At 52.6% G+C, this 57,671-nt stretch carries 48 protein-coding genes (1 of these 48 only partly in view); 20 read left to right on the top strand and 28 right to left on the bottom strand.

Annotated features, from left to right (window positions below; translation table 11 throughout):
* The first annotated feature begins 77 nt into the window (after positions 1 to 77).
* The 4 genes from FJ146_00230 (at position 78) to FJ146_00245 (ending at position 3,914) form a co-directional block, all read left to right on the top strand.
* Complete coding sequence (locus tag FJ146_00230; protein ID MBM4250380.1) at positions 78 to 1,391, top strand: hypothetical protein; 1,314 nt, start codon at positions 78 to 80, stop codon at positions 1,389 to 1,391.
* A 105-nt stretch (positions 1,392 to 1,496) separates the two neighbouring features.
* Positions 1,497 to 2,750 carry a hypothetical protein gene (locus tag FJ146_00235; protein ID MBM4250381.1) on the top strand — a complete coding sequence of 418 codons (1,254 nt, stop codon included), beginning with the start codon at positions 1,497 to 1,499 and terminating at the stop codon, positions 2,748 to 2,750.
* A gap of 14 nt (positions 2,751 to 2,764) precedes the next feature.
* The gene (locus FJ146_00240) at positions 2,765 to 3,271 is read left to right on the top strand and encodes a cytochrome c (protein MBM4250382.1); all 507 of its coding nucleotides are present in this window, start codon (positions 2,765 to 2,767) and stop codon (positions 3,269 to 3,271) included.
* A gap of 55 nt (positions 3,272 to 3,326) precedes the next feature.
* Complete coding sequence (locus tag FJ146_00245) at positions 3,327 to 3,914, top strand: superoxide dismutase (protein MBM4250383.1); 588 nt, start codon at positions 3,327 to 3,329, stop codon at positions 3,912 to 3,914.
* 80 nt (positions 3,915 to 3,994) lie between these two features.
* Here FJ146_00245 and lysA read toward each other — a convergent pair whose 3' ends face one another.
* Both lysA and tatB read right to left on the bottom strand, forming a co-directional pair.
* Positions 3,995 to 5,254: a diaminopimelate decarboxylase gene (gene lysA / locus FJ146_00250; GenBank protein MBM4250384.1), complete on the bottom strand. Its 1,260-nt coding sequence runs from the start codon at positions 5,252 to 5,254 to the stop codon at positions 3,995 to 3,997.
* 5 nt (positions 5,255 to 5,259) lie between these two features.
* The gene (gene tatB, locus FJ146_00255) at positions 5,260 to 5,730 is read right to left on the bottom strand and encodes a twin-arginine translocase subunit TatB (protein MBM4250385.1); all 471 of its coding nucleotides are present in this window, start codon (positions 5,728 to 5,730) and stop codon (positions 5,260 to 5,262) included.
* 74 nt (positions 5,731 to 5,804) lie between these two features.
* Between tatB and xth the strand changes: the two genes are divergently transcribed.
* Both xth and FJ146_00265 read left to right on the top strand, forming a co-directional pair.
* A complete protein-coding gene (gene xth / locus FJ146_00260) occupies positions 5,805 to 6,575 on the top strand; it encodes an exodeoxyribonuclease III (protein ID MBM4250386.1) in 771 nt (256 codons plus the stop codon).
* A gap of 155 nt (positions 6,576 to 6,730) precedes the next feature.
* Positions 6,731 to 7,666, top strand: coding sequence for a DNA/RNA non-specific endonuclease (locus FJ146_00265; GenBank protein MBM4250387.1), 936 nt, complete (start codon positions 6,731 to 6,733; stop codon positions 7,664 to 7,666).
* Between the two features lie 6 nt (positions 7,667 to 7,672).
* On the opposite strand, the gene polA is transcribed toward FJ146_00265, so the two are convergent.
* Positions 7,673 to 10,330 carry a DNA polymerase I gene (gene polA / locus FJ146_00270; GenBank protein ID MBM4250388.1) on the bottom strand — a complete coding sequence of 886 codons (2,658 nt, stop codon included), beginning with the start codon at positions 10,328 to 10,330 and terminating at the stop codon, positions 7,673 to 7,675.
* Between the two features lie 103 nt (positions 10,331 to 10,433).
* Between polA and rfaD the strand changes: the two genes are divergently transcribed.
* Positions 10,434 to 11,420, top strand: coding sequence for an ADP-glyceromanno-heptose 6-epimerase (gene rfaD, locus FJ146_00275; protein ID MBM4250389.1), 987 nt, complete (start codon positions 10,434 to 10,436; stop codon positions 11,418 to 11,420).
* A gap of 16 nt (positions 11,421 to 11,436) precedes the next feature.
* Entirely contained in the window at positions 11,437 to 12,756 is a 1,320-nt protein-coding gene (locus tag FJ146_00280) for a hypothetical protein (protein ID MBM4250390.1), read from the top strand.
* An 11-nt stretch (positions 12,757 to 12,767) separates the two neighbouring features.
* Here the strand turns inward: FJ146_00280 and smc are convergent, their stop codons facing one another.
* Both smc and FJ146_00290 read right to left on the bottom strand, forming a co-directional pair.
* Positions 12,768 to 16,454, bottom strand: a complete 3,687-nt coding sequence (gene smc / locus FJ146_00285; GenBank protein ID MBM4250391.1) for a chromosome segregation protein SMC — start codon at positions 16,452 to 16,454, stop codon at positions 12,768 to 12,770.
* Between the two features lie 8 nt (positions 16,455 to 16,462).
* Positions 16,463 to 17,986, bottom strand: coding sequence for a hypothetical protein (locus FJ146_00290; protein MBM4250392.1), 1,524 nt, complete (start codon positions 17,984 to 17,986; stop codon positions 16,463 to 16,465).
* 182 nt (positions 17,987 to 18,168) lie between these two features.
* Between FJ146_00290 and FJ146_00295 the strand changes: the two genes are divergently transcribed.
* Positions 18,169 to 18,699, top strand: coding sequence for a single-stranded DNA-binding protein (locus FJ146_00295; GenBank protein ID MBM4250393.1), 531 nt, complete (start codon positions 18,169 to 18,171; stop codon positions 18,697 to 18,699).
* A 4-nt stretch (positions 18,700 to 18,703) separates the two neighbouring features.
* Here FJ146_00295 and FJ146_00300 read toward each other — a convergent pair whose 3' ends face one another.
* The 3 genes from FJ146_00300 to FJ146_00310 all read right to left on the bottom strand — a co-directional run bounded on the left by FJ146_00300 (position 18,704) and on the right by FJ146_00310 (position 23,174).
* On the bottom strand, positions 18,704 to 19,579 hold the full coding sequence (locus FJ146_00300; GenBank protein MBM4250394.1) for a hypothetical protein: 876 nt from the start codon (positions 19,577 to 19,579) through the stop codon (positions 18,704 to 18,706).
* 213 nt (positions 19,580 to 19,792) lie between these two features.
* Positions 19,793 to 21,583 (bottom strand): phospho-sugar mutase, encoded by a 1,791-nt coding sequence (locus FJ146_00305; protein ID MBM4250395.1) that lies wholly within the window; start codon positions 21,581 to 21,583, stop codon positions 19,793 to 19,795.
* A 46-nt stretch (positions 21,584 to 21,629) separates the two neighbouring features.
* Positions 21,630 to 23,174 (bottom strand): aldehyde dehydrogenase, encoded by a 1,545-nt coding sequence (locus tag FJ146_00310; GenBank protein MBM4250396.1) that lies wholly within the window; start codon positions 23,172 to 23,174, stop codon positions 21,630 to 21,632.
* A 114-nt stretch (positions 23,175 to 23,288) separates the two neighbouring features.
* Between FJ146_00310 and FJ146_00315 the strand changes: the two genes are divergently transcribed.
* A complete protein-coding gene (locus FJ146_00315; GenBank protein MBM4250397.1) occupies positions 23,289 to 24,173 on the top strand; it encodes a hypothetical protein in 885 nt (294 codons plus the stop codon).
* Here the strand turns inward: FJ146_00315 and FJ146_00320 are convergent.
* Positions 24,157 to 25,383, bottom strand: coding sequence for a DEAD/DEAH box helicase (locus tag FJ146_00320; GenBank protein ID MBM4250398.1), 1,227 nt, complete (start codon positions 25,381 to 25,383; stop codon positions 24,157 to 24,159). The genes FJ146_00315 and FJ146_00320 overlap by 17 nt on opposite strands.
* Positions 25,384 to 25,556: 173 nt before the next feature.
* Between FJ146_00320 and FJ146_00325 the strand changes: the two genes are divergently transcribed.
* Positions 25,557 to 28,127, top strand: a complete 2,571-nt coding sequence (locus FJ146_00325) for a DUF3516 domain-containing protein (protein ID MBM4250399.1) — start codon at positions 25,557 to 25,559, stop codon at positions 28,125 to 28,127.
* Here FJ146_00325 and FJ146_00330 read toward each other — a convergent pair.
* From FJ146_00330 to FJ146_00365, 8 genes are all read right to left on the bottom strand, one after another.
* Positions 28,111 to 29,718, bottom strand: coding sequence for an alpha/beta fold hydrolase (locus tag FJ146_00330; GenBank protein ID MBM4250400.1), 1,608 nt, complete (start codon positions 29,716 to 29,718; stop codon positions 28,111 to 28,113). The genes FJ146_00325 and FJ146_00330 overlap by 17 nt on opposite strands.
* A gap of 55 nt (positions 29,719 to 29,773) precedes the next feature.
* A complete protein-coding gene (mnmE, locus tag FJ146_00335) occupies positions 29,774 to 31,243 on the bottom strand; it encodes a tRNA uridine-5-carboxymethylaminomethyl(34) synthesis GTPase MnmE (GenBank protein MBM4250401.1) in 1,470 nt (489 codons plus the stop codon).
* Entirely contained in the window at positions 31,144 to 31,995 is an 852-nt protein-coding gene (locus tag FJ146_00340; protein ID MBM4250402.1) for a hypothetical protein, read from the bottom strand. The genes mnmE and FJ146_00340 overlap by 100 nt, the downstream gene beginning before the upstream one ends.
* 14 nt (positions 31,996 to 32,009) lie before the next feature.
* A complete protein-coding gene (yidC, locus tag FJ146_00345; protein MBM4250403.1) occupies positions 32,010 to 33,737 on the bottom strand; it encodes a membrane protein insertase YidC in 1,728 nt (575 codons plus the stop codon).
* Positions 33,698 to 33,946: a membrane protein insertion efficiency factor YidD gene (gene yidD / locus FJ146_00350; protein ID MBM4250404.1), complete on the bottom strand. Its 249-nt coding sequence runs from the start codon at positions 33,944 to 33,946 to the stop codon at positions 33,698 to 33,700. Before yidD ends, yidC begins: the two co-directional genes overlap by 40 nt.
* Entirely contained in the window at positions 33,943 to 34,341 is a 399-nt protein-coding gene (rnpA, locus tag FJ146_00355; GenBank protein ID MBM4250405.1) for a ribonuclease P protein component, read from the bottom strand. The genes yidD and rnpA overlap by 4 nt, the downstream gene beginning before the upstream one ends.
* A gap of 3 nt (positions 34,342 to 34,344) precedes the next feature.
* A complete protein-coding gene (locus FJ146_00360) occupies positions 34,345 to 34,494 on the bottom strand; it encodes a 50S ribosomal protein L34 (GenBank protein MBM4250406.1) in 150 nt (49 codons plus the stop codon).
* An 87-nt stretch (positions 34,495 to 34,581) separates the two neighbouring features.
* On the bottom strand, positions 34,582 to 35,556 hold the full coding sequence (locus tag FJ146_00365; protein MBM4250407.1) for a hypothetical protein: 975 nt from the start codon (positions 35,554 to 35,556) through the stop codon (positions 34,582 to 34,584).
* A gap of 282 nt (positions 35,557 to 35,838) precedes the next feature.
* Between FJ146_00365 and FJ146_00370 the strand changes: the two genes are divergently transcribed.
* From FJ146_00370 to FJ146_00380, 3 genes are all read left to right on the top strand, one after another.
* On the top strand, positions 35,839 to 37,035 hold the full coding sequence (locus FJ146_00370; protein ID MBM4250408.1) for a hypothetical protein: 1,197 nt from the start codon (positions 35,839 to 35,841) through the stop codon (positions 37,033 to 37,035).
* Between the two features lie 72 nt (positions 37,036 to 37,107).
* On the top strand, positions 37,108 to 38,223 hold the full coding sequence (gene alr / locus FJ146_00375; GenBank protein MBM4250409.1) for an alanine racemase: 1,116 nt from the start codon (positions 37,108 to 37,110) through the stop codon (positions 38,221 to 38,223).
* A gap of 36 nt (positions 38,224 to 38,259) precedes the next feature.
* Positions 38,260 to 39,147: an Hsp33 family molecular chaperone HslO gene (locus tag FJ146_00380; GenBank protein MBM4250410.1), complete on the top strand. Its 888-nt coding sequence runs from the start codon at positions 38,260 to 38,262 to the stop codon at positions 39,145 to 39,147.
* Here the strand turns inward: FJ146_00380 and FJ146_00385 are convergent.
* Together FJ146_00385 and FJ146_00390 are read right to left on the bottom strand one after the other, a co-directional pair.
* The gene (locus FJ146_00385) at positions 39,144 to 39,536 is read right to left on the bottom strand and encodes a hypothetical protein (protein MBM4250411.1); all 393 of its coding nucleotides are present in this window, start codon (positions 39,534 to 39,536) and stop codon (positions 39,144 to 39,146) included. The two genes, FJ146_00380 and FJ146_00385, sit on opposite strands and share 4 nt — an antisense overlap.
* Positions 39,533 to 40,276 carry a hypothetical protein gene (locus FJ146_00390; GenBank protein MBM4250412.1) on the bottom strand — a complete coding sequence of 248 codons (744 nt, stop codon included), beginning with the start codon at positions 40,274 to 40,276 and terminating at the stop codon, positions 39,533 to 39,535. The genes FJ146_00385 and FJ146_00390 overlap by 4 nt, the downstream gene beginning before the upstream one ends.
* Positions 40,277 to 40,495: 219 nt before the next feature.
* On the opposite strand from FJ146_00390, the gene FJ146_00395 reads away from it, so the two are divergent.
* From FJ146_00395 to FJ146_00405, 3 genes are read left to right on the top strand one after another with little or no spacing between them, the layout of a single operon-like run.
* Positions 40,496 to 41,524 carry a bifunctional N-acetylglucosamine-1-phosphate uridyltransferase/glucosamine-1-phosphate acetyltransferase gene (locus tag FJ146_00395; GenBank protein MBM4250413.1) on the top strand — a complete coding sequence of 343 codons (1,029 nt, stop codon included), beginning with the start codon at positions 40,496 to 40,498 and terminating at the stop codon, positions 41,522 to 41,524.
* 15 nt (positions 41,525 to 41,539) lie between these two features.
* Positions 41,540 to 43,372 (top strand): glutamine--fructose-6-phosphate transaminase (isomerizing), encoded by a 1,833-nt coding sequence (gene glmS / locus FJ146_00400; protein MBM4250414.1) that lies wholly within the window; start codon positions 41,540 to 41,542, stop codon positions 43,370 to 43,372.
* Positions 43,369 to 45,549, top strand: a complete 2,181-nt coding sequence (locus FJ146_00405; GenBank protein ID MBM4250415.1) for an ATP-dependent DNA helicase PcrA — start codon at positions 43,369 to 43,371, stop codon at positions 45,547 to 45,549. The genes glmS and FJ146_00405 overlap by 4 nt, the downstream gene beginning before the upstream one ends.
* A 1-nt stretch (position 45,550) precedes the next feature.
* Here the strand turns inward: FJ146_00405 and FJ146_00410 are convergent, their stop codons facing one another.
* From FJ146_00410 to FJ146_00445, 8 genes are all read right to left on the bottom strand, one after another.
* Complete coding sequence (locus tag FJ146_00410) at positions 45,551 to 46,939, bottom strand: hypothetical protein (protein MBM4250416.1); 1,389 nt, start codon at positions 46,937 to 46,939, stop codon at positions 45,551 to 45,553.
* 37 nt (positions 46,940 to 46,976) lie between these two features.
* Entirely contained in the window at positions 46,977 to 47,270 is a 294-nt protein-coding gene (locus FJ146_00415) for a septum formation initiator family protein (GenBank protein MBM4250417.1), read from the bottom strand.
* 302 nt (positions 47,271 to 47,572) lie between these two features.
* Positions 47,573 to 47,785: a hypothetical protein gene (locus tag FJ146_00420; GenBank protein MBM4250418.1), complete on the bottom strand. Its 213-nt coding sequence runs from the start codon at positions 47,783 to 47,785 to the stop codon at positions 47,573 to 47,575.
* A gap of 279 nt (positions 47,786 to 48,064) precedes the next feature.
* Entirely contained in the window at positions 48,065 to 48,970 is a 906-nt protein-coding gene (locus tag FJ146_00425) for a TraR/DksA family transcriptional regulator (protein MBM4250419.1), read from the bottom strand.
* A gap of 136 nt (positions 48,971 to 49,106) precedes the next feature.
* On the bottom strand, positions 49,107 to 51,863 hold the full coding sequence (gene mutS / locus FJ146_00430; protein MBM4250420.1) for a DNA mismatch repair protein MutS: 2,757 nt from the start codon (positions 51,861 to 51,863) through the stop codon (positions 49,107 to 49,109).
* A 105-nt stretch (positions 51,864 to 51,968) separates the two neighbouring features.
* Positions 51,969 to 52,640, bottom strand: a complete 672-nt coding sequence (locus tag FJ146_00435; GenBank protein ID MBM4250421.1) for a hypothetical protein — start codon at positions 52,638 to 52,640, stop codon at positions 51,969 to 51,971.
* A 26-nt stretch (positions 52,641 to 52,666) separates the two neighbouring features.
* Positions 52,667 to 53,842 carry a cysteine desulfurase gene (locus FJ146_00440; protein MBM4250422.1) on the bottom strand — a complete coding sequence of 392 codons (1,176 nt, stop codon included), beginning with the start codon at positions 53,840 to 53,842 and terminating at the stop codon, positions 52,667 to 52,669.
* 120 nt (positions 53,843 to 53,962) lie between these two features.
* Entirely contained in the window at positions 53,963 to 55,216 is a 1,254-nt protein-coding gene (locus tag FJ146_00445) for a TIGR04552 family protein (protein MBM4250423.1), read from the bottom strand.
* 58 nt (positions 55,217 to 55,274) lie between these two features.
* On the opposite strand from FJ146_00445, the gene FJ146_00450 reads away from it, so the two are divergent.
* Entirely contained in the window at positions 55,275 to 55,847 is a 573-nt protein-coding gene (locus FJ146_00450; GenBank protein MBM4250424.1) for a TlpA family protein disulfide reductase, read from the top strand.
* An 11-nt stretch (positions 55,848 to 55,858) separates the two neighbouring features.
* On the opposite strand, the gene FJ146_00455 is transcribed toward FJ146_00450, so the two are convergent.
* Positions 55,859 to 56,191, bottom strand: a complete 333-nt coding sequence (locus tag FJ146_00455; GenBank protein MBM4250425.1) for a hypothetical protein — start codon at positions 56,189 to 56,191, stop codon at positions 55,859 to 55,861.
* Positions 56,192 to 56,380: 189 nt separating this feature from the next.
* Between FJ146_00455 and FJ146_00460 the strand changes: the two genes are divergently transcribed.
* Both FJ146_00460 and FJ146_00465 read left to right on the top strand, forming a co-directional pair.
* Entirely contained in the window at positions 56,381 to 57,349 is a 969-nt protein-coding gene (locus FJ146_00460) for a hypothetical protein (GenBank protein MBM4250426.1), read from the top strand.
* Positions 57,346 to 57,671: the 5' portion of a hypothetical protein gene (locus FJ146_00465; GenBank protein ID MBM4250427.1), read on the top strand. 622 nt of this gene lie beyond the right edge of the window; 326 of the gene's 948 nt are visible here — the first part of the coding sequence; the start codon lies at positions 57,346 to 57,348; its stop codon lies beyond the right edge, outside the window. Before FJ146_00460 ends, FJ146_00465 begins: the two co-directional genes overlap by 4 nt.

Consider the following 57,671-nt stretch of genomic DNA (forward strand, 5'->3'; position numbering starts at 1 on the left):
TTTGACGCAGAGTGGGCGTCAAATTTCTGGCGTTGTCGCCAAATTTCCGACGCTTTTTGTCCCAGTGAGGAGGAAGCATGCGGTCGCAAGTAGTAAGAGTGCTGCCAGTGGTTCTCATCAGGTTCGCGATCGTTGGACTGTCGCTTCAATCCTATCTTGGTTTGGCGGTCGAACAGTTAGCTGCCGAGCAACGACCAAGGACGACGACCCTCAGTTATGGTGTGGATGCGGATCTTACCTACGTGGATGTACTACAGGGACTCAAGTTAATTGGGGCAGTCGGTGACGCTGGTGGGCTGGACGCACAAGTTGGGGCTTATCCACGCACCCTCGGGCTAAGCCGTCTACGCGCCGTTTTCGATTGGCAAACTCCTCAAGGCATTAGCTTTCGCTTAACGCTGCGGCCAGATTCCCTATCACGACGCGATGAGTCCGGAGCTGATTTCGTGCCCCGGGAGTTTGATACCCGAAGCGGCGACAGCGGGATGAAACCCTTGCCGACAATCCGCGTCATTGATGCCTACCAAATAAATCTCCCAGTGGCAGATAACCTGACTACAGGGGTAGGTGTGTTTGAAGCATTTCGCCCCAACAAATCGGCCTATCGTCCGATCCTCGGCTTTGGACTAGATGTAATATTACCGGCCAAGTTTTCCGGATTGCTGCTTGATTGGCATTCCAGTTCCACTGTCATTGCCACGGCAGCCGTGCCTAATCCCAAGTTGCAAAAGCCAGCATTTAATGCGCAGTTTTATTACTTCTTGGGCGACCAGGATCGCGGAGAGCTAATCAGTGGTCACGGCGGGTCTTATGATGTGGGGCCAAGTGCTAAAGACCCCTATCAAGGCGGCGCAGTCTCATTGTCTTGGCGTCCGACTACTCAAGTGGAACTAAGTGGCACTGGTGGGTACCTTAGGTCGTCGGAGCTCGGTGGTGCATACGACAGTGTTTTCAGTCAACTCACCATCAATAGTGGGTTTGATACCTGGAACCAAAGGCACCGTCTCAGTTTCGATACTCGGTACGAGAAGGACCATGGTCGCAGTGGTGTATCACCACAAAATCTCCTTAGCGGGGCATTGAGCTTAGCTTTGGGGACAGGGCCTGACACCGCCGTGCTTCTCGGTGTGCGGGCCGGCCGCGGTTCCCGATGGACGGCATTCAGTAGCCAGCGCTCCAAAACGGTGAGTCTTAGCGGCTATCAAGGCGAGACTGGCTACCAAGCTATCGTCGATGGCGGTTTAAAACTTGCACTACTAGCCACAAGGGAATTCCGCACTATGAATACGGATGGCCAGGAACTAGGTGGATTCCAGGATGCCGATGGATCTAAAAACTTGATTCACCGGGTAGGCCTCGAGATTTCGTATCAATTGAACGCCAATGACTAAGGTAGTTTGACAATGTCGCCAAACAATTTTGTCAGTATGCCAAGATCTGCCTATGCGATCGTGATTACGTGCGGCCTAACGGGCTTTGGAGGCGGTAGACTGGCCATGGGTCAATCAGCAACTGTCTCTGCAGCTGCCGCAGCAACACCGGTGCTGGGGCTACGCGTCGATTGTATGCATGATTTCAACGCCACCAATGGCTCCGCGCAGCAATGCTTAAGTCTATCTGGGCTAAGTGTCGATTTGAATCAGGAGTCCAGTCCAACGTTGAGTGCCAAAATTAGACTGGACCCCTTTGCCACGCCCCGCCCTTCCCGAGCCACGTCGCCTCTGCGCGCCAACTTGCCCGCCGCCGGCGACTCAGCCATGGGCATCATCGATCAAGCTCGACTGACGTGGATTGCCCGTCCAAGCCTGGAGCTGTCACTGAGGAGCTACGAGGGGGCTACGTTACTGCCAGCAGTGAGTGGTCTGGCGATGGCGAATCAATTGATGGATGCCGGGTGGAAGCAACTCGCCCTGACCCTTGATTACAATCTGAACGCGTTGATTCCGACGCGCGTCGTACTGGCTGCTGGTAACGGGGAGGGGCAAACTGTGAGACCCGTCACACCCCAGCAATACTTTGGGGTGCGCGCGGAGGTCACCATCTTCGAACATTTGCAACTGAGTCTCGCTGGGGCAGCTAACGGCAACGACCTCGGCTCGGAGGAGCAAATTTACACCGGGCGGGTTCTGAAACAACGCTGTGGTATCAACGTGGACGAGGGGACCAAAGGCGGGGGTCATAGCACCAGACGGGCGGCCGTTGGGGTGACAGTCAGCGGTGCCCTTGTGGGCCTTGAAGGCCTGCGCCTCGGTGCTGGCTGGCAGTCGAACTTAACCAAGGATCTCGTTGCCGATAAAGGCGGATTCCCGTCCGTAGCTCAGATCGCTGAGGGCCGCTGTCAGCTTGACCCTGACTTGTATTTTGTCGAGGAGGAGGGGGTGCAAAGCAGCGTCCAGCGGACGACTCTCAATCTCAGTTTTCGGCATAATTTTTCTTCCGGTATGTATCTTGCCGGTGACTACTCGACCCGGCGTATCACCAGCCAGGGTGGTAGCCTCATTCGGTTGTGTGACTTTGGTGCCGATGGAGGCTGCGTCGCCGGGGCGCAAGGCAATACTTCTCTAGATCAAACGGCATGGACCATCGGGCTGGGTACGGCCTTGGCACCAAATCTTGATCTCTCCCTCGAATATTTCAGCGCCAGTTTTGACCGGCATTATGTAAACTTTTACTATCCGGGGGCAGATGGCCATGCTGATCGAGATTTCACCTTGTTCAATGCAAGGCTGGCTTATCGTTGGCAGTCATAATAGTCTCTGCTAACATGTCGGGGCGAGTAGTCGCTTTTTGGATTGGAGTTGCGATGCGTTTGAACCGCTCTATTGGATGGTTGGTGACAGCGAGCTTGGCAGTACTCTTGGCTTCCTGTTTGGAGCAGTACGATCCCAGCCGGTATACAGCAAAATCTGCTGCAGAGTGGAAGCAGTCGGTCAAGCCAGAGCAGAAGCTGACGGAAACGGGCGAGGTCCCGGCTACTGGTGGCGCCAAAGTTGTCAATCCCGAGGAACGCTATGCAACCATTTGCGCAAACTGCCATGGCGCCAAAGGTTACGGGGACGGTGCGGGTGGTTTGGCTCTAAATCCTAAGCCCCGGAATTTACATGACAAAGAGTGGCATGCAAAAGTGGACGACGCACACATTGTCAAAGTCATTACGTATGGCGGCCAGTCAGTTGGGCTTAGCGGCAGCATGGCTGCTTGGGGCTCAATCCTAAGCCAGGAAGAAGTCCTGGCATTAGTGCAGATGATACGTAAGTGGGGACAGGAATAACGACGTATAGTTGGCGTTACCAACCTGGTCACCCGAACCATTGTGAGGACTATTCATGACCTTCAAGCTACCTGAACTACCGTATGCTCTTGATGCCCTCGCTCCCGTGATGTCGCGCGAAACTCTCGAGTTCCACTACGGTAAGCACCATCAGCGTTACGTTGATAATCTCAACAAACTGGTTGCTGGATCCGACCTCGAGAAGAAATCTCTTGAGGAGATCGTAAAGACCAGTAAGCCAGGCGGCATATTCAACAATGCCGCTCAGATCTGGAACCATACGTTTTTCTTCCTTAGCCTTGCACCGCATGGCGTCAAGGTTAGCGGCAAGGTGAAAGACGCCATCGATAAGCAATGGGGCAGTTTTGACAAGTTCAAGGCTGAGTTTTCCGATGCTGCCGTTGGGTTATTTGGGTCCGGGTGGGTTTGGTTGACCCAGCTCCCTAACGGCACCTTGGCAATCGAAAAGACCAAGGATGCTGAAACCCCACTCACCAGTGGGCACAAGCCGCTCCTGACCCTGGATGTGTGGGAGCACGCGTACTACATCGACTACCGCAATGATCGTGCCCGCTTCATCAATGGCTGGTGGGATATCGTGAACTGGGACTTCGTCAACAAGCAGTTCCAGGCCTCTGTCTGAATCCTTACTGATATCTTGAGCCGCCGCGTGTGATCACGCGGTGGTGGATAACCTGTGGATAACTATTCTAGGCTGGGGAGTTATCCCAGGCCGTCATTTTCATCAGCCCATAGAGATGCAAGGGTTTCTCGTTTACGAGCGACTTTGTAGGCACCGCCGTCGACCAGAAGTTCAGGGGCTCTGGGCCTGCTGTTGTACTGAGAGGCCATCGACGCTGCATATGCTCCGCAGCCGCGGACCATTAAAAGGTCACCAGGGTTGGGTAGGGTCATCAGGCGATCCTTACCGAGATAGTCGCCGGATTCGCAAATGGGACCGACGATGTCACAGAGACTGCGCTCTGAGACGTGGGCAGGTGAGGTCACTACGCCCTCGATGGTGTGGTACGACTCATATAGTGTCGGGCGCACTAAGTCATTCATGGCGGCATCAACTACGACAAAATGACGGTCTGGCGTCTTTTTGACATTGATCACGCGCGTTAAGAGAATGCCGATATTTCCGACAAGTGATCGGCCTGGTTCGATAATCAAACTGAGACCCGTCGATTTTATCTCGTCAATCAGTGTCGCGGCGTAACTTTGTACACTTGGAGGATCCTCATGGCGATAGCGAATGCCGAGTCCCCCTCCCATATCGATGTGCTTGAGCTCGAATCCAAGCTGACGCACAGACTGGCAGAGTCCGGCCATTTGTCTTGCGGCATCGCGCAGAGGATTGAGATCTAGTATTTGGCTGCCAATGTGACATCCAAGTGCTACGAGTTTTAGGCCGGGCTGCCGCCGAATGGCATCGAGAAGCGCTGGTAGGTCGTGCTCGGCAATACCAAACTTAGTTGAGTACAGACCGGTAGTAATCTTGGCATTAGTTTGGGCGTCGATATTTGGATTAACGCGAATGCTAACTGCAGCGACTTTGCCCATGGTCTTAGCCAAGGTAGCTATCATCTCGACTTCAAACGGAGATTCGATATTGAACATCATGATGTTGGCGTTGAGGGCCCGTTCAATTTCATGAGCTTGCTTGCCTACGCCTGAGAATACAATTTTATCCGCAGGGGCCCCGGCTAGGAGGGCGCGTTCAAGTTCCCCGGCTGACACAAGATCAGCGCCGAAGCCGCAACCAAATATTTCCTTAAGTACAGACAAGTTACTGAGCGCTTTGACGGCAAAGCACGCTTGCGTAGGATACCCTTGGAAGGCGGCGCGCAAACTTTCACAATGGTGTCTGAGCATGGCTCGCGAGTAAACATAGGCTGGCGTCCCCTCAGTTTTTGCTAACTGAGTTAAATCCACCGCTTCACAGAAATAGCGTCCGGCTTTAACTTGAAACTGATCCACTGGGATTAACTCTTATGCAAGGGCCCAGGGCCGTTTGGGTTAAAGGTGTGTGAACCCTGCGGTTGATGATCTGGTGGTGTTGCAGCAACAAGCGGAGTCTGATCTACCAGGGTTTGCTCCGCCTGATTTTGGTCCACCTGAGGCTGGTCAGCCTTTGTGTGTTCCACCACATCGCCACTGTTTTGTAGCAGTCCTTGTAGCTCTTGACGCACATCTTGTACTGGTTGCAGAGATTTGCGGATGGACTCCGCCTCTTCGCGGCGGATTTCGTCCTCAGCCTCGCGAATCACCTGCTCAAAGCTAGATCTCACATCATTAGCGGTCCTTCGTAGATGCACGAACAGGCGCCCCGCTTGTTTCATGACTTCGGGTAGACGCTTCGGACCGACCACAACTAAAGCCACAACAGCAATAATGATTAGCTCAAAAAAACCAATCCCAAACATAGCCCACCTTTCCTTGTCGTCTGACGCCACACCTACTCTAGTGGAATCCTGCCGCAACTTAAACTATTACTGAGCGTGATCGTGTGTACTTGAGGATTGTCGCCATGCAAAAAATCATCACTTGGAATGTCAACTCGATCGGGCAGCGCCTGGCACGATTACTTGCATTGCTCGACCGATGGGCCCCTGATGTGGTGTGCCTGCAAGAGCTCAAGTGTATCGACGAAAACTTCCCCCTAGCGGCGATAGAAGCGGCTGGTTACCATGCGGTATTTCACGGTCAAAAGGCCTTTAACGGCGTAGCGCTCCTTAGTCGCGAGCTGCCGCTAGAAGCAATCAAGGGGCTTAACGACAACGTAGACGATCCCCAGGCACGGTTCATCAGCGCTAGATTTGGCGAGCTGACGGTAGCATCGGTTTATGTGCCAAACGGTCAGACCGTCGGATCTGAGAAATACTTCTACAAGCTCAACTGGTTAGAGCGCCTGCGCCAACATTTGGCGGCGCACTATAACCCTGAAGACTCAGTGATCGTCGCGGGTGACTTTAATATCGCCCCAGCCCCCATGGACACCCACGACCCAGCAGTTTGGGAGGGGCAAATCCTGTGCTCTGAGCGTGAGCGCGCTGCCCTGGCTGCCACCTTGGATCTTGGTTTTATCGATTCATTTCGTGATCTTAACCCTGGTGTGACCCAGTTCACCTGGTGGGACTACAGGATGCTCGGTTTCCAGAAAAATTTGGGCCTGCGCATCGATCTTTTGCTGGCAAGTGCCGGTATCAAGACGCGTTTGCGCCGCTGCTATGTAGATCGCGACGAGCGTAAAGGTGAGAAGCCGTCCGACCACGCTCCTGTGATCCTTGAGCTGGCATAGAGTCTCATTTGATGCAGCCAACTCATTGAAAAAACGCTCTTAACAGAAAATTATCACGATTTGACCATCGACAGTCTGGACGGTGTAACGGTGAAAATGTTAGAACTTGTTAAGGTCGTCGCACGACATCTTCACTACGACATTTCGGAGGTGATATGGATGCCCAGGTTTGGTGTTGCCTGAAGCGGGTGTGTTATAGCGTCATTTTGACGGTGACCATCTCCTGTGGACAGCATAATTCTGGCAGTTTGATCGCAAGCAAGACCTCATCCAAATCCTCGGTGCCTCCTATCTCAACCTCTGGTATCAGCAAACTCATCGGCGACACCCCTCTAGCTCACAACCCCAACGTGAGCGTCGGTGTCCCGTCAGCCGGCCTTAACCCAGAGGTTATGATTTCGCGAAAGCAGTACGTGATCTCTTGGAACCACCAATACCGCCAGGCAAATTTTGTTGCTTGGCGTTTAAGTATGGCTGACATGGGTAAAGTGCAGCGGCAAAATAACTTTGCTGTCGATCCTGAACTTCATCGCCACCTCAGTGAGCGTGGCGTCGGGCGCGCAGTTGAGCCGAATGAATACCAAGGTAGCTGCTTCGATCGCGGGCACCTGATCCCATCGGCTGATCGTACCGCCAACGTGGCCGACAACAGCCAGACCTTTTTGATGTCCAACATGATGCCACAGACAGCTCATCTCAATAGGGTAACCTGGCAGCATTTGGAGCATCATGCACGCGAGCTGGTGCGTGGTACCAATGACACGCTCTTTATCGTTGCTGGACCGGTCTTTGGTGAGAGTCCGGCCCACATCGGCCCGGATAACGATATTGGAGTTCCGTCACACAACTTCAAAATCATTGTCAAAATGGATAAGAGCGGCAGGCCCCAAGTTCTCACATCGGTGTTGATGCCAAACGTCACCTCTACCGGGACCGATCCAGTCGTCGATCACGATCAGGCCTGCGAGGATTCTCATAGCTTCCAAGATGCTGGCTTAGCGAACGATGACTACGCCGATTGGGAGCAATATAAGACTCCCATTACGACGATCGAGCAGACTGCAGGGTTGGAGCTTTCGTTCCTTCACTAAAGGGACCTAGTGGGCGTCAAGCCAGTTTGCGCCCCAACCAATGTCTACCTTGAGTGGGACTCGAGTCTCAATTGCGGATTCCATAGCGCTCCTTATGAGCGGGACGACGTCGTCGAGTTCCGTCTGTGGCGCAGAAAATACGAGCTCGTCATGCACCTGCAAAAGCATACGTGTCTTGAATCGTTGTTTTCTAAGTGTAGCGTGCACATTAATCATAGCGAGCTTAATGAGGTCAGCGGCACTACCTTGGATTGGGGCGTTTACGGCAATATTTTCGCCGCGCGATTGTAGGGCTTGGTTTGCGTCACGCAGTTCAGGAATTGGTCGTCTGCGTCCCATCATCGTTAAACAATAGCCGTGCCTTTTGGCAAAGTCGATCAGCTCAAGTGTGTAGCTTCTGATCCCCGGATAAACTTCAAAATATCTGTGAATGAATTCGCGAGCTGCCGTCAGAGAGACCCCCGTTTGAGCCGCAAGCCGCTGTGGTCCCATGCCGTAAATAATGCCAAAATTGACGGCTTTGGCTTGGGATCTTAGTTGATCACTCACCTCCGATTCTGGGATCGAGAATATTTTTGCGGCGGTGACTTTATGAACATCAAGTCCGAGCTTAAAGGCATTAATTAAATCGGTAGCGTTGGCGAGGTGCGCCAGCAAGCGGATTTCCACCTGTGAGTAATCTGCGGAGATCAGGAGATGGTCAGCTTCTGCTGGCCTAAAGGCCTCGCGGATGCGGCGACCCAGTGGCGATTGGATTGGAATATTTTGTAGATTTGGACGGTCCGAGCTTAGCCTTCCTGTGGCTGCAACGGTCTGATTAAAGCGAGTGTGAATCCGGTGTGATTTAGGATTGAGGCACTGCGGTAATGCATCGACATAGGTGCTCTTTAGCTTATTCACGGTACGGTATTGCAAGATCAGATCTGGCACTGGGTGCACGGATGCTAATTGCGAGAGCACTGATTCATCAGTGGAATAACCAGTTTTAGTCTTCTTCAGACGCTTCATGCCCGCGGCATCTTGCAGTTTTAATTTATTAAATAAAAGTTCTTGAAGCTGCTTTGACGAATTGACGTTGATGGGTGCACCAGCGGCATCGTGGATCTTCTGCTCAAGGTTGGCGCTGAGTTTGGCGAGTTCATCGGAATAGTTAGCAAGTAATTCAGCGTCTATAAATACGCCTTGGCGTTCCATATCACAGAGCACTGGAACTAGAGGTAGCTCGATCTCATGTAGGACATGCTCAAGCTCCAGATCGCGTATCATTTTGGTCACAGGAGCCAACAAAGACCACGTCACTAAGGCTCTTTGCCCAGGACTAGTATCGAGCGGGGTCACTATGGCGTAGCGTTCATGCATGGATTCCAGAGAGTGATCATAGTGGTTTGGATCAATAAGGTAGTCGCAGATCTCCAGGTCGATGATTGTCTTTCCTGGGATAATCCCGCAATTGGCTAAGGCCTCCAGTGCCACCTTTAGACCGTGGATACAAATATTAATAGGTAGGTCTAGGATATGCCGTGTGAAGTAGATCCCTGCCTCAGTGAGTGGAATTTGAAAGATCGACTGCGTAGAAGTTGCCAGAACCACTTCTGTCGCACGGTCAGCGATGATATCGCTACCAGAGCTAACAACCGCGATTGAGACGTAGTCACAACGCCTCAGCTCTTGAAGGCACCTCTCAAAGGTGGCGTCGTCGGCGACAGGATGAAGGATCGTGAGCGGGGCATCTGGTGTCTGAGAGGGTGCGCTCGCTGCGTCTGATAGGCTTTCTTTAGACAGTGAATCTTTTAACCGCTGACTAAGGGTCTTGAACCCAAGTTTTTGATACAGACCAAGTAGGTTTTGATTGGCTGTCGCAACCCGCCAATCGCACCGGAGCTGATCGATAGCGACGGGCAAATCGATGTCAGTCTTTAAAGTGACGAGCTCACGCGATAAAAAGGCATCATCCCGGTGCTGGACTAGGGCCTCTTTTTGTTTCTTGCCAGTTATCTCGTCTAAGTGCTCGTAGACCTTTGCAAGGGTGCCGTAAGTTTCAATGAGTTTAGCGGCTCCTTTTTCACCAATGCCGTGAACTCCGGGTACGTTATCCACCGTGTCACCTATGATGGCCAGTACGTCTATCATCTGGTCAGGTGTGCAGTGGAAGCGCTCCCGCACTTCGTGTGGTCCGACGATGACAGCGTCTTCGTTCTTTTTCGGAACATACATGAAGATTTGGTCACTGACGATTTGCATAAAGTCTTTGTCACCGGAGACGATATAGGTGTGTAGGGCAGGAGAGGAAAATCGCTTGGCAGCAGCAGCGATGACATCGTCCGCTTCGAGACCTGATATTTTGAGTAGCGGACAGCCAAAAGATTCCAATAACGTGAATATGTAGGGGATCTGCTGCTCAAGATCGGAGGGCATCTCACCGCGGTTGGCTTTATAGGCCGGATAGCGTACATGTCTGAATGTCGGTTCTGGAGTATCTGATACGGCCAGGAGGTAGTCAGGTTTCTCCTCGGCCACCAACTTGTGCATAAACATGGCTGAACCATAAATGGCACCCGTGGGAAGACCGCTGCTTGATGATAGTGAGCTTTTACCGAGTGCATAAAAGCTGCGAAAAGCAAGGGCCATGGCATCAACGATAAAAAGTCGTTTGGTGTCGGACATCGCCTACCTCGCTAAGAATGGTTGATGGCCCCGTTTGGAGGGGTGCCTGCCTTTGACAATATAGCGCAAATAAACTTATAATTCTGTGACTTTAGGAGAACTTATGATCATAGTGACCGGTGGCGCGGGCTTTATCGGCAGCGCCCTTCTTTGGCAGTTAAACAATCTTGGTATCGACAATATCTTAGTTGTCGATCGACTAGGCAGCGCGAATAAGTGGCAAAATCTGAACAAAAGAGCATTCCGTACTGCCCTACATAAAGACGAGTTTTTACCATGGCTCGAGCGTGGCGCTGACGGCGTCGCCGTCGAGGCTATATTTCACCTTGGAGCGAGCTCATCTACTACCGAAACTAATTGCGATTATCTGATGAGTAACAACGTCAATTACTCAATCCAATTATGGAGGCACTGCACACGCCATAAGATTCCCTTTATTTATGCCTCGTCGGCTGCAACTTACGGTGATGGTAGTGAGGGTTTTAGTGACGACATGAAGAAAGTGCCAAGCCTACGGCCGCTAAATCCATATGGGTTTAGTAAGCAAAAGTTTGATCATTGGGTGAGTTTTCAAACTAAGACCCCACCATTTTGGGCTGGACTCAAGTTTTTCAACGTATATGGTCCACAGGAATACCACAAAGGTGGCCAGGCAAGCGTGATTCCTCAATTTGTGCCACAAGTGCAAAACAGTAGGACCATCAAGCTCTTCAAATCCTATCGTAGCGACTATGCTCATGGAGCTCAGCGACGTGATTTCGTTTACGTCAAAGACTGTGTGAAGATTATGGCTCACCTCTATCGTCATGCGTCGCGGGCAAAGTCTGGTCTCTATAATATCGGATCGGGAGAGGCCCGTAGTTTTGCCGAGCTAGCTCAGGCCGTCTTCAAAGCGATGGACGTGGCGGATCCTCGGCTTGACTTCATTGAGATGCCTGAGCCTCTGCGGGCGCAGTATCAGTATCATACGATGGCTGAGCTGACGCGCCTTCGTGAGTTTGCAGGGTATACGGATCCCATGACCAGAATTGAGGATGGTGTGGCGGATTATGTTCGCAACTACCTTCTGAACAATGACCGCTACTTGTAAGCGTTGGTGGTGTAGGTTGGCACTATGCTTGTTGGCACTCTGGTGTCCTCAAGCTGGTGCTGCAGATGAAGCCCAGGAACCTCGCTATCACGTGGTTGATGTCGTCTTTAGTGGTTTAGCTAAAACTAGTCCTGAATGGCTGAGCTCATACCTAGACCTCAGATTTCCTGTCGATTTGACTGCTGCGGATCTACACGATCTGGAGCGCAAGCTCATGACTACCGCTGTCTTTACCTGGGTGGCAGTATCGGCAGTGCCGCTGCAGGATAGAGATCATGAATTTGCACTTAAAGTCGCCGTCGAGGAGAGATGGACGCTGATCCCCGTTGTCAGGGGAGCCTATGGCGGTGGTATACCGTTGCGGGTACTCGGCTTCTACGATGTGCATCTACTCGGGCGCTTGCTGACAGGAGGAGCGGAGACCAGACAGTATGGCAGTGCACCGCCAGGTTTTCTGATCTATGGGCGTAATCCTCGTGCATCTGCCGATCGTAACTATTTCGGCGCGGAGTTTTGGCGCGAGTTTCGGCGGCGCCAGGTGTTTGGTCGCAATGGTACGCAGGTTGGCGAGCTGAGCACGGACACGGGGATGGCAAGGATCCGTGCGTTACTAGCATTAGACGATGATCATGGTGCTAGCCTTCATAAGTGGCGTCTGGGTGGTGATCTTGAGACTGTGCAGGAAAATCCGAGTAGGTTTGAGCAATTGCCGACCGAGCCACGACTGAGCCAGCCGCAGGATCTATTTGTCAGAAGCTCCAAGCGACACGTAATTAAACTACTTCCGACCCTACTATTTAACGATATCTTAGTGGATCAGTTGCATTACGAAGGACTGCGTTTGCGCCTGCGTTTTGGTCCAGTATTCACTGCCGACACGATAGCAAGTGCTGGCGAGTTCGAGGGTTTTTACTATGCTATGCTGGGGTCGCATTGGAATTTTGCCAGTCGTGCTGTTATTGGTGCGACGACGATCAACTCACTGCAGAGTCAATATTTCCTAGGGGGTCTGGACACGGTGCGTGGCATCCCCGATGGCGCTCTTTATGGCAGTCATGCCGCATTCGCAAACCTGGAACTCAGGCACCTGGAATTTAAAACCAAATATCTTTGGCTGCAGACGGCAACTTTTCTTGATGTCGGCGAGGCAGGTGCAAGCTGGGACGATGCGGGTACAACGATGCGGGTCGCCGCTGGGGTGGGCTTTAGAGCCGCTGTGCCCCAAGTTTACAGGCTGATGTTCAGGTTAGACTACGCCTGGAGTTTAGTAGGGACTCAGACGCGCGGCGTGACCATTGGTCTTAATCAGTTCTTTGATTCGGTCACGCCACTTTAATTGCTCCGGATCTAAAGTGAGGTTGCACCCATAATTTGGCGATCTGGCGGCGCCTTCGTAGCGACTGGTTGTCCCGCGGTTGCACCAGCTTTTTCATCTTTGAAAGCTTTGCGCAGATGAGCTGGCAGATCTTTTTGCATATCTACACCGACAACTTTCGAAACCCCAGGTTCCTGCATCGTGATACCGTATAAGACGTCGAGTACTTCCATGGTCCGTCTGTTGTGAGTAATCACTATAAACTGGAACTGATCGGACAGGGCCTCTAGCACGCGGTTATAACGGCCAACGTTGGCCTCATCGAGTGGTGCATCGACCTCATCGAGGAAACAATAAGGCGTAGGTTTAGTCCGGAGTAATGCAAAGATCAGCGCCATAGCAGTTAGTGCTTTTTCTCCCCCTGAGAAGAGATTCATCGACTTTTGGCTTTTACCTGGTAGGCGGCACATGATCTCAACACCGCCAATCATCGGATTCTCGGGGTTGGTGAGCTCAAGCTTGCCTTCACCGGTCGGGAAGAGAATCGGGAACAGCTGACCAAACTCAGTATTAATGCGAGCAAATACTTCGAGGAACTTCCTCAGCGAGGTCTCTTCGATCTCGGTAATGGCCTCTTTAAGTAGGTCGATACTCGAGAGTACCTCATCCTTCTGTTTGGTGATGAAGTCACGGCGCTCGCTCTTCTCCTCAAACTCTTTGAGAGCCATCATGTTGACAGCTCCCATGCTCTCAATCTTGTTCCGCAACCTAGAGACCGAGCGACTACGGCTTTCGTGGTTGAATTCACTGTCAATTTCAAACTGGAAGTTAGTCAGATCCAGGTGGTATTTCTCCTGAGCCTGCTCCATCACGCCAGTAAGAGCCATTCTTAGACGCTCAAGGTGGACATTGCGTTCTGCGAGGCCCTTCTGCAAAGATGCATGTTGCTCCCGCAGTGACCTTAAGCGGTTGTCAATAACCCGTGTTTCCTCTATCAGTCCAGCGTTGGCCTCACGACGGACCGCAAACTCTTCCTGCAGTAGATCACGCTCACGGATATACTGCTCGATCGCAGATTTGGCCTGCACTTCCTCATCGCGAGCTGTTTCAATATCCTGCTCTAAACGGTGGCGCTCGTCATAACGCCGCGACAATTTATTCTGCAGAAGCTCTAGCTGCGCTTTGGAATTGAGGTAACCATCGCGCAAGGCCTGTGCCCTAGCTCCCGATCTAGCCATCTCCAACTTCTTGGATTCGTGCTGACGACGAACCTCCTCTTTACGGTCCAGCAGGGCCTCGGCATCTTGTTCTACAGATGCGAGCTCTGTTTTGGCGTTGGACAATTCTCGGTTGAGTGAGAAACGGCTGACAGCTAGAGCCTCTTTTTCTTGATTTAGCTTTTCAATGTGTGCTGTGTGACGTTCCAAAGCCTGCGAGGCAGCCTGTATAAGCTCCTGCTTGCGGTCGTGGAGCTGCTGCACAGCCTGAAGTGCCGACATGACTTCAAGCACGCCACGGTTCTGTTGCTGCAGTTTGTTGTCAATCTCGGCAACGATTTGACGATCTTGGTTTATCTGATATTCGAGGTCATCAATGGTCGCCTGAGCGCGGGATAGCTCGCCCTCGTATTCCTTTAGGCTTGCGGCCAATGCTTCCAATTCGGTCTTACGGCTGAGGAGTCCAGCAGCACTCTTGCCACCGATGATAAATTCATCAGCATCTGAGAACGAAACACCCTGCGCCGTGAATACAATCACTCCGTGCGGAAGCTTATCAAGTTCTTCATCGCCGATGGCTAGAGCTGGGAGCAGGTATAGCCTATCGAGCACGCGATCGAGGCCATTCAGGGCGTCCGCTTTGCCTTCAAGACTAAGGTAGCGACGTAGAGGCTCGGCACCTGATACTTCAGCCCAAGATGCGGTCGCCGCCGGATCAACAACTTCCGCGTGCGACAACACGCAAACAGGAAGTGTACTGACGTTATGCTTATTGGCGATTCTTACTAGTTCATTGAAATTGCTTAAGTCGGAAACGAGCAGTCTCTCGGTCCAACGCTCGAGTGCGGCGATGGCTTTTGGTGGAAGCTCTTTGGCGTTGGCTTCAAAACGGATGAAGTCGGTTAAGAGTCCTGGAGTTAAACGATTTAGAGACGACTCATTCTCGCGTAGTGTAGCGAGAGTACCGCTGACGTCTGTGGCTCCGGCCTCAATTTCAGCAAGTGAATTATAACGCGCTCGAGCAGTGTGATATTTTTCCTTGAGCTGATCACGCTGAACATTGGCTTCTTTGATTTGCTGGTAGCGCAGCGCAACCTGACCTTCGCGATCATGTTTTTCGCGAATCTCAAGGTCAAGGCCGGCCTGCGTAGCGCCAGCGCGCTCCTCCGCGGTTCTAAGATCGACGGCAACTGTTTTGATTTCATCGGACAAGAGATTTAGACGTTCGTCTTCGTGACGTCGCTCGTCTTCCGCCTTAGTGAGATCCTTATCGACTTGCTCGGTGCGAAACTTATTGCTCTCGATTAAGCGCTCTACGTTGCGAATTTCATCCGCGAATTCATCCATGCGGCTTTGGTACACCTGGGCCGCTTCGTTAGCACTCTCGACCTCGTATTCAAAGCTAGCAATCGCCTCATTTAGCTCATGAGCGCCTTGCTCGGCAGCACTCACCTCGCGTCGCGCATTTTCAACCTGCGACTCAAGCACCTTAAGGTTGGCGTCATCTTCGGCCAACTCCTCTGCTATGGCGCCTAAACGACGTGTACCGTACTCCATACGTTCGCCGGCACTCTTCAGCGTTGATTCACCACCGGCGATACGCTCACGGGCGATAGTGATCTTTTCCTGAAGTGCCTGCACCTCAGGATCAGCCTCGTCAAGGAGCCCTTGGAGCTCGGTGTGACGTGACTCAAGATTCGCGACCTGAGCCAACACTTCGGCCTCTTTAGCAACTTCGCCTTCGTGCTGCTCTTTAATACCTCGTTGCTGCTCACTAAAGTGATGGTAATTATGAGCGAGGAGGCTGGTTTCCTCGTCTTTCAGTTTGGTGCTGAGTTCGCTGAATTCTTTGGCCTTATCAACCTGCCCACTAAGCGTCTCGAGATGCTTCTCAACCTCGACCAAGATGTCGTCTATACGACTTAGATTAAGCTGCGTCTGCGTTAATTTCCGCTCGGCTTCCTCTTTACGTTTTTTGTATACGGTAGTGCCCGCCGCCTCTTCGAGAATCTCTCGCACGTCCTCAGGTTTGGCGTTGAGAATCCGGTCAACCTGACCTTGTTGGATCATGGAGTAGCTGCGGCCACCAAGTCCAGTGGTTGCAAAGAACCCAACGATATCCTTCAGGCGGCAGGGTTTGCGGTTGATCATGTATTCGCGCTGACCGTCTGCGTATAGACGTCGTGTCAGAACGATTTCATGCTCATGACGGTACTCGGGAGGGCAGATTGCATCCTCGTCGGTGTTGTCAAAGACTAGAGAAACCTCTGCCATGCCGAGAGCCTTGCGACGCTCAGAGCCGGCAAATATGATGTCGGTGGCTTTTTCTCCCCGCAAATTTTTTGCATTTTGCTCACCCATGACCCAGCGCACCGCGTCAATGACGTTGCTCTTACCGGAGCCGTTGGGCCCAACGATACCTGTGATACCGCGATCGAAATTGACAACGATTTTATCGGCAAAAGATTTGAAACCAGAAATGACGATCTTTTTTAAATGCATCGCTTTGGTTACCTGACCTGATTGGTGATGTTGATGGCTGAGCCTGGAATCACGTCAAAGAAGATAATTTGATTACCGTAAAACGAGCAAGATGCCCCGCGACCGGAGTTGTTTACGGCAACCTGATAGTAACTGCGGATATCGTTGGCTGGGGCCAATTGACCGGTAAGCTGTGCATACCATGTCGGATCGTCGACGAGACTCGCACCGATCCAGTACGATCCGTTGGCGTCTCCACGTACCCAGTTCACGAGATCACGAAAGTTATTCACGACTACGGTCTTTTTATTGTTGATCATGACGACGCGGAAATCACCCGGATACGAGTACTGAGACACCTGCGCACCTTTGAACCCATAAACGCGTTCAAATTGCATCTCGTCTGCAGTAGGGAGGAACGTGTAGGCCTTTTTAGCTTCGTCATAGGTGGGGCGTAGTTCGCCTGTTATACGTACGCGAATAATTTGATTAGCGTTGGGACTTGATGCAGGAGCACCGCGCTGTGATAGGTAGAATACATCACTATCCTCGGGATCCGGCCTTACAGCGTAGAAGTTAGTGCGATAATATTTGTACGAAGGATTGTTGAAGAAGGTGCTTTCGTCTGGAGCACGACTGTAATCACTGAGGCGGAAATATAACCAGCGCAGCTCACCTTGTGAGACGGTGTCAGTTGACAGCCTGAAGGGGAAATCACAGCTTGGGTTGATTGACGAAGTAGTGCATAGAGGAGCATTTTTTTCTTCAGCAGCAATGTCGTAGACGAGAAACTGATAGGACTGACGCGCACTCAAGTCTGACCATGCCCGACGGGTTTGCTCATATTGATCCGGGATTTCATTGGGAGTTGCGGCAGTTAAGGTGCCGATCGTGTTGTAGGAGTTGGCATCTGCTAGTTCCGCATCCCCAGTGCTCGGTTTGTCTGGTTGGTCAGGGAAGCCGATCAGAAGGTTGCGTTGAGCATCGAAGTGCAAGGCCCTATACGGTCGCGAGAATTGGCGCACCTTCTTCATGCGACTTTGACTTAGATCAGTTTCCAGCTTGCCTAAAAACAAGCTGCCGTTAGCACACGTCACGGCAAAATACTGGTAGCCCTTACGCATGGCTGAGGTTACGGGACTGCAATCAGGGACCAGGTCTGCCTTTAGTTCGGGATTTACCGGGTCAGTGAGGTCGTAAATGTAGACGTGTGGCTGGCTGTTTCCAGCATTTGCGGAGTAATCCAGGGTCGCAATCATCACGTTACCGACGACATTGACTGATCGTCCCATACGCGGAATTTCGAGGGCTTTTAGTTTGTTGCCATCGCCGTCCATGATGAGGATCGAGCCGGCATTGTATTTACGCTCAAAGTCGGCATTTAAGGCGTAAAAGTATTTACCGTCGTCGCTGACGGCAATATCGACTGGACTAGCAACATTGGTACCTAAAGTCGGGAAGCTCTCTTTGCGTCCACAGCCGATGGCCAGAACGACGGCCAGTGCCGTGAGGAGAACTGAGGACGCTTTCATGTCGGTCGGTCGCTTGGTCATGTAAATTTCTTCAATTCTTTTGGTTCCGGCGAATGATAATCGAAACTTAGAATGTCACGTTCAGACACTTGAGGTAAATGCTAAAAATGCCTTGTTAGCGCGGAGTCCGCTCCGGTATTAATTGGGTCTCAGTGCGGAATTGCGGCTTTAGTACAGCTCCAGCCATGAAAGGTGATCAGCGGATGGCGTCGTTAAATCGGGTAGTTATTCTCGGAAATCTCGGCCAGGATCCTGAACTCCGGTACACGCAGAACCAAATGGCGGTCTGTACCCTACGTGTAGCGACAACTGACTACAGGACCGGTCAGGACGGTCAGCGTCAGGAGCTCACTGAATGGCACCGTATTGTGGTATGGGGGCGCCAGGCTGAAAACTGCTCCAAGTATTTAGCCAAGGGCCGCAGCGTCATGATAGAGGGACGGCTGGCGACCAGAGCTTGGGAGGACAAGCAGGGTCAAAAGCGTTACACAACCGAAATTGTTGCGCAAAATGTGCAATTTGTCGGTGGCCAGCGCAGTGATCGCCAGGGCGGTGCACCATCAGTCGGTGGTGGTATGGGCTCCGGTTACGGCAACTCTGCTGGTATGGGCGGCGGAGCTGGCGCTGGTAACTTTGATATGGATATGGGCCTTGGCGACCAGGGTGCTGGTATGGGCGGTATGGGCGGTCTTGGTGGCCCAGACACCCCTGGCCTCGATGACATTCCGTTTTGATCAATCAGAAGCGCACGCCTAGACCACCGTATAGAGTGATATAGCTATCAAAGGTCTGAGGCGTGCCGATGAGTAGGTAGTTGTCAAGGGACGCGAGCAGCTCAAAGCGCTTCATAAAGTGAAACCGCTGACCAACGGAGACGTGAGTCAGCACGTTGCTTTGTGACAAGGGCTGTGGCCTGCCAGCGATTCCTACAAGATTCTCGTCGATCGTGCCGGGATTATTTGCTGTGCTACAACCGTTGGGCTTGGCTGCCTCTTCCTTAGTACAGAAGACCCCCCGTTGCGGCGTGCCGTCCGGGAAATTGTTTTGCTGTGGGTAGTACTTAGATATCGCTAACCCACCGCCAAAACTTATGAAAAAGTCGAAGTACGTCGTGAACGACAGCAGCACCAGCTGTTTTCCATACAGTGGGTTCCAAACAAAATTGCCCGTCCCGATGTAGTTGAGCTCGCGGATAGGCACATACGCTGGGCCGAAATTAGCGTCACCCTTCGAGTCTTCCGCGAGATTAGCAGCGCCTCCGCACTGAGCCCCGATGGCAAAATTGGGGTCGTTATAGAAGGTCTCGATACATGCGCGTTCGGCCTTATCACTATTGAGGGCGAAGACGCCCTCCGCACTAAAGCCCCAGTTCTCGCTCCAAAAATAGGTTAAGGACCCGTTGAGCATAAACGTTTGGATGTAGGAGCCGTTGAGGACACTGCCAACTTTAGTGTCGAGCTCGATAACTGATTTTTTGGGGAAAAGCTTGTCCTTGACCACATCGGGTCCCTCGACAGCCTTTTCGTAGGCGTAGCCCATTGGGGCCAGGCCGCAGGAGAGGGCAACAAGTGCCAAAGCAACGGTAACGGATCTAGCAAGTTTTCGGAGGAGCACGTAGGGCTTCCTTTCCCAAGGATGGGCCAACTGGGCGAGGCCGCTCAGAGTTATAAGCTAATCACTTTAAATGATAACACGTTGGCAGGGGATCGCGGTAAGCTCTGCAGCAGGCGAGTTGGCTGACGTGGCACAGCTGATTTGGGTAAAAGACAATAACCGCGCGAATACCCAATCTCAGACTGGGTATTACGAGCGGTTATCGAGATCGACTTAATTGTTGCCTTTTGCCATGGCGACAAAAATGGCCTCAATCCGTTCAGCGCGACTTTGGCACTTGGCCTTAATTCGGTGCAGTGTCTCCCCAGACTGGCCTTTGGCAGCCTCGTCTTTAACCGAGACGTAGAACTTAATCTTGGGCTCAGTGCCCGACGGGCGCACACTGACCTTGGTACCGTCGAGGAGGACAAACTGCAGGACGTTAGACTTTGGGAAGTCTAGGTTTGCGGTGTGTTTGAAGGTCCGATCACTTGCACTGAGAACCTGCTGCGTATCGAAATCTCGCAGTAGCTTCACTCCGATACCATCAATCTCGCGTGGTGGATCGGCTCTCAGCCGCGCCATCATGGATGCGATCTGGTCGGCTCCATCTTTACCCGGTAGGGTTATGTCAGCCAAGGTCTCATAGTAGGCTCCATGCTTCTGAAACATTTGATCCAGGACATCGAGCACCGATTTACCCTGCGACTTATAGTAGGCGACCATCTCGGCAGCTAAACAGCAAGAGATGACAGCATCCTTATCTCTAACGAAAGATCCTGCTAAAAAGCCGTAGCTTTCCTCGCCACCGCAAACAAACTGTCGCGAGGGTTTGCGCTCGCCAGATTCGTACTCCTCAACCCGCTGGCAAATCCACTTAAAGCCAGTCAGAGTCTCATCACAGGTCGCACCAAACTCGGCTGCCAGGTCGGCTTGCAAGTCTGTAGTGACGACTGTTTTGATGACTAAAGGATTCGCCGGCAACCGCCCTAGCTCTTTCTGAGCATTGAGCACGAAATGATTCAGTAGGGCGCCGATTTGGTTACCGTTCGGGCGTACGTAAGCGCCGTTCACCAGGATTTCCATACCGATACGATCGCAGTCGGGATCGGTGGCGAGCACTAGGTCGGCCTGAAGCTTTTTGCCTAGGTCTCTGGCCATATCCATGGCTGAGGGGTTTTCGGGGTTGGGCGATTTAACCGTCGGGAAGTTGCCATCAGGACGCTCCTGCTCTGGGACTACCGTGACATCGGTGAAACCGTAGCGACGCAGCATCTCAACCACGGGGTAAAGTCCCGCCCCATGGAGGGGTGAATAGACAATTTTGAAGCCCTTGCGACCTTCTGGCCTGAGGGATAAAGCTGCAACCTTGGCAAAATAGGCCTCATCAAGCTCCTCGCCTACCTCGCGCGCCAAGCCTTTGGCCACCGCCTCCTCAAAGGGCATCCTTTTGATGTCGGAGTAATCTTTAATCTTACCGTAGTGGGTGATGATAGCTTTGTCGTGTGGCGGCACCAATTGGCCGCCCGTTTGCCAATAGACTTTGTAGCCGTTGTACTCTGGCGGATTATGACTGGCGGTGACACAGACGCCGGCATGACAGCCGAAGTGACGCGTCATAAATGACAGCATCGGCACTGGTCTAAGCTCTCGTGTAATCAAAGCCTGAATACCATGCGCTGCCATAACCTCGACCGTTGCTTTGGCAAAGTCCCGCGAAAATCGCCTAGAGTCGTGCGACACGGCGACCTTAAGAGCCTCATGCGGGAACGCTTCTTTCAGGTGTCTAGCCAAAGCTGTTGACGCCTTACGGACGTTATATATGTTCATACGTGCCGTACCGGCGCCAATGATGCCCCTTAGCCCGCCGGTACCGAATTCAAGATCGCGGTAAAAACGATCGACTATATCCTTCTCTCGTTTACCGTCGATTAATGCGGCTACCTCGGCGCGCGTGGTCTTATCGAAAGCCTCAGAGGTGGCCCAGTAGCTAGCGCGCTCCTGGATGACAGGATCAAGATTCATCAGCGTCCCCTTTGTGGTCAGGTCCGCCAAAATTAAATCAAATTGGCTACCAAGGCCAAGAACTTATCATCTTAAATGCCTCAGGATCATGAGAAATCACTTGAGGATAGCAAAGGTAAAGTGCAGTTCCTGGCCCGTGAAAACGATGATGGCCACTTTGCAAGCGCCCACCTAGAGGGAGCGTCGCCTCAATTTCAACAGTGGGGGTGTTCAGCATTAAGTTGGGGGCGAGGAATAAGTCGCGTCTAGCCTCTAGCACTGCCGGGTCCCCTATAAATGAGACCGAGAAGGCGGCATCTGTCGTGTTTATTTGCTCGATCGCCGTGTCTAGGACGTCGTACTCATAAACCGCAACGTCCGGAGAAAAAAGGATATTACCTTGGTAGGCGCTGCCGTTATCGAAGCTACGTAAATAATGTAAACTCGGACTGACAAAAAACCCTCCCAAAGTCTCGTCGACTTCACGGCCCCAGAGTAACGTCGTCGTAGATTCGCGGTTGGCCATGGTCTGGAACCGTAGAAACTTCTCAACTGCTTTCTCGGAGTAAAGAGGACCCATGAATGGTTGATCATTCAGCGGTGCATCCCCGAGATCCGTGCGTCCGACGCGGACTGATCTAAATGCAGCTGTGATCGCCTCTGAGAATTGTGGCATTAATGAGCGATAAACAAACACCCGGCTGGTTGATGTGCAGCGCTGTCCAGTGGTTTTAAGAGCGCCGTAAGTCACGCAGCGGACGGCTTCGTCAATATTAGCCGATGAGTGCACAATCACGGCATTCTTGCCGCCCGACTGCAGCACGAGCTGCCGTGGTACTGAGATGCGTGACTCTATCCGGATCGCATCGCAGTGCTCTCGCGAGCCTGTATAAAGAATGGCTTGGACTCTTTTATCAGCAATGACTTGTTTAAAGCTGCTGAAATTTCCGAAAACTACCTGTAACGCGGCAGGCGGTATTCCCTGCTCTTGAGCGAGCAGGGAATACAGCAGCGAGATCATGAGAGCGTGCGTTGACGAGTTGAGTATCAGGGGACAGCCAGCCATGACGGAGGCGGTGAAGTAGTAGATGAAACTCGTGAGTGGTGTTGAGAAAGGCAGATATGCTGCAGTGACACCCATCGGTCGCAGCTCGATCTTGACCCCGCGGTGAGGTCCTGCCGCCAAGGGTAGCATGAGATTTGTGATCAGTGATTCGCCATGTTCGATAGCCCAAGTCAAATAATTGGCGCTACTGCGCACATCCTCGGCAGCCTCCCACTGCGGTTTCCCAGCCTCGATCCTCAAAACGAGCTCGGCGATATTTTGGTAATCGAGTAAGGCTTGTCTAAACTTGGCAAGTATCTCTAGCCGCTTAACTAAACTCAGTTGGCCAAAGGCCGACTTTTCTTGATTAGCAAAGTTGATCGCTTCGGAAATACTTTCTTTATCTATGCCGATTTCGACCAGTTTTTCGCCATTATTGGGATTGAGGGAAGCTTTAAATGCGCTGGGTCGTCTCGCCGCAAGCCATCGGCCGCCGACCCACTGACCAGGCCAATTGATTGGAAAATTTCGATTTTCGATGTGATTGACAAAGTCCTGCAGCTGCATAATCGACTCCGCGACGAGGTTGCGTCCGAGAGACTCCAGATGACTGCTCCCAGTATACCGCCATGTTTCGCATTTGTTATACTTGGGAGGAGTGTCTTTCTAAGGAGACCACGCGTGACTGAAAGTACTTCGATCGCAAACCAACAAGATGTAGCGGCAGTTTGGCCTGATGGTTGGTACCTTTATGAGAACGGAAAATTAAACGGCCCACTCTCAGCCGATCATGCGTTTAGTCAAAGGCCCGATTGTGACGATGGGAGCCCACGACTCATCAGTCGGAAAGGCTTCAGTCAGTGGTATCCTCTGCAGGACTTCGCTGCTCTATACCGACTTTCAGAGAGCATGGCGCAAAAGGTAGAGGTCGCTGTTGGTTCGACTCAGGATCCGATGACCAGACCATCGGTAACGCCCAAACAGGTTGGGCCTACCACGGTCCTTGCCAAATCAACGCCGCCCAAATCCAGTAACGCGGCACTTAGGCGAGCAGTGGCCGATGCTGCTGCCAACTCGATAGCACCCGCATCGCCAGTGCCGCGATCCCTATCCAAGGCCGCTGTCGAGCAGGAATACTATCTAGCACGCACACGCCTGGCTTTGGGACAGCTACGCAATCCCTGGGCTGCGGCGGGTGGAAGTTGGATACTCAGCCTTGGGGTTTATTGGGGCTTCTGGTTTGTATCGGTCTACAAAGAGATTGAGCGTCACACGCAGAATGCAGTACCGGTACCAAAATGGCTTAAGTTTACTGCATTGGTATCCATAGTGCCGCTCCTCAATGCCTGGCCAACCTATCGCTTGGCGTGCCAGATTCGTGAGATGGAGCGACAAAATAAATACACATTTACGAATCCGCAGCTTGCACTACTCGCATCCCTCTTGCCACCAGTCGCGATGTTTTATCTGCAAAGCGGACTCAATCGTCATTGGACCTTACATGCTAAGCATCTCATTTTGAAACGTCGTGCTGATGCCGCCGCAGCTGCTACCGGCGTCGCCTAGGTTTAAATTTAGAGTTGTTCCGTTGCTGTGGCCGCTGCGGCCCTGGTGACGGCGTTTTGGATGCCGCTTGGTTGGGATCCATTGGGAACGGATGATCATTGACGACCGGTATTTTCTTTTTGATTACCCGCTCGATACTGGTCACAAAACTACGCTCTTCGGCGTCGCAAAACGAAAGTGCTGCACCGACATTTGCTGCTCGGCCCGTGCGTCCAATGCGGTGCACATAAGTTTCAGGTATGTTAGGGACATCGTAATTAATAACGTGAGTGATATCGTCAATGTCGATACCACGAGCAGCGAGGTCACTAGCGACCAGAACACGCGTAGCTCCGCTCTTGAAGTTTGCGAGTGCGCGCAGACGTGCATTTTGTGATTTATTGCCGTGGATAGCCTCAGCCTGGATGCCATGCTCGTTGAGGTAAGTCGAGACCCGATTGGCAACAGCTTTGGTCCGCGTGAATACGATGACGCGCGCAGCCTCTGGATTCTCCAGGACGTGGATAAGCAGACGTCGCTTATTAGGGCGATCGACATAATAGAGTGACTGATCGATCTGCTCGCTAGTTGACGAGGTGGGCGCCACGGCAACATGCACTGGGTTTTTGAGGATTGCATTTACTAAAGACTGCACCTCGGGGGGCATCGTCGCTGAGAAGAGTAAATTTTGCCGTGCAGGGGGCAGTTTGGCTATGACACGCTTGACGTCATGGATGAATCCCATATCGAGCATCCGGTCGGCTTCATCAAGGACGAAGACTTCCACTTGATTGAGCGAGATGAATCCCTGTGACATAAGGTCCAGAAGGCGACCGGGTGTGGCAACAAGGATATCCGGGCGGCGCTCGAGGGCGCGTTTTTGGGGCTCAGCGCCAACACCACCAAAGATAAGAGCGCGTCCCAGGTTAAGGTTAGCACCGTAATCTCGGAAGCTCTCGTCTATCTGCGCGGCCAATTCTCGCGTCGGGGTGAGCACAAGGGCACGTACCCCACGGCGACCCTGGCTTAAGGCTAGCTTTTGCAGTAGCGGCAGTGCGAATGCTGCGGTCTTGCCGGTGCCCGTTTGGGCGCAGCCCAGGATGTCACGGCCGTGGAGTATCGGTGGAATCGATTGCTGTTGAATAGGGGTAGGCTGTTCGTAGCCCATTTGCTTCACGGCTCTAAGGATCGGTTCGATTAGGCCCAAGGTAGCAAAATTAGGGGTGGGCATCGCATTTTCTAGTTTATTCACGGATACTCGCTAACGGCGCTTTTGGGCGCTGGCCGAAGGCTGGGGGGTGGCCGATGGCATGGTTTTTATTGTGGCTTCAGTATGTTAACGCCTCATTGGCGTTGCTTTGGTAGTTGGCAAGACCGGCGGATCGGCATATACCTAGACGACTTATGGTGGAACCGCAAGACCAAGCTTTATCGTCTCGACCACTCCGACGGCTTTTACCCACTCCGGGGCAGCCGGTCGACAGTGGCGATTTACTGGACCGCTTTCTCACGTATGTGAAAGAGCAGGGCCTGGAACTCTATCCGGCTCAGGAGGAGGCGATCCTCGCCCTGTATGAGGGCCGAAACGTCATTCTCAATACGCCCACAGGCTCGGGCAAATCCTTGGTAGCCACAGCTCTGCACTTTCACTCGCTGGCGCACGGTCGTCGTTCAGTTTACACCTGTCCGATTAAGGCCTTAGTTAACGAGAAGTTTCTCGCGCTGTGTGCCGTTTTTGGCCCGGACCTGGTCGGCATGGCGACTGGTGATGCCACAGTCAATCGCGACGCTCCCATCATTTGCTGCACCGCGGAAATCCTCTCCAATATGGCCCTGCGCGAAGGAGCATCAGCTCCAGCGCAGGACATCATCATGGATGAGTTCCATTATTATTCCGACCGGGACCGTGGGGTTGCCTGGCAGGTACCGCTTTTGACACTTAGCTACGCGCGTTTTCTCCTGATGTCGGCGACCCTAGGTGATACAGCGGTGTTTGAGGACGGCTTACACCGACTTACTGGAATCGGTGTCGACGTGATCAAGTCGGCCTCGAGGCCGGTGCCACTCGATTTCGTCTATCAAGAGACGCCGCTACACGAGACGATTCGCAGTTTGGTGTTCGGCGGTAAGGCCCCGGTTTACTTGGTGAGCTTTACGCAGCGTGAATGCGCCGAAGAGGCGCAGAATCTTCTCTCCGTGGATGTTTGTACGAAAGAGGAGAAAAAAGCCATTGCCGAGGCACTTAGTGGCGTCAAATTTTCGAGCCCCTACGGCAAGGAAATGCAAAAGATACTGCGTCATGGCATCGGTCTTCATCATGCTGGGTTACTCCCGAAGTACCGCCTTTTGGTGGAACGGCTGGCGCAGCAGGGCCTACTTAAGGTGATTTGCGGTACCGACACTCTTGGCGTTGGGGTCAATATCCCAATTCGTTCCGTGGTCTTTACCAAGCTTTGCAAGTACCACGGCGACAAGACCGCGCTCCTTAGCGTTCGTGACTTTCTCCAGATCAGTGGACGCGCCGGGCGGAAGGGGTTCGACGACAAGGGCACAGTGGTGGTGCAGGCCCCACCGCATGTAATTGAAAACCTCATGCTCGAGGCCAAGGCTGGTGGTGATGCAAAAAAATTGCGCAAAATAGTGCGTAAGAAACCTCCGGAGCGCGGTTATGCCCATTGGGATCAGAATACCTTTAACCGTCTCCTTGCCTCGCCACCAGAGGCACTGACTAGTCGCTTTCAGGTAACCCACGGGATGTTGCTTAATATTCTTAGCCGCCCCACTGACGGATGTCGGGCGATGAAGGAGTTAGTGCGTTCGTGTCACGACACCCCGACTCAGAAACGCCAGCACACACGGACAGCATTCCAGCTGTTTCGCTCCCTGGTAGATCGCCAAATCGTTGAAATTATTCCTCGCGAGCAGCGTGACGGTCGGAAAGTAAGGGTCAACATCGATCTGCAGGAAGACTTTTCCCTCAATCACGCTCTCTCTCTATACCTGCTCGATACCATCAAGTTACTCGACCGAGAGTCTCCTGATTATGCCCTCGATCTCCTAACATTGATCGAGTCTATCCTTGAGAATCCTGAACTCATTCTCCGTAAGCAGCTGGATCGGCTAAAAACCGCCAAACTATTCGAGCTCAAAGCTGCTGGCGTTGAGTATGAAGAGCGGATGGAAGAGCTTGAGAAGTTGGAATATCCGAAGCCCAACCGAGAGTTCATCTATGAAACGTTTAACAGGTTTGCGGCTACTCATCCGTGGGTAGGCCAAGAAAATATACGGCCCAAGAAAATTGCCAGAGACCTTTACGAGCAATTCATGAGTTTCGAGGAGTACATCCGCGAGCTGGATTTGCATCGTGTAGAGGGGTTGTTGCTTCGCTATCTATCGGAAACCTACAAGGTGCTCGTACAGACCGTTCCGGAGACGGACCGTACTGACGAGATCTTGGCAATGATTGAGTATTTTGGTGCGCTAGTGCGCGGCATTGATGCGAGCCTTCTCGAGGAGTGGGAGCGGATGCAGGCTGGACCTAGCCGCCGTTCCAGTGTCTCGCACGAGGACTCTGAAGTGCCTTCTGATATGACGCGTAACAAACGACAATTTACTGTCATGGTTCGTAATGCTGTATTTAGACTACTGCGTTTAATAGGTAGTCGCAGTTACGGTGAGGTCGTGGATCTAGTCAGCCAAAGTCGCGTCGACGATGTACCAACCTGGACCGCAGACGAGCTTGATAAAGTTATCGCGCCGTTTTACGAGGATCATGCCGCAGTAGCCACCGATCAAGCAGCGCGTGATCCGCGTCACTTGCGTATCGTGGAAAAGCCTGAGGTCTGGTTGCTCGAACAAACCATAGTCGATCCCGATCAGCACAATGACTGGATCATGAAGCTAGCTGTCGATCTCAAGACGTCGCGGGAGACCGGTGCGGTTGTGTTGGCTCTTTTTGCTATTCAGCCGATCTAAGCGGCGTCAACGGCACATCTAATTTGAGATTACCGTTCGACTGATCGAGCTTGTAATTGTAGCGCCAGAGTGTCGGTGGCTGGTATTCAAAGTCGGCGCCATTAAGCACCACTCCGAGGCGGTGACCAGGTGCCAAAGTCCAGGCGGTGAAATACATCTCGATCTCGAATTGGTAACTGCCATCGCCGGCTATATCTCCATCAGACCATGTATGGGTCCCGTGAGTGATTAATTGGCCGACTTCATCCGGTCCGATATCTACCAAATGGGCAATGACCAGCCCTTTTTTCGTTTGCGTTGCTAGCTTTAGCCTTAGCTTAGGGATGCCTAAAACTGTGGCGCCGTCGCTATAGGGGGCAGAACTAAACTGAATGGCGTAGGGTCGCTTGAGTTCCTTGATCGGCACAGCTACGGTTTGCAGATCAGTAAGATTTTTCAGAGCGCTACGCACGGGAATACCCGTGGAAACTCGCGCGGGGTTCCAAGGAGAATTGACGATGGTCAGGTCCGTGGGCGTCAGAGACTCCATCACTGTGTCATTGAGCTGATAACCATGCGAGGTTTGCTGCAGATAGAATGTATCGACCCGCGCATCGTCGCGAAAGTCGTCCTTGAGACCTAAAATCTTGTCGCTGTTTTTAAAGCTTATGCGAACGCGTCCATCGAGATTACTCGGTCGCTCATCGCGTACGTAGGCATCAAACCATTCATGCACCGATGCCCAGGGTTCCTTATCTCTGTATTGTAAAACGGTAATCGATGAGGCGGCATGAAAACCGCGATTGATTTGCAGGTGCTTAGGTCCGGCGAGTTTCTCGTAAAAATCGACAGTTTGATTGATCGGAAACAGGGTATCGTCCATTTCATGGATCAATAATAACGGAGTCTGTTTTTGATTCATCTCATCCAAATGAAACCAAGGCGAGCTAGCTTCGAGTACATCGAGTGGCTCTGGATTGGTGCCATGCCAGGCATGGCCAATGGCTTCCTTGATCAGATCCAAGGGTCGCCCGAAGGCGAATAGCAACGCGCCAATTACCAGATTCCACGCAAGTCGTGGGGTATTACCGACGCTCGGGTGCACGATATTGGTCCAGCCGCTTAATGAAGCCACTGCGCTGACACGGGAATCTGCAGCAGCGGTCAGCAATGACATGGCCCCGCCCTCCGAAATACCTGTCATGCCGATGCGGCCAGTCGCGTAATGTGCGGTGAGCCAATCGATAGCATGCTGCACATCTTTCACTAGGTCAGGATAGATGAGGGTGGTGCTGCCACCTGACGACTTCCAACCACGTGGGTCAAATGATAGGACGCGGTATCCATCCGTCGCAAAAGCTTGGGCCTGCGGTCGATAAGTGGTGTGGGATTGCCCAAGTGGGTTCAAGAAAATGATTGTGGGCAATAAGTCAGTGTCGCTAGCGTGGCATGGGGCAGTAATAGCACCCCGTATACGGACGTTATCTGTGGTGCGAAATTCAATACGGCGCTCGCTAGGCGTGCAGTCTGACTGCCCGACTACCGGTAACGATGTCAAACTGACTGACAAGGCAGTCGCCGACGCTATAAGCCGATAACGCTCAATGCCCATACTGGTACTCCCAAGTGGCCATCTATAGTACAGGTTTCGCAAGTTGGCTAGCCAGTCATTTACCAACGCAGAATTGACTGAAAACTTTGTCCAGCACGTCTTCGGTGTCGATTTCACCGACAATGGTACGTAGGGCTTTAACGCTCTCCTGCAGCTCAAAGGCCAACAGTTCGACGTATGCACCATCGGCATCTGCAAGGTTAAACTTATTTAGTCCTTCTAGGGCATTACGTAGTGCATGGTGCTGCCGGGCCGAGGTGACGTAGGCATGTTCGGCAGCTAGATTCCCAACGTGCAGGTCCACCTGCCTAGCAAGCGCTAGGCTCAACTCTCGGATGCCGGTGCCGCTCTGGCATGAGATCTGGATCCAATTGGGGCTCCTCGCCCACGTGGGCGCACTTAGATCCGCTTTGGTCGCAATACATAAATGGCTGCGGGGCAAAAGTTCGCCAGTCCATGCTGCTAGTTGCGCCTCAGGTGATTCAGTCTGGTCGCTGGCAACTAAAAACAGTACTAGGTCCGCCTCGCGCGCTAGCTGCCTGGCTTTTTCGACGCCCATCGCCTCCACTGGGTCTTGCGATGCGCGCACACCAGCCATGTCGATGAGGCGGATCAGACGACCGTCAATCAGGCAAGACTCTTCAAGATAATCGCGGGTTGTGCCTGCAATTGGGGTAACAATCGCCCGCTCACGCCCGAGCAGAGTGTTCATGAGCGTCGACTTGCCGGCATTGGGAGCGCCAAAAAGTGCCACAGTTAGACCTTGGCTGGCGACGCGTCCGTCATCGTAACTCCCGATCAAGCTTGTGATCGCATTGACAGCCTCTAACACGCGCTCACGCACGGGCACCAAATCCACATGGGCTGTGTCGCCCTCGTCTGGGAAATCAATTTGCGCCGCCAAGTAGGCGAGAGCCTCCACTAGAAGGCGCCTCAGATTTTCGATCGCAGACTTAAGTTTGCCCTCAGTCAGATGTCGCGCCGCCAACCATTGCTGATGCGACTGGGCCTCGACCAGGGCTTTGATGCCCTCGGCAGCTGTCAGATCTAACTTACCGTTTAGGAAGGCCCGCCTCGTGAACTCACCCGGCTCAGCCGGACGGAAGCCTTGGCGAAATAGTAGCTCCAAAATGCGGCGGATAATATACGGCCCACCGTGGCACTGGATCTCGGCGGAATCCTCACCAGTAAACGATTTAGGGCCACCAAACAGCACTACCATCGCATCATCGAGATGCTCGCCGGTTCGTGGGTCGCTGATGGTAGCAACGCGTAGTTGCCGTGCCTGCCAGCGATCTGCCCAGTTTAAACATGGTAGGAGCAGTTGGTGGCAACTATGGCCAGACAGTCGGATGACGGCAACGGCCGCTGCGCCAGAGCCTGTAGCTAGCGCAGCGATGGGCTGCGCCTCTGGCCCGACGCCAATCACTCTTCGTAAATCTCCGGCTCGTCCATCATCTGCGCGTCTTTTTGTGGCAGAATCATGAGCTTGCGGTTTGGACCCGAGCCGATGGACTTGGTGTATACCCGGTCATCCTTGTCGAGTGCCATGTGAATAATCTTGCGGTCATACGAGCTCTTGTAGTTGAGCACAATGGGACGCTTGTTCTCGTGAACTTTAGCGGAGAGGTCGTGGGCCATCTGAATCAGCTCCTCCTCGCGCTTGCGGCGGACGCCACTGACATCAACAAAAATGCGGAACGGCAGCTCCTGCCGTAGATGACGAGGCTTCTTCCTCAAAATGTGCTCGAGAGCTTCCGCCAACTTGCTGTTCTTGCCAATCTGCTGGGCGATATACTCGTTATCAATGTTGAGTACTAGACGCCCGTCATCGACGGTGGTCGTTACCGCCACTTCTTCTCCCGCTAGGCGGGCGCAGATGCCGGCGCAGAAATCTTGTAGCTCATCTGTCAGGGCAGCGACCTGAGCGTCGGTCAGAGGCTCAGCCTTAACTGCATTAATACCCTCGTCATCGTCCTGATATCTCTGGCGCTCTTCGCGCCGCTCGCTCCGCGCACCGCGGTCTGACTTAGGTCTCGGTGTGGTGGAACGTGAAGCTTGTTGCGGCTTGCCTTTGGCCCAGGCTTCAATAATGACCACGGGATTTTTGAAAAAGGAAAAGAGGCCGCGACTCGTTTCTTCCTTGATGATCTGGTACTGGACATCGTCTTGGGTCAAACCAAGCAGACCAGCAGCTTTTACCAGGGCTTGCTCCAGCGATTTCGCTTCGACTTTAACGGGGCTGCCGTTAGCGGATGATTTCAGATTGTTGCTCATCCCGGGTCTCCTTTTCAACGCGTAGCGGGCTCAAGTTTGTCCAGTCGATAATACAACCAACGCTGCTGAGCGATACCGATGACGGTGTTCGTCAGCATGTAGAGAGTCAGTCCGGCTGGCAAAGACAGCATCATGACTGTGAACATTATAGGCATAAACATCAAAATTTTCTCTTGAGTTTTATCCATTCCGGAAGTCGGGGTCAACTTCTGTTGTACGACCATCGCAACGCCCATCAAGACTGGCGTGACGAAAAATGGGTCCATGGCTGATAAGTCCTGAATCCACAAGGCAAACGGAGCATGGCGCAAGCTTATCGATGTTTGTAGCACCTGGTAGAAAGCGAAGAAGACGGGAATCGTGGGCAGCACGGGCAAGCAGCCCTTCATCGGATTGATCTTGTTTGCCGCCATGAACTTCATGAGCTCCTGCTGCTGACGGGCACGATCGTCTTTGAAGCGCTCTTTGAGAGCGTTCATCTGGGGATTTAGCTTCTTCATCTTATGCATCGAAACCGTCGAGGCACGCACAAGGGGGTAAAAGAGCAGCTTCAGGCAGATCGTTAGTAAGATGATGGCGACACCGTAGTTGTGGGTCAATCGCTCAAAGGCTTCGATCACGAGGAGTAGTGGCTCGGCAATAAAGCCAAAGGTACCGAGGTGCATGGCGCTTGTGAGCTCTGCGTCAAAGTCATGCAAAATATTTATATCTTTAGGGCCTGCATAGACGCGGTAGTCCAGGCTGACGGTCTCGCCCGGCTGGACGCTGCCCTGGCGATCGAAATTAATGGCGCTGAGGCTGCAGCCGGTCTTGCCGCTGCCGGGTCCGTGATCTAGGCGGAGGCTACCCGTTTTGGCCTTCGGCTGAAATACAGTCAAAAAGTAATGGCGATCGATACCGACATAGCGCACTGGTACCCCGTCAAGACGCGGTGCGTCCGAGTCGCCATCGCAGAACTTCTCGACGTCAATCCATTCCGTGCTGTCGTCGGCACGGTAGATGAGCTGATCCCGCTCGCGCACGGTGCCAGGTATGATCCCCAACAGCGCGGCAGATTTTTTGGCCCGCAGCGTTTCCGTCAGCAACAGGCCGCTCGTCAACTCGACCGCTTGGGCGCCGGTGTTGGTGAAACTTACTTTCAAGTCGAGGCCGTAACCTTGCGCCGGAACGGTATACATCTGGCTGATCTTGAAACCGTTAACTTCGCGCCAAAAGGTCAGGCTTTGTCCTTGGCGGGTAGCGTGAAATACGCCAGACACCGCGTCGGGAATGCGTGACTCCATGGTGCCCTGCAGTGCCATCGGGCTATCAAGCAAATTGACCAGGCCTGAATCAGCACGATCGCTCTGTTTAAAATCTTTCAACTGAATCCCAGAAAACCCACCCAGCTCCTGCGAGAATTGATAAACTACTTTGTCGGTTTCAATTGTCAGGTCGCTGGCGCTGAGGGCGACCACTGTTGCCGGTGCGGGGGTCGCTGGCGGCGTACCTGCGGACGTGACTGGAGTCGCGGTGCTGGTGGTGTCAGGCGCCGCAGTTGTGCTGGAGGCGGCCGTAGTCGTGCTTGTTGCTGAGCTTTGGATACCCGAACCACTGCCTGGAGCCGGGCGCGGGTACTTGGAGTTAAGATATTGCGTGTAGATCAGGTAGAAGGCTACGCAGAGCACAACAGCAACGATGGAACGATGGTCGATTTTGTTATTCACGGTAGATCGATTCCCCCAGGATGGAAAGGATGGCAACGTAGCAGTCGTCCGCCAATTTTCTTAAGTGCCACTGGCAGCGGGTAAGCCGCCAAACAGTCCTTAGCGTAATGAGAGCAGCTTGGATAAAAGCGGCATCGCGGTCCCAGTACAACTGACAAGGAACGTTGGTATATCACAATCAGCAAAGAAAGCAGCCTAACGATTGCGGACTTTCGGCCCCGTGTTCGATGCCGCGTTTGATTCATGGCTCCAACTGACGTTTAAGTCGCTTGAGTCCCTGCTGCAAAGAGGTTGCTATAGTCTCACTGTCGCTACCGGCGGCGCTTCCTCTAGCCACAATCACGAGATCGGTACTCCAAAGAGCGGCGAATTGCTCCAGCTCTGGCCGCAGCTGACGGTAGGCTTCGCGCAAGTGACGCTTGACCCGATTGCGTACTACAGCATTGCCGACCCGGCGGGAAACCACCAAACCAACACGGCCACCGCCGTCTTTGGGGCCAGACTCGCCTGGCTGACGCGGACGCAAATAAAGCACTACTGGACCACCGACCACTTTCTGCCCCTCGTCAAAGGCGCGGCGGAAATCGATACTGTGATGCAGTCGTAGTGCTTTGGGAAATGCGTACACTTTAAAAGTCAGTAATTACTTGCTGTAAGCAGTAACGGCGAGGCGCTTGCGGCCTTTAGCACGGCGCAGCTTAAGCACGTTACGGCCGCCTGGAGTTGCCATCCGTGCGCGGAATCCATGGGTACGGAGGCGTTTCAGGTTGCTAGGTTGAAATGTGCGTTTCATCGAAAGGTCCCTTCATAATCTCTGCAATAGCGGGGGGGACCATACCAGACCAGTTTCAGGAATGCAATGCCATGCCAGGACCGAGATTCATCGCGTCAGATTGGCTCCGGTGTTTATCATTTCCCATTGAGTTGTTCTCCCGGATCCCGTCATGCCAAGTAGCACCTTCTCCTTCATCTCCATTTCCAGCTTCGCAGCAGATTCTTTAAACCTTAGTTTCGGGCTGTTCCTGGGATCGGGATTCTCCACGATGGCGTTTTTTATTACCGTGAGATCGATGAACGAGGTGCTGCCACTGTAGTAAACCTTGCCTGTAAACATTAAGGTATTCGGCGGTACCGTTTTACCTTTAGAATCTTTAAGGCCTTTACCCGTGCCGTCGTCCCGCACCCAAGCCTCGACTAGAGGTACCTGGCCGTTGGAGGCGTCTGTGCCAGTGACTTTCACCTCAATGACGCCCAGCTTGGTCATCGCTAGATTCTCATCCTTGCATCCCTGGTAGATGTCCCATGTGCCCTTAATCTTGCTAAGGACGCGTAAAATATCCAGCTCAGTGGCCTTAAACGTTACGATATGCCTGATCTGTGTGCTTGGGTCGTTTTTGTTGAACCAGAAGTCAACGACCGGGATCACCGTCGGATCGGTCAGTGTCACCGCGATTTCGACATCAGCGACTGGGTCATCTTTTTTCTCTGTGATTTGGACGGCATCGGCAGGAATCTCCTTGCCAGATTTGTCGCTAAATCCCCATTTGCGGTTCGGGAACAGGCTCATCGGCACCCGTTTATTGTTCTTATCGACAACCGCACAACGAGTCGACACGACCTTCCCCTGGGGGCTGACGATATTTTCGTACTCTTCGCAGTCAAGCTTGGAGGAAGTGAGATAGGCACCAGCGATACTCTGAGGGCTATCTGCCGCGGTGTCCTCGCCGCTGCTGGAGCCCTTCCTAGTGTCCGAACTCGTGGCCGATTCCTTCATCAGTGACCCCTGACCGCAGCCACTCATCAGGCCGAGTAGGCAGGCAATGATCCAAGCCGAATTTAGGATTCTTTGGCGCATTTTTGACCCCCGTTGCTTAGTTCTTCGGCAAGTGTTTTATGGAACTTTAGGAGGTCGTTTAACTAACTGAAATAAGTGAAGTAATTTCTTTCCTTTTAAATTCCTTTCAAGACCTCATGTTGGACGGAGTTGGTAAAACTGGCATCCAACTTAGATATCCCAAATTATAGATAAAGATCTAAAACAATATTATTATTATTAATTATAATAAAATGTTGATTTTTTATTAAAATAGTTTAAAAATAGGTTTCCTTTTGACCTTTTCCGCAAGTAGGTGACCATATGCAAGCCATGCGTATCGCCGGACTTTTGTGGTTAGTCAGCAGCCTCAGCGGCACGGCATTTGCCGGAATGCCGCGCCTACAAATAAGACCAGCTATCCCTGTAGGTTATACTGGCGATATCCTGCGACTACAGGTCAAGCTGCCGTGTGGTAGCCGTTACTTCGGTCTGGTCGCCAAAGGCGACGGCAAGGGCAAGGTCTTGCAGGTGGCTGCTGCGGTCACCGACAGTAGCGTCGTCTGTACATCGATGCCTCAAGTCGTCGAGGTCGGCGCCGATTTTCTGGCGACGCGCCACTATGAGACTGTAGCGCCGATGGCTGTCACGGCTGGGACCCGCATCCATGCGGTTCCTGTCGAGGAGCTTCGCTTGGTCTCTCGGGCAAAGGGACCAAAAGGTCTGCACGCAGTCTACACTAAACACTGCGGACTGGACCTTGGTACGGTGATTCATCGCAGCGCATCGAACCAACTCGAGATCGCCATGGTGGAGGAGAGTGTATCAAAGGAACGCGCCACGCAGTGTCTTGCTGCCCCGATGGCCCGCAAGATTTCTTGGGTGTCTATCGAGAATGCTTCGTTAACGGTCAAGCCCCTGCCGACCAGTAGTCGATCGTTAGCCCGCCAGTTCACCATGGCGCTGGCATCCGTTAACACAGTGAAGGCTACCCGAGATGGAATCACAGTGAGCTATCAGCGCCACTGCAACGAGGCACCCGTGGGACTCGTGCTTGGAGCGAGTTCGATGGCTCATGCCCGTATCGGTGTGCTTGTTGCCAGGTATCCCAATGTGCGCTGTTTAGACGAGATGCCCGTGGCTATCACCGAGCTCATGAACGAACCTGCGATCATGCTGCCCCAGTCGATGGAACTTAGTACGCTTCACCAGGTCGCAGGAGCTGACATCAACTTGCGCGCACCCAGTGCTATCACCCTAGAAAAGAGTCCAAAACTGACAAGTTTGCGCCTGAGTTTTATCGATAGCTGCCAGCTTCGCTACGCCGTCTACGCACGTGATAATTCGGGGCGCCTAGCGGTGGGCACTTTAGCTATGCAGGAGACACCAAAAGCGATCAATTTAGCGGCCGTGGAGCCGGCGTGCTCAAAAATGCCAGCGCAGACGGACATTGTGCAGCCATTTATTGCCTCAGATTTGCATGCGAGTCAGATTTACCCACTGCGTGTGCGTGGTGGCTGAGACGGCAGTCTCCCCAAAAAAGACGTCAGACTTTGATCATCAGAACGTGTAACATGAAGACACGGAGTGATCATGCTGACGCAAATTCATTTGAGTGCAGAGGCTTTGCGGCACAACTACGGGCTGTTTTGTCAGCTCGCAGGGAAGTCGCGTGTAGCCCCAGTTTTGAAATCGAACGCTTACGGACACGGGCTCAAAGAGGTCTATAGCGTCCTAGCTGCAGAACGCCCTGAGTGGTTATGTGTCAACTATGTCGCCGAAGGGCGGCTACTACGTGCGCTGGGTCATCAAGGCCGGATTTTGGTAGTCGGTCCAGCTGTTGTACGTGAACTTGATGAGGCATTCAGCCTCGACCTTGACCTCGTGATCGGTAACGAGGATGTACTCGCTGCATGGATGCAAGCAGTAGGGCGGCCACGGTTACACCTCAAATTTGACACCGGTATGTCTAGACAGGGTTTTGCGCCTAGCGATGCGCATAACCTTGCTATGAGACTGACCCAGTTTAAGGATCGCCTGATCGGAGTTTGTACTCATTTTGCCAACGTCGAAGATGTGACGGATCACGGCTACGCCACTAGGCAACTCGATCTCTTCAATCAGGCTGTAGCCGTTTTTAAAGGGGCGGGATTACAGTTGATGCTGCATGCCGCCTCGAGTGCGTCGACACTCATCATGAATCAGAGCTACTTTGATTTGGTGCGCGTTGGGATCTCACTCTACGGTCCGTGGCCGTCGCCTTTAACGCGCGTGTCTTATTTGCAGCTTAATCGGGATGTTTTAGATTTGCGACCAGTGCTGCGTTGGACGACCGAAGTGACGACGGTAAAACCAGTGGCTGCAGGTCAATTTATCGGGTACGGGTGCACCTTCCGTGCGATGCGTGATATGCGTGTTGCCGTATTACCGGTCGGTTATTACGAGGGCTACCCACGACTTGCCGGAGAGGCTGCCAGTTACGTGCTGATCAAGGGATCACGATGTCCTATAGTTGGGCGTATCTGCATGAACATGATGATGGTAGACGTTACCCATCTAGCAGATTGTCAGGTCGGAGATAGCGTCACACTGATTGGCGACGATGGTCAGGACAGGGTAATTGCTCATGACGTTGCAGGTTGGGCTCGGACTATCCATTACGAGTTGCTAACCAGGTTGCATGGCGATATACCGCGTCAATTGGACTAGTTGCGTGCGGTCATTTTTGATCTTGTAGGAGTCCCCGTGGACGTCTTGGCTCATTATCATATGTTCGATTACAGGGCCCGTTGTGCAGTGGCTGTCACCACCGACATCGTCCGTGAGCTGCAAAAGCGCCATCAGCTCGATCCCGTAACCACGATTGCCGTGGGGCGAGCAGTGAGTTGCGCGGCTCTTCTGGCCTCGGTGCTCAAGTCAGGGCAGGAATACGTACATACAATATTTGCCGGTGATGGTGGACTGCTGGCTAAAGTCATTGCTGAATGTAACGGCGACGGTCACTGCCGCGGTTATGCCGTGCCACCGCGCCTCATCGAGGTCATGTCGGCCGGGGACGAGGCGCCATCCTCAGTTGGTGAGGCCCTTGGCGGTCGTGGTCTGCTCACTGTCACCCGAGGCCTTCCCGTTGAGCAGGGTGGGCCGTACAACGCTATTAGCGCCCTCGAAAACGGTGAAATAGCTGCCGACATTGCTAGGTACTTAACAGATTCCGAGCAAATTCCCTCGGCGGTTGGTGCTGGGGTGAAATTGGCATCCGACGGCAGCGTTTTGGCCGCTGGCGGGGTCCTTGTCCAAAGACTCGGTGGCGCTGTCCTCGATGAGGCCGAACTCACGGCCATCGAGGAGCGTATGCGTCAGCAGCTCTCGATTTCTGATCGGATAGCGGCAGGCCAGTCGAGCGATGAGATCGTCGCATTTCTTCAGGGCACAACTGGTCAGTTTGGCCTGCTGATGACGCGACCGCTGGTGTTCAAGTGTACATGTACGCATGACAAAATGATGCAGGCTCTGGCAGCATTAGGTGAGGATGAGCTTAAGAGCATCCTCAAAGAAACTGGGCGCTTAGCCGTGCGTTGCCAGTACTGTGCAGAAGAGCGTCAGTTCCGTCTCGCTGAGGTTATCAAGCACTAAGCCGGTGGTGTCGCCTTTTCAAAGAGTCCAAAGCGCGTGCCATCAAGATCTTCACAAAGATGCACAACCCCATAGCCCGGAAGCTTGAGGGTTGTGGCAACCCTGCGACCACCAGATGCCACCACCCGCTCAAGAGTCCCTTGCGGGTCATCAACAGTGAAATACAAGGTCACTCGCTGTGACCCTGCGTTCTCCCCTTTGTTCGCGGGGCGCAGACTGATGCCGAAAGGACAGTCGCGTGGCACTTCCATGAGTGCCATCTCGTGAAATTCTACCGGCACCGGACGCCACCCAAAAGCCTCATCGTAAAATTTAATCGATTTGGCTAGGTCGCTGACCAGAATTTCGATCTGGCATAAGCGAGTTGGGTCAACGCCGCAACGACTCATGATCTCACTTCAAGACGGCCGTCCTTGCTGATGAAGAGCGGTCCGACGATATTACCGCTAGGGAAGCGCTCGGGCTCTTTCAGCTTCCAGCCGTGTTTAAGGAAGGCCTCGATCACCGAGCGACGAATCCTAGTATTGTCAGGGCTCTCGTCTCCGATGAAGCGCTCGATGGCTCCCGGGACCACTGGGTCATCTTGTTCAATTAAGACTTCCGTCGCGGCAAAGCGCACTCTCTCGTCCGGATCGGCTATAAAGTGCAGCAGTTGCTCCGCGAACCCAGGCAGTTTGTAATCGATCATGTAACATAAGATGTCGTAATTCTTGTCGACTTTGGCCTGATCAAAGCGAACATCGGCAAAATCGAGAGCGCTCTTCAGAATTTCGATGACCTGGTCCTCTTTACCGAGGGCCTTCAATGTTTTAATCGGCCAGGCAATGCGATTAGTAGTCAGTAGGTGCTCGCGGACATGCGGTAGGGCAGTTTCACCGTAAGCGATGATACCGTCCATGCACGATTCCTTTTCCCTCGTATCATTGATCCCGTGCTCCAGACTGTACTCGAAGCGTTGCAGCAGGGCAGGCACCGCGACGTGTGGATCATCCAGGCCCTTGAAGTACTCTATGGCGGCCTGACGATCTTCCTTTATGGCTTTGGGATTTTTGATGACGGCCAATGACTTGCCAATCTTACGTTCGTCACGCTGTTTGCGGTAATCTTTGAATCGATCAAATAAGCCCACGGCAACCACCCTTTCCAGATGCAAGACCCCAATCACTCTAGTCTCATCTGGACACCATGCCTAGGTTTTTCTAGCTAGCGACATCGATGTCTGCCATTGCGCAATCACATGACGAGAATGGCTGAATTGTGTTATGGCTGAGGCTTGCAACTAGTGAGCTTAAGGGGCCCCGACCAGTTGGTACGGTCGAGCCGCTGTAGTCAGGAGCAATCGTTACCTATGAGCCCAGATGAGATCAGTCGCGATGTAGCGGGTCTAGTTCTAGCTGCCGGAAAGGGCACTAGGATGAAGAGCGCTCTACCGAAGGTCCTACATCCCGTTTGCGGCCGCCCGATGATTGGTTGGACCCTTTCTACTTTGGCATCGATTGGTGTTCAGTCAGTTGTTACCGTTGTCAGTGAAGATCAACCGGAGCTGCTGCGTTATCTCCGCGACTACCCCGCCATACGGGTAGCAGCGCAGCGGAATCGTCAAGGCACAGGTGATGCCGTGGCCGCCGCCGCCGGACTTTTCGCCGGCGTCGAGCCACCGCCGTTTGCTGCGGGAAATATCCTGCAAGGGCAGCAGGTCAGTAACCCCATCGTGCTGATCTTGGCCGGTGATGTACCCGGTATACACCCCGACTCTCTGCGGCGTTTTCTGGCTTCGATGGAGGCCAACCATGCAGATCTAGCTGTGCTCGGGATGCGAGTGCCGCAGCCGCATGGCTACGGCCGTATGGTAACCAAAGATGCTGCGCTCTTTGCCATCGTCGAGGAGAAGGATGCCTCTCCCAGTGAGCGTGCTATCAATCTCTGCAATACCGGTATTATGGCAGCGCGCGTTGAGGTGCTTTTTGCCGCCTTAAAAATGCTCAAGCCAGATAATGCACAGCAGGAATATTATCTCACCGATTGTGTGAAGCATGCGCGATCGCTAGGTTATAAGGTGTGTGCGCACGAGACGGACCAGTGGCAGGAGTTTTCTGGTATAAACGATCGCGAGCAGCTAGCCTCCGTTGCGTCATGGCTGATGGCACGCAAGCGGCGGGACCTGATGCTGTCCGGAGTGACGATCCAACAACCAGAGTCGGTCTATGTCGAGGATACCGTTGAGATCGGACCTGACACGGTCATTGAATCTGGATGCCACCTTGCTGGAGCGACGCGCATTGCCGCGGGCAGTGTCGTTGGCGCCGGATCGGTAATAAAGAACGTGACTGTTGCGACTGCGGCAGTGATTCCTCCAAATAGCGTCAAGATTAGCTAAGAGGGTTGAGGGACTATGTGCGGAATAGTTGGCTACATTGGAAAACAAAAGTGCGTCGACATTCTATTTGAGGGATTATCCCGGCTAGAGTATCGCGGCTATGATTCGGCAGGTATCGCAGTCCTTGACGGTGGTGATATTGGCATCGTTAAGGCAGAGGGCAAGCTGAACCAACTGAAGCCCCGACTGGCAGAATTACCCGCCGGTGCCACCCGTGGCATAGGTCACACCAGGTGGGCAACCCACGGTATACCTAACACCACTAACGCGCATCCGCACGCTCACGGTGATGTGGCAATAGTTCACAACGGTATTATCGAGAACTACCTTGAGCTAAAAAAGCAGCTAGAATCCGAAGGTGTGAAGTTTCAATCCGAAACGGACACTGAGGTGGCACTGCAAGTGTTCGTGAGAGAACTGGCGAGACACAAATCCCCGTTCAAGGCGATCATGGCAGTGATACCGCAATTACGCGGCGCCTTCTCACTCGGGATCTTGATCGGCAGCGAACCCGACGCCTTATATGTAGTTAAGCAAGGGTCTCCACTTGTTATCGGTGCCGGCCGCGGTGAGAACTTCTTCGCTAGTGATGCCATGGCCATCGTCAAGCATACGAGCCGCGCCCACTTTCTCAATGACGGCGAGATCGGGCGGATTACTGAAAACGGGGTCGAAATTTGGGACTTTGCCGGTAAGGTCGTGGCGCCCCATTTTGTCGAGCTTGATATTTCCAGTGCAAGCACGGAAAAACTCGGCTTCAAGCATTTCATGCTGAAGGAAATACACGAACAACCGCGCGTGTTGGCAGCCATGCTGCAGCGTCTGATCAATCTCGACACCGGGATGCTAAATGCGACCGAGCTGGGGCTCGACCGTTTAGATCTCAAAAGAGTCGATAATATCTGTATGGTTGCGTGCGGTACGGCGTATTATTCGGCCCTGCTCGGCAAGTATTATCTCGAACCTGCGACCCAACTTCCTGTCAATGTGGAACTGGCAAGTGAGTTTCGTTACCGCAAGCCTTGGCTTAGCAAGAACACGCTGTTCATCGCCGTCTCGCAGTCTGGTGAGACGGCCGATACCCTAGCAACTGTTAAACAGGCCAAGGAGCATGGGTGCCAAGTTCTTGCTGTATGCAATGTGAAGATGTCATCGATCGCGCGTGAATCGCATGTGACCTTGCATATGGACGCTGGGCCTGAGATTGGCGTCGCTTCGACTAAGGCCTTTACGTCGATGCTTTTAGCCCACTACTTATTGGCTCTGGGGCTTGGCTATCAGCGCAAAACTCTCACTGCGCATGACTTGCAAGCCGCCGCCGCGCATCTGAAGACGCTGCCGGCCCGCATGGATCAGGCTATTGACGGCAAGGTTGCTATAGAACAGCTAGCCTCTAAGTACGACGAAGCATCGAATTTTATCTTCATCGGCCGTGGGAGTAGTTATCCCATAGCGCTAGAGGGTGCACTTAAACTTAAAGAGATTTCCTACATTCATGCGGAAGGCTACGCCGGTGGTGAGCTCAAGCATGGGCCGATCGCGCTGATCGATAGGCATATGCCCGTGGTCGCGATTGCGCCTAACGACACCTACCGCGAGAAGATGATCTCCAACATTGAAGAGGTGAAGGCGCGGCAGGGACGCATCATTGCGGTAGGGGATCTTCACGATCAGCATTTACGGCGGCTGGCAGATGATTATATCGCTTGCCCGCATATCGATGACTCAGGATTGCAGGCGATTCTGTCGGTTGTCTGTTTGCAGTTACTCTCTTATTACGTGGCCGTAAAACGTGGTACCGATGTCGATCAGCCACGAAACCTGGCCAAATCAGTTACCGTTGAATGAGGCCAATTTTGGAAACGGAAAGTCGCGGTGCTAAGCTACTGGCGGGACTCAACGATGTACAGCGCCAGGCCGCGATGCATAAGGATGGCCCCCTGGTTGTCTTTGCTGGTGCAGGTAGCGGAAAGACCCGTATCATTACGCACCGCATTGCCTGGTTGATTGAACAAGGTGTGAGACCTTGGGAGATCCTTGCAGTTACCTTCACCAACAAGGCCGCGCTCGAAATGCGCACGCGGCTCCAGTCGTTAACACCTCAGGGCAACCGCTGCTTGATCGCGACCTTTCACTCAGCTTGTGCGCGTTGGTTGCGCGAGTTTGCACCCGAGTTGGGATTCACCTCGGACTTTACGATTTACGACGATGCTGATCAGCTCACGGCTCTAAAGACGGTTCTTGCTGAGTTAAACGTCAAACTCGATGAAGAGAACACGGCGCAGGAGTATAAGGCTGCAATCAATCGCGCCAAGACTATGGCCATGTTACCCAGTGATGAGCGGTTGGCCCGAGAATACGGCGATCAGATGCCACCAGTCGGCATGCAGGTTTACAAGCGTTATCAAGAGTATCTAGCAAGCTGCAATGCGATGGATTTCGGCGACCTTATCATGAACATGCTGTTGCTACTCAGACGCAACACTATGGTGCGCGATGTACTACAGAGTCGCTATCGCTACATTTTGGTGGATGAGTACCAAGACACTAATAGAACTCAATTTGAGCTCATTGCTAGACTAGCGGAGAAATTCCGCAACCTCTTCGTTGTCGGTGACGACGATCAATCCATATATAGTTGGCGCGGTGCCGTGCCGTCAAACATCATCGATTTTGACAAAGTCTATCCCGACGCCATACGGGTGACTATGGAGCAGAATTACCGCTGTAGTAGCAACATTGTCGATGCTGCAAGTGCGATGATTCAGAACAATAAAAGGCGAGTGCCTAAACGTCTTTTCACCCAAAATGCTGCTGGTGAATTGATCAACTATAGGCTGGAAACGGACAACGAGATCGAAGCCTGGTGGGTGATTGGGTCGATCAAGGATGAGCTTGACCAGTATCCTTTGTCAGACATTGCGATCTTCTACCGAACGAACAGCCAGTCAAGGATGCTCGAGGATGCGCTACGGCGCGAGAATTTGCCCTACCAGATTTACGGGACCGTGCGATTTTATGATCGAGTCGAAATCAAGGATCTTTTGGCCTACGTCAGGATTGTTATCAATCCCAATGATGACGTTAGCGTCAAGCGTGTTATCAATGTTCCAACGCGTGGTATAGGCAAGAAAGCTGAGGCCACTCTCGAGGCTGAGGCAGCAAGACGCGGTCTTGCCTTGCTGCCCACCATTGATGCCTTGATCGCCGAGGGTCATAAACTTGCTGCAAAGTTTTCGGCCTTTGCTTCCCTGGTCGCATCCATTCGCCGTGATGTGCTGAGCGCACCCTTGGATGAGGTCATGGAGAAATTGCTCGCAGCCACCAAATACCTCAGTCACGTAGAGAAAAAGTACCCTGACCAAGCGATGGATAAGATCGAAAATATCCAGGAGTTGGGTGCAGCTGTCGCGGATTTTGCAGCAGCTTACCCAGATGCAAATATGGCTGAGTGGTTGCAGACAATTACATTGGTGAGCTCCGAGTCTGAAAATAAAGGCGGTGTCTCGCTTATGACGCTGCACATGGCAAAGGGCCTCGAGTTTCCGCGCGTTTACATCGTAGGGCTAGAGGAAGGCCTCCTCCCGCACCGCAGTAGTATTGATGACGAGGATAATGTCGAGGAGGAGCGTCGCCTATTTTACGTGGGCATGACTAGGGCTAAACAGAAGTTGTCACTATGCGGAGCCTATAGGCGACGGACCTACAATCAGTGGACAGCTAATCGTCCCTCGCGCTTTCTCAGCGAAATCCCGCGGGAATTTTTCGCTGCGATGAAAGATGTCGAAGCCGGTGCAGTGGCTCAAGATGTCGGATCTATCGGTTATGCTGACGGCCCGCGCTACGATTATGACGATGTTGGGGCTCCCGCCGTCATGCAAGTCAGTGTCGGACAGGTTGTCCGACACCCGACCTACGGCCGTGGTACAGTGGAGCAAATGAGCGATGAATTCGGCGTTTTAAAAGCCGTGGTTCGCTTTGATGAATTCGGCTTAAGGAAAGTGGTGCTCAAACACCTTCATTAGGTTAAGTGCTGGTACACGCAGCCGGTTTAGCTTGAGCTACTGAACTAGTAGAGGTTGCGTCTGCTGTAAGTAGGGTGTAACTAGCACACATTTTACTTATCTGTTCGGTTGTGGCTTTACCGCCGGTGGCCGCAGATTGGATTTTACTGCTTAGAGATTTAGTGAGTGTCGTGGTCACTTGTGTTTTGAAAGCCTTAGCATTGTTTGCGGCGCTAATACCACCTGCGGCTTGTTTACTAACATTTGTGATGTCGGTGAATGCAGAGTTTATACTGGATTGAATGCTCGCCGGCATATTAGCGATTTTGGCAAATCCCAGGGAAACCATTTGTAGGTCGGTCAGTGTGGTTTGTGTCATTGACTTTGCATTCGATGCATCAAACACCTTATCCATCGCGGCAACAATCTCAGCCATAGCGTTTATGAGTGTATTGAGGTCGGTTGACCCTAGTGCCGATACCTTCGCGTTGGCGTTATCTATGCTCGTTTTTGAGGATCCCTCGGGTACGTACAGAATCGCACGTTGCAAGGTAACAGCCTCAGCTAAGTGGCTCAGGGCCCATACAAAATGCGCTTGAGTCGCATATTTCCTTGAGTAAGAGGTCGCCGTGCACTTGGTGCTTGTTTCTCGTTGGGCTTCCGTCGTGATGATGTCGGAGTCCACAAAGGCACATATATCGGCAATCGCGCTGTCTAATTTGCTCAGCACTTCTATGCCTGAGCGTAAAGCGGCGTCAACCTCTTTTGGCAGCATGAGCTCGTTATCGCTGCCAAAAAGTACGAGCTGCGATGGTGCGGTGCTGACATCAGTCGTTGCAAATTCACGAAGGAATAAGGCGGTCTTTTCGCTGGTCGAGAGGGAAATGATATCCTGCAATTTGACTAACACCGAGGATAACCCGGAGGATGTTGACCCTGACGTGGAAGTGCTAGTATTCGTCGCTGTGTTGGTGTTCGGGGCTGCAACGAGTGGAGCTTCGGTTGCTGCCAATTCCTCGCGTGCATCTGCGGTGGTAGCGGAAATGTCCAGCTTTTCCAACAAAGCGGTCAATGGCGAGGAGCTCGAGCTACCCGACTTGCTGATATCGATGAGCTTGCGAGCCAGTACAAAAGGATCAACGCCGGCCTGGGACAAGTGAATGTATCCTAAAAGAATACTGGCTCGCTCATTCAGCCCATTCTCGGCTACGAGGCTACTTGCAAGCTGCTCGGCCTGTGTGAAGTTGCCGCGGTCGTATGCTATAAGCGCTGCATTTAACTTACCGTCAGCGGAGCTGTCAGTACCGCCGAAGATCTTGTTGAGATTGGTAGTGCCACCACAAGCAGCCAACAGGCAGCCAGTCACGCAGGGGATTAATCGGGCGAGAATCGGTGCTTTTCTGTTCCACATAACTAACCTCAACTTCGTAGCTAATATTTGAGATGCCTCAATCAGCAAAAAACACGATGTCTTCGTTTGGCTCGGTCAGATGATACTTGTCACGGAGCACCTTCCTAGCGTAGCTGGGAGATGTGCGAATGCGCTCTATTTCTGCAGCGATTTGCTCAGTTTCAGTTTGCAACGAGGCAACCGTTTGCTTCAGCACTTCTCGGCTTCGTTTGAGATCGTAGTACCCGCTTACTGTTGTGGTGCCTCGAGCCAGACCCATGAGTAGGACAATCACACCGAGGCCTAGGAGCACAGTTGCAGCGCCGCCTGGGATCAGACTCTTTCGATTCATCGCTACGCTCGTAGGGTGTTTGGTGATAAACTGGAAGGTGATTGTCTCATTGTAGCATGTTGCTAAATGCCCAGCCTAGTGGGCTACTGATCGGCCTAAAAGGAGGCGATTTTGTTTAGGTCCTGTTACTGGATGGCAGTTGGAAAGTTCGTCGTTGGATGCCTGAGCCTACTTCTGGTGGCCGGGTGTAAGGGCCGGGATTCACAGACGATTGAAATAAATCCCGTGCCGCCAAAGGCGCCCTCGTCCCCGAACCCCTCTGCCAATAGCACAGGCAGTAAACCCTCGCCCAACCCCAGTTTTTATGACCAATTTGACAGTACACCTAGTCCGAAACCGGGCATTACTGGATTGCCTGCTCCGGCGCCCATTGGGCAACCATCCGGACCCTCGTCGCCGATTCCAAGTCCGACACCAACTCCGGGCCCAACTCCGGGCCCAACGCCGACACCCAGCCCGAGCCCGTCAGTTCCTCCGACAGAATGTGATCGGGCTAATTCCGACCATTTTGGCACTGGCTACGGCAGTCCGTTTGAGCAAAACGGTACCTGGATATCCCATGCAGATAGAGCAGAGACGGAACTTTGCAGACTTGCCGTTCCGCATTGCACTGCGCGAGGCGGGATTGGATACGGTGACAAGTTTTGCAAGGGTCCTCTCACCCTAGCCAAGGATGTGGATCCATCGGACGGCCAACCACACAACGATTCCATTTGTGTGGTTAAATACGGGCCTAGCTGTCCTTAATTAAATCAATCATCAACGCACTTACGTTACAACGAGGAGGGGGAGGCTTAAGCCTCGTCCTCGTCCACAACGCCGCGACCGGATTTTTTCATTCGCTCAAGCTTCTCTTTGTACTTAACGCTATGGCGGCACCATGGGCGCAGCTCGAGGCGGCGCTTGGGAATTGGCTCACCAGTGCCCTCGCAGTAGCCATAGTCGCCAGTTTCAATTTTAGCTAGGGCATGGTCAATCTCACTAAGGAGTTTGCGGTCACGATCTAGCAGGCGGAAGGTTAAATTTTGCTCGACCATGGCAGAGGCCTGGTCAACCTCATCCATCATTTCGTTTTTATCAATCTGGATATTGCCCTCTTCCATGATGTGACGGGCTTTAGCCAGAATCTTACTGCGCTCGCTCACTAACAGGTCGCGAAATACCTCAAGTTCGTCGGCCGAGAACAGCGTCACGTTGGGGGCGCGCGGTACGAATTCTTGTTGAGGCACTTCGATAATCTTTGGCTCAACTCGAATCGGTGCATGAGCCGACTTAGGCGGCTCGCCACTTTTTGAAGCTGCGGCTCTTCCTGAAGTGGCATCCGGCTTCTTGCTGGTTGCTGCAACCCCGCGACTGACGCGCTCGTCTAGGTCCTTTTTGGTCCCGGGTTTGACAGGGGCAGCAGGTGCCGATTTCTTCAAGTCGACTTTTTTAGGCGCTGGAGCTTCCGCCGCCTTTTTAGCGGGGGCCACCTTAGTAGCAGCAGTCGTTGATTTCTTCTTATCGGCATCCACCTTGGAACTGATTGCTTTCACCTTAGTTTCCACTGGTTTTTTAGTAGCAACCGGCTTCTTGGCGGGGGCCTTCTTGGCACTGGCAGCTTTTTTTACAGGTTTCGATATTTTTTTCATAGCAGCCTTCTTCACAGCAACAGCTTTGACGGCCCGCCCGCTCAAGCTTTTCGGAGATTGTTTTGCCATCGGCGATTCCCCATCTCGAGGGACCCGAGAGCACCCGGTTCCCGACTTTAACTCGTAAGCTGGCTCGATGTTAAGCAGCAAGTATATTGATGGAAACAGCAAAAAACAAGCGACTCAAGCCGACCTTTTAAAGCGCTCACCCTAGGTCTGCCTCAAATAAGGTCCGGGTCGCTCGCGGTAAAGCGAGATCCTGTAATTCAGCAAGGATATTGAGAGCTTGCAGTGGTGTCAGACGGTTCAAGTTAAGGCTCCGGAGTCGGGTGCAAAGACGGCTCTGGGCAGCCTGTGTTTCGGAATCGTCAGTTTTCGCACCGTGTAGGTCGAGGCCCATAGTCTCCAAAGGTGGGCTCTCGCCTTTTGCGGTTGCACCTTGGATCATGCGGTCTGATTTGGTCGTCGGTGGCTCGTGCTTAGGTCTTTCTGCCTCAATCTCGAGAAACTCAGATGCTTGAACGAGGACATGTTTGGGTACTCCTGCGAGTCGTGCGACCTCGAGCCCGTAAGAATTATCGACCGAGCCATCCTTAAGCCGATGGGTAAAGAGTATAGTTTCGTTTTGTTCCACGACCTCAATTTGCATCGGGCGTACGGAAGGAAGTGCAGTAGCCACCCTAACAAGCTCATGGTAGTGGGTCGCAAAAAGGGCGAAGCATTTAACTCTGAGCGCCAGATCTTTGAGAATAGCCGCCGCGAGAGCTAGGCCGTCACGGGTGGATGTACCGCGGCCAACCTCATCCAAAATCACCAAGCTGTTTCGACTCGCGTGTCGCAAGATATGAGCCGACTCCGACATCTCCACCATGAAAGTCGACTGTCCGCGCGCAAGATCGTCGCTCGCGCCAACGCGGGTGAAGATGCGGTCAAAGATTGGTAGTCGCGCTTCGAGGGCCGGTACAAAGCTGCCGATCTGGTTGAGTATCGCGGTAATCGCTATTTGCCTCATCACTGTCGATTTTCCGGCCATATTGGGACCGGTAATTAAGATCTGTCGCTGCTCCTGGCTAATCTCTATGTCGTTCGGCGTGTAGGCGTGGCGACCCACGTAGCGTTCAACAACTGGATGGCGACACCCGCGGATGTGCAACCCACCCTCTGGTACGATTGTGGGTTCAACGTAATTTTGTCTGAGTGCGAGCCAAGCAAAAGATTGCAGTAGATCGATGGTACCAAGAGCTTGACCGGTAGATCTCAATTCATTTTTAAACGAGGACAAACGGCTTAGGAGATCCTGAAAAAGTTGTGCCTCCCTATGCACGGCACGATCGCTGGCCGAAAGAAGCGTCTCGCCAAGTTCCTCCAACTCAACGGTGACAAAGCGATCGCAATTGACCATGGTCTGGCGGCGGATAAAATTCTCCGGAACCTTCGCGGTATGTGTCCGCGTGACCTCAATCAGTAGTCCGTATGATTTGTGATTTTTAATCTTGAGACTACCAATGCCGGTAGAGGCGCGTAATTTCTCTTGGTAGGCGTCGACCTGCGCTTCCCCCGATTTGGCAAGTTCGTTCAGCTGGTCGAGCTCGGGGTCATAACCTAGGCGAAATACTGAATTACCCAGGCCAAGGGTTTTGGGCTCATCGTTAAGGCTAGCACCCAGTACTTCTAGGACCGGTCGACTCATCTTCAGAGCCATGGCAAGAGACTGGTACAGTGGACTACTAAGCGTCTTTTGATCCTTTGTGATCAGAGCATCGACTAACCACATAGCTGTGGTTAAAGTTTGCTGCACGCGGAGCAAATCGAGAGGGCTTGCTGCAGCACCTAGAATGCGCGTAGTCAGGCGTTCTAAATCACCTACAAGCTTCAGATGCGTGCGCGCCTCAGCGAGCCGTTGCTCGCCGAGTTCAGTAAGGCAACGAACTGCCTCATGACGTCCGCGGATCTGCTTGGGATCAAGCAAGGGATTGGCCAAAAAGTAGCGCAGAAGTCTCGCGCCCATCGGCGATAGGGTGTGGTTGATTTCCTTAAAAAGGCTACCCTCGCTGTCACGACGGCGCGCGGTTTCAAAGAGCTCGAGGTCGCGCACCACGGTCTCGTCGAGAGCTATTGTGTGTGCTTCAGAAAGCGGTCTCACACTCAAGAACTGAGAGATACCTGTTTGCAAAGAGCGAAAGTGACTTAGCAGTGCCGCAACTAACGCGTCCCCACCGATCACGCTGCCAGATGGTTGCGCACAGAGTTCTGGCATGCCAAATATTTCATTTAGTATAGCCTTTTGTGCAGCATGATCGCGTAATGTTGCCTCTGGTAATGGCTCGATGAGCAGCGGGGATGTGTCACGGTAAGGCCGCATTAGCTGCTCAAATTCTGAGTGAAAAAAACGACGCGCGAGAAGCTCGCGCGGACGAAATTTTTCGACCGCGCTGTATATTTCAGAGTGATCTTTCAGGTTGCCAAGACGGAGCTCACCTGTGGACAAATCAGCAAGTGCAAAAGTCCAACAACCAGACCCGGGCTCTTCATGTACTGCGGCGACGTAGTTGGGCGCGTCGCGGTCTAGTGCCTCTGGATCGTCTATACATCCCGGTGTCATTATCTTGATGATATCGCGCTTGACGAGGCCTTTTGCAGTTGCGGGGTCTTCAACCTGATCAGCTAGGGCTACTTTGAAGCCCCGCTTGAGTAGTCTCAACCAGTAGTTTTTTGCGCTGTGATGAGGTACGCCACAAAAAGGTATTTTCTGATCATCTCCGCGCTCTCTACTGGTTAGAACTAGCTCAAGTAACGGTGCCACTAACGTGGCGTCGCCACCGAAGATTTCATAGAAATCGCCCATGCGGAAAAATAAGATAGCATCGCCGCAGCGTGATTTAAGTTCCCAATACTGACGCATCATCGGGGTCATTGTGGCAATATCAGCGGCTGTCGGCACAGTCATATCTTTCTCACTCATCTGGGAGTCCTCAACTGACAAACGATGAACTGTAACAGAGCCTTCTCCGACGTCCCACGATTTGCCGTATTTGTCTTTAAAATCAATGGTTAATTGGTTCCGTGGCTAAGACTTGGCGATAGTCAGACAGCGTACCACGCTGGCACCTTTGTCATGTAAAGCCATGGCTGTGCGCTGCAAGGTTACGCCCGACGTTACGACATCATCAATCAGCAGGACCCGACGCGGTGGATTGGCTAGTCGATCGCTGCTGCAAGCACCGATAAGCCCCAGTTTGCTCCGCAAGAAGAGCACAAAGGATTCTACGGAATCTTTGCTACTACGCTGGCCTCGTCGACGACGTGCCTGTTTACGCCACCGCCAGTGTAGATCGCTCGGTGCAGCTCTCAAATCTTTAGCGTTATCCCTAGCTATGGCATCGGCAGCCAAGCTGGCGATATCAAGACGACCGTTTAGTCGCCCCCAAAGACTACTAGGTGCGGGTATCACGACGTCTGCCCAAGATACCAGCTTCGTCAATTCATCCCTACTCACGGTCATAGCTATAAGTAAGCGGAGCGCAGCTTGATCCTGCCTGACTTTTGCCCGCAATATCAGGTCCCGCATGATCCCACGATAGCGCCACAAGCTGTGGATATCACAAATCGGATGCGGTACGTGCGGATGACGTGATCGCTCGCCAACAAGGCTACATTCGTCGAGTTCTAGCAGGCAGTTGGTGCATAGTAGGCGCCTCTCCCCAGCTCGCCATAACGCCGTAAAACATATTCTGCACATTGGCAGCACAGCTACTTAGCGACAGTCTATTTGTGGGTAATCGAGCGCTGACGCACCTCATGGATGATGCGAATGATGGCACCGACCTCTGACACCGCAGCATCACCGGTAAAACTGACTCTCACTGAATTAAGTGCCACCCAGTCAGAGTATCCCATCGCGGTCAGCACATGACTGGGCCTGGCAACGCTCGAGGAACACGCACTTCCGCTCGATGCGTAAATACTCGCGATGTCTAGATTGAGCAGTATGTCGTCACCGGCGACGCCGTCGATGTGGAAATTTACCGTGTTAGGTAGTCGCTCACTATTAAGTCCATGAATTACGGCGTCAGGAACCGATTTTAATTCTTGGAGTAACGCATCTCTCGCAGCTGTCATATTGGCGATCATCAGTGGCAGCTCGCTCAGTAACTCCCGTGCTCGTATACCGAAGGAAACGATTCCTGGCATGTTCTCAGTACCGGCACGGCGTCCTCGCTCTTGACCCCCACCAGTGACTAGCGGAGTGAGCTTTTTACCGCGACGCAAATAGAGAGCGCCCACACCTTTGTAGCTGCCGATTTTATGGGCAGAAAAGGCAGCCGAGTCAATATCACTACTTGCTAGCCATGACAGATCACTTTTACCCAGAAGCTGCACAGCATCTACGTGGATGTGCACTTTGTTGTTCAGACTCCTGATCCGACGTGCCACGTCAGCTGTAGCCTGAACTACGCCAGTTTCGTTATTAGCAGCAAGATAAGAGACTAGCGCGGTATTGGGAGTGATGAGACTTTCGAGTGCATTTAAATCAATCTGGCCTGACGTGCTCACCGGCGCGATCTGTAGTTCACATAGTCCTCGCTCGCTGAGTGCCTTAGCGGTTTCTATAACAGCCGCGTGCTCAGTGGCAGTAACCACAATTCTTGGTGCTTCTCCAAGTGGCTTCATATCGGCCAGGCCGGCACGTAAAGAACCGCTCAGCGCAAAATTGTTTGCTTCAGTAGCACCCGAAGTGAAGATGATCTCATTAGCCGTCGCGCCCAAAAGGCGAGCAACCGCAGTCCGCGCATCCTCCAATGCGATCTTGGCATTTCTTCCCGGAGCATGAATCGAGGAGGGGTTTCCATCCACACTTTTCAGTGCTGCTGCCACCGCATCGTAATGAGCGGGTTTAATCGGATAAGTGCCATTGGCATCGACGTATATTGGTTTAATCATGGTGCGCTACGCATTGGAGATTAGGGGTAAAAGAGAAACCGATGTTTCTTCAACGCCCAGCATTTAACACGGAGTCGGAGCATTAGCCATAGTGTTAGCCATGATGTCCGTCGGTTTCTTTCATGTCTGACTGTATTTAGCTGTCTCAAGGACCTGAGATAGGACGCGCTTGCGAGCCGCCCTTACTTGCGAGGACTTGTAGCGGTCGTGGTTAGCGTCTCCAGACTGCGCCTGCTGATGGGCAGCCAGATCAAGGATTTGGACCTCAAACGGGAAAAAAGCTGAGTCGTAACGATGGTCTTTGGCGGTTGGTAGGTGCTTCACCAAGTCCCGAACAGTCGCCATTAAACTACTCAATTTGGGCTCCCTGGCGGGTTGTCCTTGGGTAAGTTTAAATAACCATTCCAATTTGGCGGACTGAATCTTAATTAGCTGTCGACCGGTCATTTGAATAGCTCTATAGGACGAGGATGAATGTGGGTTACTGGTAGTTGCTGGGACTATGGGCGCCTCGACGCTGATTTGAGTTACAGCGGATCTAAATGCCTCTGCTGACAGGGTGCCTGCTTGTAATTTCTGTCTTAATCCCTCGATTTCGATTTGAAAACGCTGTGCATCGATTAAATTATTACGCGCCCGTGAGGGATAGGCATTTGGATAAACAATGATGTTGTGTTTATGCAACATTTTCACGACTAACATGGCTTCGCTTAAATTCTTGGTGATAAACCTAATGCCCACGTAGTCATAAATGGTCTCGGCGACGTTATCGCGTTTGTGCAGTAGTTTTAGAATAATCGAGTTGCGACTTTTCACTTCCTTCCACTCGATTGCTGCGAGTTCGCAGCGCGCATTGGGGCTGCCAAACCACAACTTTCCGTCGTCATCCTGTTTTAGGTACTCTTGAAAGCGCGCGAAAATTTGTGCCCGTGCCGCTTGCATATCAATGGTCCGATGCACCCCCTCAAGGTGAGCGATTGTGTGCATCACACGCAGCACGGCACACGACCAGTGACTACGCCACAAATCGCTAGGGTCACAGTTCGATGCCCATATCAAAAGTAGACAGGGATCCTCACAGTTGATGATCTCATCCGGAGGTTTGATACCCCGCTGCCATTCTTTAGGATTAAGAAGTTGTTGCTCGATAAAGGCGATAGCCTCTTCTTTGGCAGCAGTGATTTGACGGAGATCTTCCGGGTTCGTCGCATCGTATCCGTAGGCGCGCAAGAAGGCCTCGGCTTCGTCGTGGCTTCTGATACTTAACTCGGTCAAATCTATAGATGACTTGCCACCGATCAGGACATCCATGATCGGCCAAGGAAATTGCCATAGGTTAGCGAGTTCGTCTTTGGTCAAGCCTTGCTCCCGCATGTCTTAATAACCATGATAGCATATTGATACTAAGTATATTCTTGCCGGCGAGACCAGTATGATTCAGTTTTGGCGCATGTTCATCATTACGATTCTGCTGACCTTCGTCCACACAGATGCGTGGGCTAACTCCGGTGGCGGTGCAAAACATGGTGCCGACCCAGCCCCACCCCCAAAACCAGATCGCGCCAACCACAAGTTTTGGGAATCGTGGGTACCCATGCTTGGCTTTACTGCGACTAAGATTCCAGGCTTAGTTGATCAGCAAAAAGTGAGTCCAGAAGAAGGTCGTATGTTAGTCGTTGTATTCGTTGCGTCTTGGTGCGAGCCTTGTCAGCAGCTCATGCCTGATTTGGTGAAAATGCAGCGTCGCTACCAACAACTACCTGTCGATTTTGCTTATGTATTTATGCACGACACGCGCGAGGATGCTGAGGGTTTCATGAAAGAGTTCAGCATCGATGGTGGTTACCTGGCTAACGCCGATGTTCATAAGGTTTTCCACAATCCGGAATTGCCAACGATATATGTTGGCGACAGGCACAAGTGGCTGGCGGCAAGATACGAGAAAGCTAGGCGCAGCGATTTACCTCAACTCGACGAGTTAATGAAGCTGATCACAGCCAATTGAACGGTCGGTCTTTACTTACCGCTATCCAGAGCCGATGCCGATTGCACCATCTCAGGGTGCCAACGCAGCCTGATTTTCACGAAGTCATAGTTTTTATCGGCTTTATTCTGATTGATCAGAGTACCCAATGGGGTCTTGCGTTCACCACCGATGTCCGCCGCTTCGAAGTCGATTTTACTTTGATCTTTGGTTCGGATAGTGGCTTCGCCCGTAATATTCTTGGCTCGGGCTCCTTTAGGAGCGGTGTTAGTTGTGCCCTTTGCACCCTTGCGGCCGGCAGCCATTGCGGGCGAGGCGATCACGGTTGCTAGGATCGTAATCAGGAGCGAACGATGAAGTTTCATGAGGACCTCCGACGCCGTATCTGGCTGACTTTTCGGCAGAAACACTAAAAACTTTAGTCTTTTTTGAGATCATTCCGAGATCATTGACCATTTTCTGCGTATAATAGAGCTAGCGAACTCTCATCCCACCACTGATGATCATAACATAGCCGGAATCAAACCACTTCGGGTTTAAAAAGGGGCACACTCGTGCGTGCGTCAGTATCGCAAATAATCGTTCTGTATCTTTCGTGCCTCCTACTTCAGATGGGTTGGACCACACAAGTATCTGCTATTGTCACAGCAGTAGGTAAACCCTGGCTGCGTGGGAGTGGTTACTTCCATCATTTGCGTTTAGATCCTAGGGGAAGGTTTGTCGCCTATCAAGGAGAGGACGGACTGGGACTTTCTGTGCTCGACCTAAAAACAAGTCAAGTTTACTTAGTAAGCGAGGCACAAATTGGCGCAAGTTTTGCCTGGGCGCCAGATGGGTTTCGTCTTTTTTACCGCGAACAATCGCAGATAGCTGATGGCGGCATCAAAAGTTTGATCAATGCTTTTGACTGCGCCAACTTTAAAAACGTAGTGCTCGACGAAATGTCGACGGCATCAGGTTATTTGACGCTAGATCCGCGAGATCTGCGGTTGCAGATCCTGGGTCCGAAGGGCGTTCGTACCAAAAAGATTTATTTTCCGACCGAGAGATTGGCAAGATGGCAAGTTGCACAGAGAGTGGAACATGGAAAATGGCTAGCGACGCAGCAGTCGATGCTCTGGATCACGCATGGTGGTATCGGCATGCGTAAGTTAGACGATGATGGATCCGGTGTTGAGTCCTTTGATATCGCCCCACACGGTGATCGGGTCGTTTGGGCCACCCATCATGGGCGCATTTATGTAAGCCGCGACGGTGGAACACCCCGATTCGTCGCCTATGGCCGTGACCCTAGATGGCATCCTAGGCGTCCCTTGATAGTGTTCGCTGGCGCACGCATGGTTGGCAATAAAATTATAAGTTATGATCTGCGGCTCGCGGACCAGGAGGGCGTGGCCGGCCAGTTCTTGACGGCAACACAGCTTGCGAGCGAAAGGTGGCCTCAGTGGCGCGGGAATTCGGAACGTTTAGTCTATGCGGTGGAGCAGACTAACGAACTCTACACGTTGGATGTTCGGCCATGAGCCAATTCATCGGGACCATGCTTGCGACGGCTTTGTTTCAAGGTGAGTTGCGCGAGGTAGATCGGATCAAAAGGCTATCGAAGTTTTTTGATCCGCCTCCGCAATCGGAAGTTACTTTAATGAGCCATGATACGACCAATTTTGGCCGCAAAATTGCGGCAGAGCGCCTTCGTGGTATGATACGCGTCAGCCCCCCCGCAGGTGTTTGTCTTACGATTACACGCCAGCCGGATGTAGCCGACGAGCGAGTTTGCAAGACACGCGAGCTTAGTTTCCTATTGAGCGACCTTGATCGCTACGGGATGCTACGTTGGCAGGTAAG

Source organism: Deltaproteobacteria bacterium (assembly GCA_016874735.1).
Lineage (GTDB): Bacteria > Bdellovibrionota_B > Oligoflexia > Oligoflexales > CAIYRB01 > CAIYRB01.

Coding starts and splice junctions, on each gene's coding strand:
- FJ146_00230 (MBM4250380.1), top strand. CDS start 78: ATGCGGTCGCAAGTAGTAAGAGTGCTGCCAGTGGTTCTCATCAGGTTC.
- FJ146_00235 (MBM4250381.1), top strand. CDS start 1,497: ATGGGTCAATCAGCAACTGTCTCTGCAGCTGCCGCAGCAACACCGGTG.
- FJ146_00240 (MBM4250382.1), top strand. CDS start 2,765: ATGTCGGGGCGAGTAGTCGCTTTTTGGATTGGAGTTGCGATGCGTTTG.
- FJ146_00245 (MBM4250383.1), top strand. CDS start 3,327: ATGACCTTCAAGCTACCTGAACTACCGTATGCTCTTGATGCCCTCGCT.
- xth (MBM4250386.1), top strand. CDS start 5,805: ATGCAAAAAATCATCACTTGGAATGTCAACTCGATCGGGCAGCGCCTG.
- FJ146_00265 (MBM4250387.1), top strand. CDS start 6,731: ATGGATGCCCAGGTTTGGTGTTGCCTGAAGCGGGTGTGTTATAGCGTC.
- polA (MBM4250388.1), bottom strand. CDS start 10,330: ATGTCCGACACCAAACGACTTTTTATCGTTGATGCCATGGCCCTTGCT.
- rfaD (MBM4250389.1), top strand. CDS start 10,434: ATGATCATAGTGACCGGTGGCGCGGGCTTTATCGGCAGCGCCCTTCTT.
- smc (MBM4250391.1), bottom strand. CDS start 16,454: ATGCATTTAAAAAAGATCGTCATTTCTGGTTTCAAATCTTTTGCCGAT.
- FJ146_00290 (MBM4250392.1), bottom strand. CDS start 17,986: ATGACCAAGCGACCGACCGACATGAAAGCGTCCTCAGTTCTCCTCACG.
- FJ146_00295 (MBM4250393.1), top strand. CDS start 18,169: ATGGCGTCGTTAAATCGGGTAGTTATTCTCGGAAATCTCGGCCAGGAT.
- FJ146_00305 (MBM4250395.1), bottom strand. CDS start 21,583: ATGAATCTTGATCCTGTCATCCAGGAGCGCGCTAGCTACTGGGCCACC.
- FJ146_00310 (MBM4250396.1), bottom strand. CDS start 23,174: ATGCAGCTGCAGGACTTTGTCAATCACATCGAAAATCGAAATTTTCCA.
- FJ146_00320 (MBM4250398.1), bottom strand. CDS start 25,383: ATGCCCACCCCTAATTTTGCTACCTTGGGCCTAATCGAACCGATCCTT.
- FJ146_00325 (MBM4250399.1), top strand. CDS start 25,557: ATGGTGGAACCGCAAGACCAAGCTTTATCGTCTCGACCACTCCGACGG.
- FJ146_00330 (MBM4250400.1), bottom strand. CDS start 29,718: ATGGGCATTGAGCGTTATCGGCTTATAGCGTCGGCGACTGCCTTGTCA.
- FJ146_00340 (MBM4250402.1), bottom strand. CDS start 31,995: ATGAGCAACAATCTGAAATCATCCGCTAACGGCAGCCCCGTTAAAGTC.
- yidD (MBM4250404.1), bottom strand. CDS start 33,946: ATGAATCAAACGCGGCATCGAACACGGGGCCGAAAGTCCGCAATCGTT.
- FJ146_00360 (MBM4250406.1), bottom strand. CDS start 34,494: ATGAAACGCACATTTCAACCTAGCAACCTGAAACGCCTCCGTACCCAT.
- FJ146_00365 (MBM4250407.1), bottom strand. CDS start 35,556: ATGCGCCAAAGAATCCTAAATTCGGCTTGGATCATTGCCTGCCTACTC.
- FJ146_00370 (MBM4250408.1), top strand. CDS start 35,839: ATGCAAGCCATGCGTATCGCCGGACTTTTGTGGTTAGTCAGCAGCCTC.
- alr (MBM4250409.1), top strand. CDS start 37,108: ATGCTGACGCAAATTCATTTGAGTGCAGAGGCTTTGCGGCACAACTAC.
- FJ146_00385 (MBM4250411.1), bottom strand. CDS start 39,536: ATGAGTCGTTGCGGCGTTGACCCAACTCGCTTATGCCAGATCGAAATT.
- FJ146_00395 (MBM4250413.1), top strand. CDS start 40,496: ATGAGCCCAGATGAGATCAGTCGCGATGTAGCGGGTCTAGTTCTAGCT.
- glmS (MBM4250414.1), top strand. CDS start 41,540: ATGTGCGGAATAGTTGGCTACATTGGAAAACAAAAGTGCGTCGACATT.
- FJ146_00405 (MBM4250415.1), top strand. CDS start 43,369: ATGAGGCCAATTTTGGAAACGGAAAGTCGCGGTGCTAAGCTACTGGCG.
- FJ146_00410 (MBM4250416.1), bottom strand. CDS start 46,939: ATGTGGAACAGAAAAGCACCGATTCTCGCCCGATTAATCCCCTGCGTG.
- FJ146_00415 (MBM4250417.1), bottom strand. CDS start 47,270: ATGAATCGAAAGAGTCTGATCCCAGGCGGCGCTGCAACTGTGCTCCTA.
- FJ146_00425 (MBM4250419.1), bottom strand. CDS start 48,970: ATGGCAAAACAATCTCCGAAAAGCTTGAGCGGGCGGGCCGTCAAAGCT.
- mutS (MBM4250420.1), bottom strand. CDS start 51,863: ATGAGTGAGAAAGATATGACTGTGCCGACAGCCGCTGATATTGCCACA.
- FJ146_00435 (MBM4250421.1), bottom strand. CDS start 52,640: ATGTGCAGAATATGTTTTACGGCGTTATGGCGAGCTGGGGAGAGGCGC.
- FJ146_00440 (MBM4250422.1), bottom strand. CDS start 53,842: ATGATTAAACCAATATACGTCGATGCCAATGGCACTTATCCGATTAAA.
- FJ146_00445 (MBM4250423.1), bottom strand. CDS start 55,216: ATGCGGGAGCAAGGCTTGACCAAAGACGAACTCGCTAACCTATGGCAA.
- FJ146_00450 (MBM4250424.1), top strand. CDS start 55,275: ATGATTCAGTTTTGGCGCATGTTCATCATTACGATTCTGCTGACCTTC.
- FJ146_00455 (MBM4250425.1), bottom strand. CDS start 56,191: ATGAAACTTCATCGTTCGCTCCTGATTACGATCCTAGCAACCGTGATC.